The organism is Nitratireductor sp. J20-h4 (genome assembly GCF_056780505.1).
Window position 1 is genome coordinate 2,746,992 of the sequence record NZ_CM165557.1, and the last position, 56,178, is coordinate 2,803,169.

51 protein-coding genes (2 of these 51 running past the window's edge) are annotated in these 56,178 nt (G+C 66.3%); 18 read left to right on the top strand and 33 right to left on the bottom strand.

Annotation, left to right across the window (positions count from 1 at the left end; genetic code table 11):
• Window positions 1-907, bottom strand: partial view of a fumarylacetoacetate hydrolase family protein gene (locus tag ACT2B0_RS13385; RefSeq protein WP_473465675.1) — the 5' portion only. Its footprint begins 107 nt before the window's first position; 907 of the gene's 1,014 nt are visible here — the first part of the coding sequence; the start codon lies at window positions 905-907; its stop codon lies off the left edge, out of view.
• Between the two features lie 123 nt (window positions 908-1,030).
• On the opposite strand from ACT2B0_RS13385, the gene ACT2B0_RS13390 reads away from it, so the two are divergent.
• On the top strand, window positions 1,031-1,492 hold the full coding sequence (locus ACT2B0_RS13390) for a MarR family winged helix-turn-helix transcriptional regulator (protein ID WP_473465677.1): 462 nt from the start codon (window positions 1,031-1,033) through the stop codon (window positions 1,490-1,492).
• A 36-nt stretch (window positions 1,493-1,528) separates the two neighbouring features.
• Here the strand turns inward: ACT2B0_RS13390 and tdh are convergent, their stop codons facing one another.
• The 5 genes from tdh to ACT2B0_RS13415 form a co-directional block, all read right to left on the bottom strand.
• Window positions 1,529-2,563, bottom strand: coding sequence for an L-threonine 3-dehydrogenase (gene tdh, locus ACT2B0_RS13395; RefSeq protein ID WP_473465680.1), 1,035 nt, complete (start codon window positions 2,561-2,563; stop codon window positions 1,529-1,531).
• 83 nt (window positions 2,564-2,646) lie between these two features.
• Window positions 2,647-2,910: a VOC family protein gene (locus ACT2B0_RS13400; RefSeq protein WP_473465683.1), complete on the bottom strand. Its 264-nt coding sequence runs from the start codon at window positions 2,908-2,910 to the stop codon at window positions 2,647-2,649.
• A gap of 5 nt (window positions 2,911-2,915) precedes the next feature.
• Window positions 2,916-3,233, bottom strand: coding sequence for a type II toxin-antitoxin system RelE/ParE family toxin (locus ACT2B0_RS13405; protein ID WP_473465685.1), 318 nt, complete (start codon window positions 3,231-3,233; stop codon window positions 2,916-2,918).
• Window positions 3,230-3,493 carry a type II toxin-antitoxin system ParD family antitoxin gene (locus ACT2B0_RS13410; RefSeq protein WP_473465688.1) on the bottom strand — a complete coding sequence of 88 codons (264 nt, stop codon included), beginning with the start codon at window positions 3,491-3,493 and terminating at the stop codon, window positions 3,230-3,232. Before ACT2B0_RS13410 ends, ACT2B0_RS13405 begins: the two co-directional genes overlap by 4 nt.
• Before the next feature lie 50 nt (window positions 3,494-3,543).
• On the bottom strand, window positions 3,544-4,734 hold the full coding sequence (locus ACT2B0_RS13415) for a glycine C-acetyltransferase (RefSeq protein ID WP_473465690.1): 1,191 nt from the start codon (window positions 4,732-4,734) through the stop codon (window positions 3,544-3,546).
• Between the two features lie 172 nt (window positions 4,735-4,906).
• Between ACT2B0_RS13415 and ACT2B0_RS13420 the strand changes: the two genes are divergently transcribed.
• The gene (locus tag ACT2B0_RS13420; RefSeq protein ID WP_473465692.1) at window positions 4,907-6,079 is read left to right on the top strand and encodes a GGDEF domain-containing protein; all 1,173 of its coding nucleotides are present in this window, start codon (window positions 4,907-4,909) and stop codon (window positions 6,077-6,079) included.
• Window positions 6,080-6,237: 158 nt separating this feature from the next.
• Here the strand turns inward: ACT2B0_RS13420 and ACT2B0_RS13425 are convergent, their stop codons facing one another.
• Window positions 6,238-7,431, bottom strand: a complete 1,194-nt coding sequence (locus tag ACT2B0_RS13425; RefSeq protein ID WP_473465695.1) for an acyl-CoA dehydrogenase — start codon at window positions 7,429-7,431, stop codon at window positions 6,238-6,240.
• 193 nt (window positions 7,432-7,624) lie between these two features.
• Here ACT2B0_RS13425 and ACT2B0_RS13430 point away from each other — a divergent pair, with 193 nt between their 5' ends.
• A complete protein-coding gene (locus ACT2B0_RS13430) occupies window positions 7,625-8,521 on the top strand; it encodes a LysR substrate-binding domain-containing protein (protein WP_473465697.1) in 897 nt (298 codons plus the stop codon).
• A gap of 6 nt (window positions 8,522-8,527) precedes the next feature.
• On the opposite strand, the gene ACT2B0_RS13435 is transcribed toward ACT2B0_RS13430, so the two are convergent.
• The 3 genes from ACT2B0_RS13435 to ACT2B0_RS13445 all read right to left on the bottom strand — a co-directional run bounded on the left by ACT2B0_RS13435 (window position 8,528) and on the right by ACT2B0_RS13445 (window position 13,460).
• Window positions 8,528-10,570: an oxidoreductase gene (locus ACT2B0_RS13435; RefSeq protein WP_473465700.1), complete on the bottom strand. Its 2,043-nt coding sequence runs from the start codon at window positions 10,568-10,570 to the stop codon at window positions 8,528-8,530.
• Window positions 10,571-10,585: 15 nt separating this feature from the next.
• Complete coding sequence (locus tag ACT2B0_RS13440) at window positions 10,586-11,770, bottom strand: mandelate racemase/muconate lactonizing enzyme family protein (RefSeq protein WP_473465702.1); 1,185 nt, start codon at window positions 11,768-11,770, stop codon at window positions 10,586-10,588.
• Between the two features lie 127 nt (window positions 11,771-11,897).
• The gene (locus tag ACT2B0_RS13445) at window positions 11,898-13,460 is read right to left on the bottom strand and encodes a trimethylamine methyltransferase family protein (RefSeq protein WP_473465704.1); all 1,563 of its coding nucleotides are present in this window, start codon (window positions 13,458-13,460) and stop codon (window positions 11,898-11,900) included.
• Window positions 13,461-13,562: 102 nt separating this feature from the next.
• Here ACT2B0_RS13445 and ACT2B0_RS13450 point away from each other — a divergent pair, with 102 nt between their 5' ends.
• The 3 genes from ACT2B0_RS13450 to ACT2B0_RS13460 all read left to right on the top strand — a co-directional run bounded on the left by ACT2B0_RS13450 (window position 13,563) and on the right by ACT2B0_RS13460 (window position 16,716).
• Window positions 13,563-14,465 (top strand): LysR substrate-binding domain-containing protein, encoded by a 903-nt coding sequence (locus tag ACT2B0_RS13450; protein ID WP_473465707.1) that lies wholly within the window; start codon window positions 13,563-13,565, stop codon window positions 14,463-14,465.
• Between the two features lie 73 nt (window positions 14,466-14,538).
• Complete coding sequence (gene mutL, locus ACT2B0_RS13455) at window positions 14,539-16,383, top strand: DNA mismatch repair endonuclease MutL (RefSeq protein ID WP_473465710.1); 1,845 nt, start codon at window positions 14,539-14,541, stop codon at window positions 16,381-16,383.
• Between the two features lie 102 nt (window positions 16,384-16,485).
• On the top strand, window positions 16,486-16,716 hold the full coding sequence (locus tag ACT2B0_RS13460) for a DUF2093 domain-containing protein (protein ID WP_156714852.1): 231 nt from the start codon (window positions 16,486-16,488) through the stop codon (window positions 16,714-16,716).
• Window positions 16,717-16,790: 74 nt separating this feature from the next.
• Here ACT2B0_RS13460 and lpxK read toward each other — a convergent pair whose 3' ends face one another.
• The 6 genes from lpxK to ACT2B0_RS13490 all read right to left on the bottom strand — a co-directional run bounded on the left by lpxK (window position 16,791) and on the right by ACT2B0_RS13490 (window position 22,474).
• The gene (gene lpxK / locus ACT2B0_RS13465) at window positions 16,791-17,831 is read right to left on the bottom strand and encodes a tetraacyldisaccharide 4'-kinase (RefSeq protein WP_473465713.1); all 1,041 of its coding nucleotides are present in this window, start codon (window positions 17,829-17,831) and stop codon (window positions 16,791-16,793) included.
• Between the two features lie 2 nt (window positions 17,832-17,833).
• Window positions 17,834-19,156: a lipid IV(A) 3-deoxy-D-manno-octulosonic acid transferase gene (gene waaA, locus ACT2B0_RS13470; protein ID WP_473465716.1), complete on the bottom strand. Its 1,323-nt coding sequence runs from the start codon at window positions 19,154-19,156 to the stop codon at window positions 17,834-17,836.
• Window positions 19,153-19,875: a lysophospholipid acyltransferase family protein gene (locus ACT2B0_RS13475; protein WP_473465719.1), complete on the bottom strand. Its 723-nt coding sequence runs from the start codon at window positions 19,873-19,875 to the stop codon at window positions 19,153-19,155. Before ACT2B0_RS13475 ends, waaA begins: the two co-directional genes overlap by 4 nt.
• Window positions 19,876-19,954: 79 nt before the next feature.
• Window positions 19,955-20,194, bottom strand: coding sequence for a DUF4170 domain-containing protein (locus tag ACT2B0_RS13480; RefSeq protein ID WP_473465991.1), 240 nt, complete (start codon window positions 20,192-20,194; stop codon window positions 19,955-19,957).
• A 146-nt stretch (window positions 20,195-20,340) separates the two neighbouring features.
• Window positions 20,341-21,144 carry a 3'(2'),5'-bisphosphate nucleotidase CysQ gene (locus tag ACT2B0_RS13485; protein ID WP_473465722.1) on the bottom strand — a complete coding sequence of 268 codons (804 nt, stop codon included), beginning with the start codon at window positions 21,142-21,144 and terminating at the stop codon, window positions 20,341-20,343.
• On the bottom strand, window positions 21,131-22,474 hold the full coding sequence (locus ACT2B0_RS13490) for a TldD/PmbA family protein (protein WP_473465724.1): 1,344 nt from the start codon (window positions 22,472-22,474) through the stop codon (window positions 21,131-21,133). Before ACT2B0_RS13490 ends, ACT2B0_RS13485 begins: the two co-directional genes overlap by 14 nt.
• Before the next feature lie 131 nt (window positions 22,475-22,605).
• Here ACT2B0_RS13490 and ACT2B0_RS13495 point away from each other — a divergent pair, with 131 nt between their 5' ends.
• Both ACT2B0_RS13495 and ACT2B0_RS13500 read left to right on the top strand, forming a co-directional pair.
• The gene (locus ACT2B0_RS13495) at window positions 22,606-24,423 is read left to right on the top strand and encodes a monovalent cation:proton antiporter-2 (CPA2) family protein (RefSeq protein WP_473465726.1); all 1,818 of its coding nucleotides are present in this window, start codon (window positions 22,606-22,608) and stop codon (window positions 24,421-24,423) included.
• A 103-nt stretch (window positions 24,424-24,526) separates the two neighbouring features.
• Window positions 24,527-25,966: an MATE family efflux transporter gene (locus ACT2B0_RS13500; protein WP_473465728.1), complete on the top strand. Its 1,440-nt coding sequence runs from the start codon at window positions 24,527-24,529 to the stop codon at window positions 25,964-25,966.
• 6 nt (window positions 25,967-25,972) lie between these two features.
• Here the strand turns inward: ACT2B0_RS13500 and ACT2B0_RS13505 are convergent, their stop codons facing one another.
• Genes ACT2B0_RS13505 through ACT2B0_RS13515 form a run of 3 tightly spaced genes read right to left on the bottom strand, consistent with a single transcriptional unit; the run spans window position 25,973 to window position 29,562 of the window.
• Window positions 25,973-26,854, bottom strand: coding sequence for a patatin-like phospholipase family protein (locus ACT2B0_RS13505; protein WP_473465731.1), 882 nt, complete (start codon window positions 26,852-26,854; stop codon window positions 25,973-25,975).
• Between the two features lie 3 nt (window positions 26,855-26,857).
• Entirely contained in the window at window positions 26,858-28,234 is a 1,377-nt protein-coding gene (locus ACT2B0_RS13510) for a M16 family metallopeptidase (protein ID WP_473465994.1), read from the bottom strand.
• Window positions 28,234-29,562, bottom strand: a complete 1,329-nt coding sequence (locus tag ACT2B0_RS13515; RefSeq protein WP_473465996.1) for a M16 family metallopeptidase — start codon at window positions 29,560-29,562, stop codon at window positions 28,234-28,236. Before ACT2B0_RS13515 ends, ACT2B0_RS13510 begins: the two co-directional genes overlap by 1 nt.
• On the opposite strand from ACT2B0_RS13515, the gene ACT2B0_RS13520 reads away from it, so the two are divergent.
• The gene (locus ACT2B0_RS13520) at window positions 29,456-29,749 is read left to right on the top strand and encodes a hypothetical protein (protein ID WP_473466228.1); all 294 of its coding nucleotides are present in this window, start codon (window positions 29,456-29,458) and stop codon (window positions 29,747-29,749) included. The two genes, ACT2B0_RS13515 and ACT2B0_RS13520, sit on opposite strands and share 107 nt — an antisense overlap.
• On the opposite strand, the gene rsmD is transcribed toward ACT2B0_RS13520, so the two are convergent.
• On the bottom strand, window positions 29,733-30,287 hold the full coding sequence (gene rsmD, locus ACT2B0_RS13525) for a 16S rRNA (guanine(966)-N(2))-methyltransferase RsmD (RefSeq protein ID WP_473465734.1): 555 nt from the start codon (window positions 30,285-30,287) through the stop codon (window positions 29,733-29,735). The genes ACT2B0_RS13520 and rsmD overlap by 17 nt on opposite strands.
• Window positions 30,287-32,215 carry a pseudouridine synthase gene (locus ACT2B0_RS13530; protein ID WP_473465736.1) on the bottom strand — a complete coding sequence of 643 codons (1,929 nt, stop codon included), beginning with the start codon at window positions 32,213-32,215 and terminating at the stop codon, window positions 30,287-30,289. Before ACT2B0_RS13530 ends, rsmD begins: the two co-directional genes overlap by 1 nt.
• A gap of 219 nt (window positions 32,216-32,434) precedes the next feature.
• On the opposite strand from ACT2B0_RS13530, the gene ACT2B0_RS13535 reads away from it, so the two are divergent.
• Window positions 32,435-32,884, top strand: a complete 450-nt coding sequence (locus ACT2B0_RS13535; RefSeq protein WP_473465739.1) for a nucleoside deaminase — start codon at window positions 32,435-32,437, stop codon at window positions 32,882-32,884.
• 49 nt (window positions 32,885-32,933) lie between these two features.
• On the opposite strand, the gene ACT2B0_RS13540 is transcribed toward ACT2B0_RS13535, so the two are convergent.
• The 7 genes from ACT2B0_RS13540 to ACT2B0_RS13570 form a co-directional block, all read right to left on the bottom strand.
• Complete coding sequence (locus ACT2B0_RS13540) at window positions 32,934-33,569, bottom strand: hypothetical protein (protein ID WP_473465741.1); 636 nt, start codon at window positions 33,567-33,569, stop codon at window positions 32,934-32,936.
• A 205-nt stretch (window positions 33,570-33,774) separates the two neighbouring features.
• A complete protein-coding gene (locus ACT2B0_RS13545; protein WP_473465744.1) occupies window positions 33,775-36,840 on the bottom strand; it encodes an isoleucine--tRNA ligase in 3,066 nt (1,021 codons plus the stop codon).
• Between the two features lie 218 nt (window positions 36,841-37,058).
• Window positions 37,059-37,799, bottom strand: a complete 741-nt coding sequence (locus tag ACT2B0_RS13550; protein WP_473458305.1) for an SDR family NAD(P)-dependent oxidoreductase — start codon at window positions 37,797-37,799, stop codon at window positions 37,059-37,061.
• Entirely contained in the window at window positions 37,796-38,497 is a 702-nt protein-coding gene (locus ACT2B0_RS13555) for an SDR family NAD(P)-dependent oxidoreductase (protein WP_473458307.1), read from the bottom strand. Before ACT2B0_RS13555 ends, ACT2B0_RS13550 begins: the two co-directional genes overlap by 4 nt.
• A 142-nt stretch (window positions 38,498-38,639) precedes the next feature.
• A complete protein-coding gene (locus ACT2B0_RS13560; protein WP_473458309.1) occupies window positions 38,640-39,437 on the bottom strand; it encodes a MipA/OmpV family protein in 798 nt (265 codons plus the stop codon).
• A gap of 117 nt (window positions 39,438-39,554) precedes the next feature.
• On the bottom strand, window positions 39,555-40,541 hold the full coding sequence (locus tag ACT2B0_RS13565; protein ID WP_473458311.1) for a bifunctional riboflavin kinase/FAD synthetase: 987 nt from the start codon (window positions 40,539-40,541) through the stop codon (window positions 39,555-39,557).
• Window positions 40,542-40,566: 25 nt separating this feature from the next.
• Window positions 40,567-41,427: a TIGR01459 family HAD-type hydrolase gene (locus ACT2B0_RS13570; protein WP_473458313.1), complete on the bottom strand. Its 861-nt coding sequence runs from the start codon at window positions 41,425-41,427 to the stop codon at window positions 40,567-40,569.
• Between the two features lie 205 nt (window positions 41,428-41,632).
• Here ACT2B0_RS13570 and ACT2B0_RS13575 point away from each other — a divergent pair, with 205 nt between their 5' ends.
• The 5 genes from ACT2B0_RS13575 (at window position 41,633) to groL (ending at window position 47,238) form a co-directional block, all read left to right on the top strand.
• Entirely contained in the window at window positions 41,633-42,778 is a 1,146-nt protein-coding gene (locus ACT2B0_RS13575) for an EAL domain-containing protein (RefSeq protein WP_473458315.1), read from the top strand.
• Window positions 42,779-42,899: 121 nt separating this feature from the next.
• Window positions 42,900-43,904: a TadE/TadG family type IV pilus assembly protein gene (locus tag ACT2B0_RS13580; RefSeq protein WP_481658400.1), complete on the top strand. Its 1,005-nt coding sequence runs from the start codon at window positions 42,900-42,902 to the stop codon at window positions 43,902-43,904.
• Window positions 43,870-44,787: a hypothetical protein gene (locus tag ACT2B0_RS13585; RefSeq protein WP_481658401.1), complete on the top strand. Its 918-nt coding sequence runs from the start codon at window positions 43,870-43,872 to the stop codon at window positions 44,785-44,787. Before ACT2B0_RS13580 ends, ACT2B0_RS13585 begins: the two co-directional genes overlap by 35 nt.
• 442 nt (window positions 44,788-45,229) lie before the next feature.
• Window positions 45,230-45,526, top strand: a complete 297-nt coding sequence (gene groES / locus ACT2B0_RS13590; protein WP_156714893.1) for a co-chaperone GroES — start codon at window positions 45,230-45,232, stop codon at window positions 45,524-45,526.
• Between the two features lie 59 nt (window positions 45,527-45,585).
• Entirely contained in the window at window positions 45,586-47,238 is a 1,653-nt protein-coding gene (groL, locus tag ACT2B0_RS13595) for a chaperonin GroEL (RefSeq protein WP_473458320.1), read from the top strand.
• Window positions 47,239-47,501: 263 nt separating this feature from the next.
• Here the strand turns inward: groL and ACT2B0_RS13600 are convergent, their stop codons facing one another.
• Window positions 47,502-48,782: a hemolysin family protein gene (locus ACT2B0_RS13600; RefSeq protein ID WP_473458322.1), complete on the bottom strand. Its 1,281-nt coding sequence runs from the start codon at window positions 48,780-48,782 to the stop codon at window positions 47,502-47,504.
• A gap of 236 nt (window positions 48,783-49,018) precedes the next feature.
• On the opposite strand from ACT2B0_RS13600, the gene ACT2B0_RS13605 reads away from it, so the two are divergent.
• A complete protein-coding gene (locus tag ACT2B0_RS13605) occupies window positions 49,019-50,407 on the top strand; it encodes an MATE family efflux transporter (protein WP_473458324.1) in 1,389 nt (462 codons plus the stop codon).
• An 84-nt stretch (window positions 50,408-50,491) separates the two neighbouring features.
• Here the strand turns inward: ACT2B0_RS13605 and ACT2B0_RS13610 are convergent, their stop codons facing one another.
• From ACT2B0_RS13610 to ACT2B0_RS13620, 3 genes are all read right to left on the bottom strand, one after another.
• Window positions 50,492-51,112 carry a class I SAM-dependent methyltransferase gene (locus tag ACT2B0_RS13610; RefSeq protein ID WP_473458326.1) on the bottom strand — a complete coding sequence of 207 codons (621 nt, stop codon included), beginning with the start codon at window positions 51,110-51,112 and terminating at the stop codon, window positions 50,492-50,494.
• Window positions 51,113-51,214: 102 nt separating this feature from the next.
• Complete coding sequence (locus tag ACT2B0_RS13615) at window positions 51,215-52,489, bottom strand: RNA polymerase sigma factor (RefSeq protein WP_473458328.1); 1,275 nt, start codon at window positions 52,487-52,489, stop codon at window positions 51,215-51,217.
• Between the two features lie 86 nt (window positions 52,490-52,575).
• A complete protein-coding gene (locus tag ACT2B0_RS13620) occupies window positions 52,576-52,995 on the bottom strand; it encodes a YciI family protein (protein WP_473458330.1) in 420 nt (139 codons plus the stop codon).
• 158 nt (window positions 52,996-53,153) lie between these two features.
• Here ACT2B0_RS13620 and fumC point away from each other — a divergent pair, with 158 nt between their 5' ends.
• Both fumC and ACT2B0_RS13630 read left to right on the top strand, forming a co-directional pair.
• Window positions 53,154-54,569, top strand: a complete 1,416-nt coding sequence (fumC, locus tag ACT2B0_RS13625) for a class II fumarate hydratase (protein ID WP_473458332.1) — start codon at window positions 53,154-53,156, stop codon at window positions 54,567-54,569.
• Window positions 54,570-54,691: 122 nt separating this feature from the next.
• A complete protein-coding gene (locus ACT2B0_RS13630; protein ID WP_350148874.1) occupies window positions 54,692-55,090 on the top strand; it encodes a DoxX family protein in 399 nt (132 codons plus the stop codon).
• A 62-nt stretch (window positions 55,091-55,152) separates the two neighbouring features.
• Here the strand turns inward: ACT2B0_RS13630 and ACT2B0_RS13635 are convergent, their stop codons facing one another.
• On the bottom strand, window positions 55,153-56,178 hold the 3' portion of the coding sequence (locus ACT2B0_RS13635; RefSeq protein ID WP_473458334.1) for an AMP-binding protein. Its footprint extends 699 nt past the window's final position; the window shows 1,026 of its 1,725 coding nt (coding positions 700-1,725); the start codon falls outside the window, past its right edge — the gene reads right to left on this strand; the stop codon is at window positions 55,153-55,155.

Genomic DNA, 56,178 nt, shown 5'->3' on the forward strand with positions numbered 1-56,178 from the left:
TTTTCGGCGCGCCGGTCTCGATGGTTTCGATCATGCGGATCTCCGCGATGCAGGAATAGCCGACGCCGCCCGCCTCGACCGGCTTGCCCGGCCCGTCGTCGAGCTTGTTGGAGACGGTGCCCGACCCGATGATCGCGCCGGCCGCAAGCGGCCGCGTCCTGGCCGCATGCGCAATCAGGGTCGGAAAGTCGAACGTCATGTCGATGCCGGCATCCGCGCGGCCGAACGGCTTGCCGTTGAGGTCCACCCACAGCGGCAGCGCGAGCTTGCCGCCGTCCCAGGCCGCGCCGAGCTCGTCGGGCGTGACCGCCACCGGCGAAAACGCCGAGGACGGTTTCGACTGGAAGAAGCCGAACCCCTTGCCGAGCTCGGCCGGGATCAGGCCGCGCAGCGATACGTCGTTGACCAGCATCACGAGCCGGATCGCCGCGCGCGCCTCGTCCAGGCTGGCGCCCATCGGCACATCGTCGACGATGACGGCGACCTCACCCTCCATGTCGATGCCCCAGGCCTCGTCGGCCATCAGGATCGGGTCGCGCGGCGCCAGGAAGCAATCGGAGCCGCCCTGATACATCAGAGGATCCGTCCAGAACGAGGCCGGTATTTCCGCGTTGCGCGCCTTGCGCACCAGTTCGACGTGATTGACATAGGCGGACCCGTCCGCCCACTGAAAGGCGCGCGGCAGCGGCGAATGCGCCTCGTGCTCGTGAAAGCGCTCCGCCGGCACGGACCCGTGCTCCAGACTTTCGGCCAGCGCCTCCAGATGCGGCGCGATCCGCGTCCAGTCGTCGAGGGCGCCCTGCAGTGTCGGCGCCAGGAACGAGGCGTCGGCACAACGTGTCAGGTCGCGCGAAACCACCGCCAGCCTGCCGTCGCGGGTTCCGTCTTTCAGCGTCGCGAGTTTCAAGTCCGCCTGCTCCCATGCTGTTGGCCGGCCCCGGCCCGGTCAAGAATACCGGCCGGGTTTGACCCGTTACGAAATTTGTTGCACCCGTAACGATCAAAAGTGCAACCATCAACGATTCTCGCCATGTCTTCTTCCCGCCATGAGACCATGGATGCGGCCGCGCTGGAACTGGAAAACTTCCTGCCCTATCGCTTCAACCGGCTGGCCGACGCGGTCAGCCGCGACTTCGCCCGTATCTACAAGGACCGCCACGGCCTGACCCGGCCCGAGTGGCGCACCCTGGCCACGCTCGGCCAGTACGGCACCATGACGGCGACCGCCGTCGGACGTCATTCGGCCATGCACAAGACCAAGGTCTCGCGCGCCGTCACCGCGCTGGAAAAACGCCATTGGCTGACGCGCCGGCCCGACGGAGCCGACCGGCGGGTGGACAATCTCGCGCTGACGAAAGCCGGCGCGCGCGTCTATCGCGAACTCGTTCCGATCGCGCGCGATTTCGAGGAAAGGCTGCTCGCCCGCATCAGCCCGCAGGACCGCGCCGCGCTGCTCGCCGGCCTGCGCGCGCTCGAACGCGCGCTGCTTTGAGTGTCGCCCACGACCGACCGGAACGCGGCGCGCGCCCTACCAGTCCATCACCACCTTGCCGGCGCTGCCGTCGCGCATCGCCTCGAAACCGTCCTGGTAATCGTCGATGCCGATGCGGTGGGTGATCAGGCCCGATACGTCGAGCGGGCCCTGCACCAGGGCAATCATCTTGTACCAGGTCTCGAACATTTCGCGGCCGTAGATGCCTTTCAGGGTCAGCATCTTGAAAATGACCTTGTTCCAGTCGATCTCGAAGGCGGTCGGCGCGATGCCCAAAATGGCGATCTTGCCGCCATTGTTCATCACATCGATCATGTCGCGAAAGGCGATCGCCGAGCCCGACATTTCCAGCCCGACGTCGAAACCTTCCTTCATGTGCTCCTCCTCCATCACGTCGGCGAGCTTTTCGCGCGACGCATCGACCACGTGATGGACGCCGAGCTTGCGTGCCAGCGCGAGCCGCACCGGGTTGATGTCGGTGATGACCACCTTGCGTGCGCCGACCGCCTGGGCCACCAGCGCCCCCATGATGCCGATCGGCCCGGCGCCGGTGACCAGCACGTCCTCGCCCACCAGATCGAACGACAAGGCGGTGTGGACGGCGTTGCCGAGCGGATCGAAGATCGCCGCGATCTCGTCGGGCACGTCGTCGGGGATGGCGACCACATTGTGCTGCGGCAGGCTGAGATATTCGGCGAAACTGCCCGGCCGGTTGACGCCGACGCCGAGCGTGTTGCGGCACAGATGGCCGCGGCCGGCACGACAGTTGCGGCAATGGCCGCACACGATATGCCCCTCGCCCGACACGCGCTGGCCGACCCGGTATTCGCTGACGGCCTGACCGACATCGACGACCTCGCCGACGAATTCGTGCCCCGTCACCAGCGGCACCGGCACGGTCTTTTGCGCCCATTCGTCCCAATTATAGATATGGACGTCGGTGCCGCAGATCGCCGACTTCCCGACCTTGATCAGGACGTCGTTGGGGCCGATCTCGGGCACCGGCACCCGTTCCATCCAGATCCCCGGCTCGGCTTTCGCCTTCACCAGTGCGCGCATCATGTTGGACATGGCTCAAATTCCCAAACGTAACGAAAAAACCGCCTCGCAAGTCGCGCCTCGACGCCGCCTGCCGTTCCTCGAAACCGAAACAGTCAGGATTGCTCCAGTTCGATCACATTGCCCTCCGGATCCCTCATATGGACCGCCACGAAGGCTGACTTGAAGGTTCCAAGAGCAGTAATTTTCCCCTGATCCGTTCCGCCCAACCGAATGATTTCGCTTCTCACCGCTCGAATATTTTCCACCTCGAAGGCAAGGTGAGCAAAGCCCGGCTCATTGACGTGTGGCGATGGGCGCTTTCTGGTTTCCTTGTCTTGGTGAATTCCCAGAAACGGCTTCTCAACGCCAGATACCACGACGTTCAGCGGTCACCGACAGCCTCACGCAATCTGCGGGCCATGTCCATGCGCTGATGGAGAATCGCGACGATCCCGACATGATTGTCGGAGCGCAATTTCCAGAACACGAAATGACTCCCGTATCGCGCAAAAAACCCGTCCACACGGAACTCGCTCGGAATGGGCTGCCATGCCAGCCGCCTTTCGGCGATGTCCTCGAACAGGGCGAACACGCCATCCAGATATTCGTCCGCCTGAACCGGGCCAAAGCGATCGAGCGGATAAAGAAATATCTCCTCCAGCCGTGCCGACGCGGCCGGCTGGAGGAAGTATTTTTTCATCGTCGTGCCCGCGCCAGCGCCCTTCGCCGGATATCGTCCGCCGAAAGATGTTCGTACTCGCTGTCAGGCGTGGCAAATCCATCCTGCAATCGCAGCTTCATGGCCTCGAACGTTTCCCGCTCGGCCCGCTCCTTGTCGTGTCGAATGAGGGAACGGACATATTCGCTGACATTTTCGTAGTCGCCGCCAGAAATCGTCTCGGTCACGAAGTCGCGAAGCGAGCCGCTGACGCGCACATTGAGGTTCATCGTTTCCGACATCGATCATCTCCCGAAGCGCTTTGCGACAATATCTTTAATATTGTCGCTGATCAAGCAATGATGCCCAGCTCCCTGCCCACCGCGCCGAATGCGTCGACGGCCCGGTCGATGTCGGCAGGCGTGTGCGCCGCCGACATCTGGGTGCGGATGCGCGCCTGGCCCTTCGGCACGACCGGGAAGGAAAAGCCGACTACGTAGATGCCGCGTTCCAGCAGCCTGTCGGCCATGGCGCCTGCCAGCGTGGCGTCGCCGATCATCACCGGGATGATCGGATGGTCTGCGCCGGCAAGCGTGAACCCGAGCTTGCTCATTCCGGCCCGGAAGCGCGCCGCGTTGGCGTAAAGCCGCTCGCGCAGCGCGCCGCCGCCTTCGATCAGGTCGAACACTTTCAGCGACGCACCGGCGATCGCCGGCATCAGCGTGTTGGAAAACAGATAGGGCCGCGAGCGCTGGCGCAGCCAGTCGACCACCTCGCGCCGGCCGGCCGTGTAGCCGCCGGACGCCCCGCCGAGCGCCTTGCCGAGCGTGCCGGTGATCAGGTCGACACGGCCTTCCACGCCGCAATGCTCGGGCGAACCGCGCCCGCCGGCGCCGACGAACCCGACCGCGTGGCTGTCGTCGACCATCACCATGGCGTCGTGTTTTTCGGCCAGGTCGCACACGCCCTCGAGATTGGCGATGATGCCGTCCATGGAAAACACGCCGTCGGTCGCGATCAGCCGGAACCGCGCGTCGGCCGCCTCCTTCAGACAGCGTTCCAGATCGGCCATGTCGTTGTTGGCGTAGCGATAGCGCCTGGCCTTCGACAGCCGCACGCCGTCGATGATCGAGGCATGGTTGAGCGCGTCGGAGATGATCGCGTCTTCGTCCGACAGCACCGTCTCGAACAGGCCGGTATTGGCGTCAAAACACGACGAATAAAGGATCGCGTCCTCCATGCCGAGGAAGTCGGCGATACGCGCTTCGAGCTGCTTGTGCTCCTCCTGCGTGCCGCAGATGAAGCGCACCGAGGCCATGCCGTAACCGTAGCGGTCGAGCGTCGTCTTCGCCGCCTCGCGCAATTCTTCGCTGTCGGCGAGGCCGAGATAGTTGTTGGCGCAGAAATTGAGCACTTTGCCGCCGCCTGCGACCGTGATCTCGGCCGACTGGGTGGACGTGATAACGCGTTCGGACTTGTAGAGCCCGAAACGCCGCAGCTCGGAGAGTTCGCTCTGCAGATGGGTAAGAAATGCCGTCGTCATCAAGGACCTCCTCGGTTCTTGTCGCGCATTCGGCGCATGCAAACAATGGCCTCCAAGCGCACGCCGCGCTATTCGCGCCGGATTGTCGCGGCAGGGCCGGGCGTGTTGAGAAAGCAAATATTAGGACTGCGCGGCTAGCGTGAAGGCACTGCCGGGAAGGAAAGACGGTGCCGTGACCGGAGAATTGTCCGACGACAACGATCGCGACCTCATTTTGTCGATGCGCATGGACGCGATGCTCAATTCATCGCCCGCATCGTTTCTCAGCATTGTCGGCGCGCTGATCGCGGTCTACGTCTACTGGGCGCCATCGGTTGCGTTTGGCCTGATCGCCTGGCTGATCTGCATCGTGGCCGTCGCCCTCACCAATTTGCTGTCCACACTCCTTTACGCCCGCGGCCTGCCGTCGGGCTGGAACGCCCGTTCCTGGGCGCGCTTCGTCTGTGTCATGCATCTTTTGTCCGGCCTGACCTGGGGCGTCGGCGGAGGCTGGATGCTCAGTTTCGCGAACGAGCATCAGGCGCTCGTGACCGTGTCGATCGGCCTGGCCGCCGTCACCGTATCGATCCCGTCGGTCGTGCACCTGCCGGCCTATAATCTGTTCCAGCTGCCGATTTTCTGGTCCTACGCCGTCGGCGCGATAGCGAGTTCGCTGCAATACAGCTGGCCGATCGCGATCGGTTTCTTTCTTCTCGGCGCCTTTGCCATCGTCATCGGCCGGGTACTGGGCTACCAGCTTTCGACCGCGCTACGCCTGTCGATCGAAAACAGGCGCCTGGCCCAGCATCTGGAAGAACGCAGCGCGGCGCTCGAGGCCGCCAACCGCGAACTCGAGATCGAAAGCCACACCGACCCGCTGACCGGCCTGGCCAACCGGCGCCGGCTGATGAGTTTCGCCCGCGCGGTGCGTGGTCGGTGCGCCGTGATGATCCTCGATATCGATCACTTCAAATCCTACAACGACACGTTCGGGCACGTCGAAGGTGACGCCTGCCTGGTGACGGTGGCCAAGACGCTGATCGGCAGCGTCCGGCCGGAGCACGATCTCGTCGCGCGCCTCGGCGGTGAGGAATTCGCGGTCGTTCTAAGCGACGTCAGCACGCAAGAGGCGCTCGCACGGGCCGAAACGATCCGCGCGAATGTCCAGGCGCTACCAACGTCGGGCGCGCAGCGCGTCAGGCGCCGGGTCACCGTCTCCATCGGCGTGTCGATCCGTGAGGCGGAGCGGCCGAAATCCTTGTCGGACCTGATGGAGGAGGCCGACGCGGCCGTCTATCGCGCCAAGTCGGATGGTCGCAATCGAATCTGCCTCGACACCCGCCCGCGCGCACGGGACGTAGCCTGACCGGTATTCCGGCCAGAGCCTGATCTCCTTCTCGACGCCCTCTTCTCGGCGCCCTGCGAAGATACGCGTCTGGCCCTTGCAGGGACGTGGTGTCCCGGCCGGGACACCACGATTGGGTATTCAGATCCGGCCGGAGGCCCCGGCAGGACAGGCTTGCCTCAGAAAAACGCCTGTAGGCCGGTCTGGGCGCGGCCCAGGATCAGCGCATGCACGTCGTGCGCGCCCTCATAGGTGTTGACCGTCTCCAGGTTCTGCGCGTGGCGCATGACGTGGTACTCGATCTGGATGCCGTTGCCGCCATGCATGTCGCGGGCGAGCCGGGCGATGTCGAGCGCCTTGCCGCAATTGTTGCGCTTGACGATCGAGATCATCTCCGGCGCCATGCGGCCTTCATCCATCAGCCGGCCGACGCGCAGCGAGCCCAGCAGCCCGAGCGAAATGTCGGTCTGCATGTCGGCGAGCTTCTTCTGGTATAGCTGCATGCCGGCGAGCGGCTTGCCGAACTGCTTGCGCTCCAGCCCATATTGCCGGGCGCGGAACCAGCAATCCTCGGCCGCTCCCATCGCGCCCCAGGAAATGCCGTAGCGCGCCCGATTGAGGCAGCCGAACGGCCCCTTCAGGCCCGACACGTTCGGCAACAACGCATCCTCGCCTACTTCGACGCCGTCCATGACGATTTCGCCGGTAATCGAGGCCCGCAGCGAAAGCTTGCCGCCGATCTTCGGTGCCGACAGCCCCTTCATGCCCTTTTCCAGCACGAAACCGCGGATCTGGTTGTCGTGCGCGGCCGACTTGGCCCACACGACGAAGACATCGGCGATCGGCGCGTTGGAGATCCACATCTTGGAGCCGGAAATCCGGTAGCCGCCGTCGATCTTGTCCGCCCGCGTCTTCATCCCGCCGGGATCGGATCCCGCATCGGGCTCGGTCAGGCCGAAGCAGCCAATATACTCGCCGGACGCCAGTTTGGGCAGATATTTCTTGTGCTGCTCGGGCGTGCCGTAGGCGTGAATGGGATACATTACCAGCGAGGACTGCACGCTCATCATCGAGCGATAGCCCGAATCGACACGCTCGATCTCGCGCGCCACCAGCCCGTAGGTGACGTAATTGGCGCCGAGACCGCCGAGGTCCTCGGGGATGGTGATGCCGAGCAGGCCCGCTTCGCCCATCTCGCGGAAGATCGCCGGATCGGTCTTTTCTTCCATGTAGGCGTCCTGCACGCGCGGCGCGAGCTTGTCGGCGGCGAACGCGGCCGCCGCATCACGCATCATGCGCTCGTCTTCGGTCAACTGGTCTTCAATCAGGAACGGATCGTTCCACACGAAGCTCGCCGGCTTTTGAGCGGACATAGTCAAACAACCTCCCGGTCTGGTCTGCTGGACAGGGCCGCAACCATGGGTGCCATTGAAGACCCTGCAAACGAAAAAGCCGCCTTTTCCAGCGGCATCGTCGACCATTGTAGACCCTCAGGCGATTTCACGCTAACAACTATTTCGGACCGGATGATGCATTTTTTCGATAGATGACGAGCATAAGAACCCGATGCGCCGCGCCTTTATCCCGACGGTTTCAGAGCTTCAGGCGTTTCGTGCCTGTGTTCGCTTCGGCACCACGATGCGCGCGGCCGATCATCTTGGCCTGACGCAGAGCTCGGTCAGCCGCTCGGTCGGGCAGCTGGAGGACAGGCTCGGCGTCCATCTGTTCCACCGCGTGCGCCAGCGCCTTGTGCTGTCGGATGCCGGCCGGCGCTTCCTGCGCGACGCCAACGCCATTCTCGACGACCTGCACGAGGCGGCGGTGCGCGTCATGGCCTTCGGCGGACAGGCCGACGTGCTGAGCCTTGCAGTGCTGCCGACCTTCGCCGACCGCTGGCTGATCCCGCGCCTCGGCCGCTTCCACAAGCTCGCCCCGCACGTCACCGTCGACATCGCCGTCCGGCTCGACCCGGTCGATCTGGAGGCCGAGCCCTTCGACGCGGCCATCCAGCGCGGGCCGGTCGACCAGGCGACCACCGGCATCGTGCCGCTGTTCGACGAGGAGCTGATCGTGGTGGCCGCGCCCACGCTGCTCGCCGGACGCCAATTTCTCGACGACGCCGAACTCGCCGCCCTGCCGCTTTTGCAGCAATCGACGCGGCCGACCCTGTGGCTGGAATGGTTCCAGGCCGCCGGCATCGACCCGCGCACCACCCTGCGCGGCCACCGCTTCGAGCAGTTCTCCATGCTGATCGAGGCCGCCGCCGCCGGGCTCGGCGTGGCGCTGGTGCCGCGCCTGCTGGTCGAAACCGAGCTCGAAAACGGCCGCCTGGCGCTCGCCTCGCAAAACGCGATCGCCGGCCAGCATCCCTATCGCCTCGCCTACCGGCCGGGCGGCGAGGAGCAGCCGGGCCTGCGCGAGTTCCTGTCCTGGATCGAGGATGAGAGGCGCGAGACGGGCTGAGGCGGTTCAGATCCGCAGCGCGTAGCGAATGCCGTCATAGATCGCGGCGTGCACGTTGCGCGCGGCGACCGCATCGCCGATCCGCGCCAGATCGAACGGCGCAGCCGCGTCCTTCATCGGAAACACCGTCCCGCCGCTGACAAGCCGTTCGTAGTCGACAGCGCCGCGATTGCGCGACAGCGGCTTGAGCGCCAGATAAAGCTCGTCGAGCGGCGCGGTGCCGTGTTCGGCCACCACCTGGTCGACCAGCCGCTCCTCGCGCCACTCGGGCGCGAAATCCGAGCCGAGCACGGCGGCAAGCTGGTTGCCCTCGCGGCGCACGGCCAGAAGCCTGGTGTTGATCGTCACCAGCACGCCGTGCCGGTGGAAAGCGCGCATATAGGGCACGTGGTTCATGCCGCCCATTTCCGGCGCGAAAAACCGTTCGGGCGAGACCAGTTCGACAGTTGCGCCCGACGAGGCGGCGAGTTCAGCGGCACTCATGCCCTGGTGGCCGCCATTGTCGTCATAGACGAGCACCGAACCGGCCGGCTTGGCCGCACCGGAAAGAATGTCCCAGCTCGTCGTCACCAGCTCCGCGCCCGCCTCAAGCGGCGGCGGCTGCGGCAGGCCGCCGGTCGCAATCAGCACCATCTGCGGGCAAAGCGCGGTGACGTCGTCCTGCTCGGCCCAGCAATCGTAGCGGATGTCGACGCCTAGCCGCTCGAGTTCGGCAAGCCGCCAGTCGACGATGCCGATCAGTTCGCGCCGGCGCGGGTTCTGCGCGGCAAGCCGCACCTGGCCGCCGGCCTGCGGCGCGGCTTCAAGCACCGTCACCGTGTGGCCGCGTTCGGCCGCCACCCGCGCCGCCTCCAGGCCGGCCGGTCCGGCGCCGACCACCACGACCCGTTTCAACGGCCCGTCGCTGCGCGTAATCACGTGCGGGATCGTCGCCTCGCGCCCGGTCGCCGCATTGTGGATGCACAGTGCCTCCCCGCCCTCGTAGATGCGGTCGAGACAATAAGTGGCGCCGACGCAGGGGCGGATGCGGTCCTCCTCGCCGGCCAGCACCTTTTTGACGATATGCGGATCGGCGATATGCGGCCGGGTCATGCCGACCATGTCGAGCTTGCCGGCCGCGATCGCGTGGCGCGCGGTGGCGACGTCGGCAATGCGGGCGGCATGAAAGACCGGAAATTTCGTCTCCGCCCGGACAGCGCCGGCGAAGTCGAGATGCGGCGCCGACGCCATGCCGCTGATCGGGATCACCCCGGTCAGCGCGGCGTCGGTCTCGATATGGCCGCGGATGATGTTGAGGAAGTCGACCTTGCCGCAGCCGGCGAGCCGGCGCGCGATTGCCATCCCCTCCTCGCGCGACAGCCCCTTTTGCCAGTCCTCGTCGGCGACCAGGCGCACGCCGACGACGAAATCCGGGCCGACGGCCGCGCGCACGGCCGCGATCACCTGAAAGGCGAAGCGCAGCCGGTTGTCGAGCGTCCCGCCGAACGCGTCCTCGCGCCGGTTCGTCGCCGGCGACCAGAACGAATCCATCAAATGGCCGTAGGCCTCGAACTCGATGCCGTCGAGCCCGGCCGCCTGCATCCTTTGCGCCGCGGCCGCATAGTCGGAAACGATGCGCTCGATGTCCCAGTCCTCGGCCTGTTTGGGAAAGGCGCGATGGGCCGGCTCGCGCACCGGCGAGGCCGACAGGACCGGCAGCCAGTCGCCCGTGTTCCAGCCCGTGCGCCGGCCGAGATGGGTGAGCTGGATCATCACCTTGCAGTCGTGTTCATGGCAGGCCTCGGTCAGTTCGGCCAGCCACGGCACGATCTCGTCGCGGAACGCGTGCAGATTGCCGAAGGCGGCCGGGCTGTCGCGCGACACCAGCGCCGAGCCGGCCGTCATGGTCAGCGCCATGCCGCCCCTGGCCTTTTCGGCATGGTAGAGCCGGTAGCGCGCCTTCGGCAGGCCGTCCTCGGAGTATGCCGGTTCGTGCGCGGTCGACATGACGCGGTTCTTCAGCGTCAGATGCTTGAGCCGATAGGGCTGGAGCAGCGGATCGTTGGTCATGGCATCACCGGAGGGTCAGTGTAGCGGCAGGCGGCGATAGCGGCCAGGCCGCACCGGGTCGTCGAAATGACTCATCGGACCGTTCTCGGAAAAATGCGCCGCCCAGCGTTTCATCGCCGCCGGGTCGAGCTCCACGCCGAGCCCCGGCCCTTCGGGAACCCGGACCGTATCGTTCTCTTGCCGGAACGGCCCGTCGCGAATGACGTCGCCGACCTGCCAGCGAAACAACGATTGCGAGGCTTCGGTGATCCACGGCGTCGCCGCCACCACGTGCAGATAGGCCGCCGTCATGATGCCGAGATCGTTGGAGTAGCACCAGAACCCCTTGCCCATCGCCTCGCAGGCGGCGATGAACTTCAGCGTCTTCGACAGCCCGCCCAGGGCGGCGAAATTGCATACGAACGTGTCGGGCGCACCGAGCGCCACCGCGCGGCGCAGGTCGGGCACGTGGGTGGAAAAGGGGATGGCCGAATGCTGGCGCAGCGCCGCCATCTCCTCGAACGTCGCGACCGGATCCTCGTAATTGCGGATATTGTACGGCTCGATCTCGCGCAGCACCCAGCGCGCGGTGGTCAGCGACCACTGCATGTTGGAATCGAGCTTGATCTGAACGGCCTCGCCCAGCGCCTCGCGCAGCATGCGCACGGTGCGGATTTCGAGCTGCGGATCGCCGAGGATCAGCTTGCCCTCGAAGATCGAGGCGCCGTGCTCGGCCCGCATCCTCAGGCAATAGTCGACGATCGCATCCGGGCTCATCTCGCCGCCGGCCCCGTCCTGAGCCGGGCGGAAGGCGAAATATTCCGAAAACGGGATTTCCTTGCGCACCGCGCCGCCGAGGAGCTTGTAGAGCGGCAGGCCGAACGCCTTGCCGCGAATGTCCCATAGCGCGAGTTCGACCGCGCCGAAGGCGACCGAGGCGGCGTTCTCGCCGGTATTGGCGGTGATCTGCCAGGGCGGCACGCAGCGCGCCTCGCAATCGGCGAGGTCGAGCGGATCGGCGCCGATCAAGGCCGGCGCGATCTCGGCCTTGATCACCTCGCCGAAATGCCACCACGGCGCCTCGCCGAGCCCGACCAGCCCCTGGTCGGTTTCCACCTCGACGATCGATTTCGACGCCCCGCCATAAAGCCCCGCCGTCCACCAGAACGGCGCATCGAAGGGTACGTTGACATGGGTGACGCGAATCTTGGTGATCTTCATTGGCCCGACCGTCCGCTCGCTTTCATCGCAGCATTGCCCCACGACCGGTCCGCAGCCTCCCATCCGGATAAGCGGGGCAAGATCGCGCGCCTTGTCGAGGGAGACGAAGATGCGGCTGGCTGCATCCTCAATACCACGCGTCTTCCATCGCCGCGTCCTTGCGCGCGATGAAGTCCCTGAGCGCCTCGTCCACCCCCGCGTCGAGGGGCGGCGCCTCGAATTCGGCAAGCCGCGTCTTCCACAGACGGTTGGCCCGCGTCGCGGTATCGTCGGCGCCTGCCGCCTCCCATTTCTCGAACGGATCGTTGTCGGCCGTCTCGCTGTCCCAGAACGCCGTCTGGTAGTTGGCCATGGTGTGCTGGCAGCCGAAGAAATGGCTGCCGGGCCCGACCTCGCGAAACGCGTCGAGGGCGAGCTGGTTATCGTCGATCACGACACCGTCGAGATAGGAATGCAGCGCGCCGCACAGGTCGGTGTCCATGACGAATTTTTCATAAGACATCGACAACAGCCCGTCGAGGAAGCCGGCCGAATGCAGGATGAAATTCGCCCCGCAATGGATCGCGGCCAGCATCGACATGGTCGATTCCGTCATCGCCTGCGCGTCGGGCAGCTTCGAGGTGGTGAAATTGCCCGAACATCTGAGCGGCAGCCCCAGCCGGCGGGCGAGTTGGCCGATCACCATCGAGCCGATCGCCGGTTCCGGCGTGCCGAAGGTCGGCGAGCCCGAGCGCAGCGACATCGACGACAGGAAATTGCCGAAGATCACCGGCGCGCCCGGCCGTTCGAGTTGGGCCAGCGCGCAACCGGCCATCGTCTCGGCCAGGGACTGGGCGATGGCGCCGGCATTGGTGACCGGACCCATCGCACCGCCGAGGATGAACGGCACGATCACCGTGCCCTGATTGGCGCGCGCATAGGCGCGCAGCACCCTGGTCATCGTGCCGTCCCACACCAGCGGCGAGTTGACGTTGAGATTGCCGAGGATGACGCAGTTTTCCTCCACGAACGGCGCGCCGAACAGCATGCGGCACATCTCGATCGAATCCTCGGCCCGTTCCTCGGCCGTGACCGAACCCATGAACGGACGGTCGGAATAGCGTATGTGGCTGTAGACCATCTCCAGGTGACGCTTGTTGACCGGCAGGTCGACCGGCTCGCAGATCGTGCCGCCGGAATGGTGCAGCCACGGCGAGGCCTGGCCGAGCTTGATGAAATTGCGGAAATCCTCAATCGTGCCGTAACGACGCCCCTGGTCGAGATCCATCACGAAGGGCGAGCCGTAAGACGGCGCGAACACGACCGCGTCGCCGCCGATCCGCACGGTCTTTTCCGGGTTTCTGGCATGCTGGGTAAAGCTCGACGGCGCGGTTTTCAGCACCTCGCGCAACAGGCCGGGCTCGAAGGTGACCCGCACGCCGTCGACACGCGCTCCCGCGCGCCGCCAATGGTCGAGCGCCGCCGGATCGTCGCGGAACTCGATGCCGATCTCGGCCAGGATCCGGTCGGCCGTGGCCTCGATGCGGGTGAGGTTTTCGTCCGACAGGATGTCGTAGGTGGGAATGTTGCGGATGATATAGGGCCGGCCGGGGCCCTGCCCGGCATGTTCCCGCTGCTCGCGCCGCGCGCTGCGTCCGCCGCGTTCGCGGCGCCCGCCGCCAGTGTTGACCCGTTTCGCCGCCGCCTCCATGGGACCTCCCGAACACAAGCAAGCAAAAGCAGGATCGAGGCTATCTGCGTCGCGGCCATTTGTGATGCTGGAAAATATTCAGTCTTTCTATAAGCTCCGATTATGCAAAGCCTGCGTCACCTGCTGCCGTCGGCCGGCAGCCTGATCGTCTTCGAGGCCGCGGGAAGGCTGGAAAGCTTCACCGCCGCCGGGCGCGAATTGGGGATGAGCCAGGCGGCCGTCTCCTACGCCATCCGCGGTCTAGAGGACCGGCTCGGCCTGCCGCTGTTCGAGCGGCGCCACCGTCAGGTGCGTCTCACCGAGGCGGGCAGCCATTTCTTCGCCGACGTATCGCTCGGCCTTTCCCACATCCGCAAATCGGCCGAGGATCTGCGCCTGGTCGCCAGCGGCGGCCATGTGACGCTATCGGCCTCGACCGCGTTCGCCTCGTTCTGGATGATGCCGCGCCTGCAGCTTTTCCGCGAGCAGGTGCCCGGCGTCGACCTCCGCATCCAGACGGCCGAGCGCGACCTCGACATCGTCACCGAGGGCATTCCGCTTGGCATTCGCGGCGGCGATCCCAAGGAATGGCCGCGCTACGAGGCGCTACCGCTGGCAAAGGAGGTGATCTTTCCCGTCGCAAGCCCCGCCTACGCCACCCGTTTCGGCGCGCCGAAAACGGTGGCCGAGCTGCACGCGCATCGCCTGATCCATCTGGAAGAGCCTTATCGCGAGGCCGCGAGCTGGACCGACTGGTTCCGCTCGGCCGGCTTCACCGGCCAGGTGGCGAGCCGCAGCCTTTTGATCAACGATTACGCGCTGGTCATCCAGGCGGTGATGGAAGGCCAGGGCATCGCGCTGGGATGGCAGCATCTGGCCGGGCGGCTGCTTGACAGCGGTCTGCTGGTGCGCGTCACCGACCATGCCATGGCGACCGGCAAACGGTTTTTCGTCGTCTGGCCGCGCGACCGCGAGCTCACCGACAATGCCCGCACGGTCCGCGACTGGCTGTTAAGTCAGGCCTGACTCCGGTCGGCAGCGATAAGATCGGCACCCCGCCCCCGCTGTCCTTGCCGGCGAATCCGGCTATAAGCGCGCCATGCCCATTCGCAAGCTGACCGACACGATGATCAACCAGGTCGCCGCCGGCGAGGTCATCGAGCGTCCGGCGAGCGTGGTCAAGGAACTGGTCGAAAACGCGCTGGACGCCGGCGCCGGCCGCATCGAGGTGACGACCGCCGGCGGCGGGCTCAACCTGATCCGCATCATCGACGATGGCAGCGGCATTCCCGAGGACGAACTGCCGCTCGCCGTGGCGCGCCACTGCACCTCCAAACTGTCCGACGACATCCACGACATCCGCTCGCTCGGCTTTCGCGGCGAGGCGCTGCCCTCGATCGGCGCCGTCGCCCGGCTCGTCATCCGTTCGCGCGTCCGCGGAACCGGCAGCGGCAGCGAAATCCGCGTCGAGGGCGGCTTTTTGAGCGGTCCGCAGCCGGCGGCGGCCAATCCCGGCACGATGGTCGAGGTGCGCGACCTGTTTTACGCCACCCCGGCCCGGCTGAAATTCATGAAGGGCGAACGCGCCGAAACCAGCGCCATCGCCGATATGGTCAAGCGCATCGCGGTCGCCTTCCCACAGGTCCGCTTCACCCTGACCAGCGGCGAGCGCACGCGTCTCGACCTGCCGGCCGAGGCGCCCGGCCCCAATGGCATGCGCGCCCGGCTCGCCCGCGTGCTGGGCGAGGAATTCGCCGACAACGCGCTTGCCGTCGAGGCCGAGCGCGAGGGAGTGCGCCTTTCGGCGCGGATTTCCATTCCCTCCTACAGCCGTGCCAACGCGCTGCACCAATTTGCCTATGTCAACGGCCGGCCGGTACGCGACCGCCAGGTTGCAGCGGCGATCCGCGCCGCCTATGCCGATGTGCTGCCGCGCGACCGGCACGCGGTCGCTGCCCTGTTCCTGACCCTCGACCCCGCCCTGGTCGACGTCAATGTCCACCCGGCCAAGGCCGACGTCCGCTTTCGCGATCCCGGTCTGATACGCGGTCTGATCATCGGCGCCATCCGTCAGAGCCTCGCCGAGGCCGGCATTCGTCCCGCCACCAGCGCGGCCAGCGACCTGGTCGACGCCTTTCGCCCGGGCATGGCCGCCGGCCGGCCGGTCACTGCCTGGCCCGGCCACGACGCGCCCGGCTCCTGGCAGCGTCCCTTTGCCTCGCCCGGATTCGACCCGGCGCGCTCGCCGCACCGACCGTTCGGCAGCGGCTTCGCCGAAGACGACCAGGCCGCGCTGTTTGCCACCGCCGCGCCCGGCGCCGATGCACGGGCCGGCGAGCCTGCCGCGCCGGCCGAATTGCTGCGCGCGCCGCTCGGAGCAGCCCGCGCGCAGGTGCACGAAAACTATATCGTCGCCCAGACCGCCGAATCGCTGGTCATCGTCGACCAGCACGCCGCGCATGAACGCCTGGTCTACGAAGCGCTGAAGACAGCGATCCACGCCCGTCCCCTGCCCGCCCAGCTGCTGCTGCTGCCGGAGATCGTCGACATGGCCGAGGACGACGCCGACCGGCTGGCCCGCCATGCCGACACGTTGCGCCATTTCGGGCTTGGCCTGGAACGTTTCGGCCCCGGGGCGGTGGCGGTGCGCGAGACGCCGGCCATGCTGGGCGAAACCGACACGGCCGCCCTTGTCCGCGACCTTGCCGACGAGATCGCCGAAAACGACACCGCCGACACGCTGAAGGCGCGCCTCGACCGCATCGCCGCGACCATGGCCTGCCACGGCTCGGTGCGCTCCGGCCGCCGCCTGAAGGCCGAGGAGATGAACGCGCTGCTGCGCCAGATGGAAGCGACCCCCGGCTCGGCGACCTGCAATCACGGCCGGCCGACCTATATCGAATTGAAACTGGCCGATATCGAGCGCCTGTTCGGCCGCCGCTGACGCGGTTTTGACCCCGGGTCGGTCGCAGATCGCCCGCGCCGGCTTGACCCGGCAGCCGAAATATGGCGCTTAGGTCGCACATCGCAACCAGGGAAGCGGACGATGAACCGGTTCGAAGGACCAGGCGCCAAGGAAGCGCGATTGCGCTATCTCGACGGAGACTTCCAGGTCACCAGCCCGGGATCCTTCGTGCGCTGCGCGGTGACCGGCGAGCCGATCCCGCTCGACGAGTTGCGCTACTGGAGCGTGGCGCGCCAGGAGGCCTATGTCAGCGCCACCGTCTCGCTCGGCCGCGAGATCGATCTCGACCCGGACCTGCGCCGCCGCGGCTGACCGCGCTCGGCATCACGCCACATTGCCAACACCCGATATGAACCGGCCCGGCGGCCGCTGGCGTCCGGCGCCCCTTACCCGTGCCGCGATACGCCGTGACGCCGGGTCTCATAGGCCTCAACCGTTGCCGCGACGATGCGCTGCGGCGCGTCGGCCGGCTCGAAGCCAAGCCCGATTTCCAAAACCGTAACGGTCGCGGCCAGGGCGCGCGCGGCGTCGGAGCCGGTGGCAAGCCGCACCGCATCCTTTTCGGTCGTGATCAGCTCGAGATCCTGTCCAGCCGCATCGGCGGCAAGGTCGGCGATTTCGTCCTCGGCGAAAACGTGATGATCGCCGAAACGGCGGCGATCGACGACGGTCCCGCCCGCCGCCTCGACGGTCAGGAAAAATTTGTCCGGATCGCCAATCCCGGCAAAGGCGAGGAACCGTCGCCCGCGCAGGGCACGGGCCCTTTTCGGTTTGACCGTCGCCGCGTAGACCGGCTTGCCGGCGCGTGAGGCCCGGCGGATGACCCCGGCCGCCTCGTCGCCATCGCCGACGGCGAGCACGGCGTCGGCAAACGCCATCTGCCGCACCACCGGCGCGCGCAGCGGACCGCCGGGCAGGATGTGGCCATTGCCGAGTCCGCGCCGCGCGTCGATGACGATCAGCGCGCAATCGATATGGATATGGGCGCTCTGGAAGCCGTCATCCATGATCAGGAAATCGCAGCCCCTGGCGATCAGCGCTCGCGCGCCCTCGGCCCGTTTCGGCGTTACGACGACCGGCGCATGTCTGGCCAGAAGCAGCGGCTCGTCGCCGACATGGCGCGCGGCGTCACGCTTGGCATCGACGAGATGGGTGTGCGCATTGGTTCCGCCATGGCCACGCGACAGAATGCCGGGCCTGTAGCCGGCACGCCTGGCCGCTCGCGCCATCGCGATCGCGGTCGGCGTCTTGCCGGCGCCGCCGACGGTCAGGTTGCCGACGCAAAGCACAGGCACGGCCACCTTCTCGCGCGGCGCATGCGCCATGCGCCTGCCGGCGACAAGCCCGTAGATCCAGGACACCGGGAAAAGCGCGCGCGCGCGCCAATCCGCTTTTTCCCACCAGAAAAGGGGGGCCTCGCTCGCCACTGTCAGCGCCTCCTGGCGCTCGCGTCCTCGAGCCGCGCCTTGACGATCAGCGGCTGGATATAGGGTTCAAGGGCACGCAAGGTGGTGGCAAGCGCGCCGCGCATGTCTTCCACGGCCGCGCGGCCGGCAACGATCATCTCGCGGCGCTTGCCTTCATTGTTGAGCAGGAAATTGACCGCGCCGGCCAGCATGTCGCGGTCGTGAACCAGCCGCGCGCCGCCGCGTTCGATCAGTTGCTGATAGGCGTCGCGGAAGTTCTGGACGTTCTTGCCCGAAAGCACGGCCGTGTCGAGCATCGCCGGTTCGAGCGGGTTCTGGCCGCCCTCGGCCATCAGCGAACGTCCGACAAAGGCGATTTCGGTCAGACGCAGATAGAGCCCCATCTCGCCGATCGTATCGCCCAGAAGGATGTCGGTGTCGGGCGTCACCGACTCGCCGCGGCTCCGACGGGCGACCTTGAGCCCCTTTTCGGCGAACAGTGCCAGCAAGGCGTCGGCGCGCTCGGGATGGCGCGGCACGATGATGGTCACAATATCGGGATGGCGCTTTTTCAAGAGCGCGTGGACGTCGGCGGCGATCGCCTCTTCGCCCTCATGGGTCGAAACCGCGGCCCAACTCGGACGCGCGCCGATATCGCCGCCCAGTTGCGCAAGGCACGCCTGATCGACCAGCGGCGGGTCGGTGTCGACCTTCAGATTGCCCGAAACCGTCACCGGCCGGGCGCCGAGCGCGGCGAAACGCTCGCCATCGACGTCCGATTGCGCCACGACGTGCGCCAGATTCTCCAGAAGCGCCTCGGCCAGATGGTTCCGCTTTTTCCAGGCCGCGAAGGATCGGTCCGAGAGACGGCCATTGACCAGCACCTGAGGAACCCGACGCGCGCCGAGCTCCAGAATGGTCATCGGCCAGATCTCCGATTCGGCGATGATGGCCAGGTCGGGCGACCAGTGCGACAGGAACCGGCTGACCGCCGGCTTCAGGTCGAGAGGTACATATTGATGGATCACCCTCTCGCCGAGCCGTTCCCTGACGACGCGCGCCGAGGTGACCGTGCCCGTGGTCATGACGACGCCGATGCCGTAACCCACGATGCGCTCGATCAGCGGGATCACGGCGTTGGTTTCGCCGACGCTGGCCGCATGCATCCACACGATCGGCCCGCGCGGGCGCACGACGCCGGTAAAGCCGTAGCGCTCGCGCCGGCGACCGGCCTCTTCCTTGCCCCGCGTCGAGCGCCACGCAACATAACCGCCGACCAGCGGATAGGCGGCGGCACCGGCCAACCGATAGGCCGACAGCAGCGTGCGTGCCCAGCGTTCGCTCATTGCCGTGCGCTGACCAGGCGGTAGGCCTCGGCGGTAACCGCGTTCAGCCCGGCGGTGATTTCACGGCGCTTGCGCTCCAGCTCGGCATCGTCGGCATCGGCAGGAACATGGATCGGATCGCCGAGCACCACGGCCTTGCGCCCGAACGGCAGATTGATGGTGGTCTTGTCCCAGCTGCTCTCGATCACCTTGCGGCGGCTGGTGGCAAGCGCGACCGGCACGACCGGACGGCCGGAAATCCGCCCCAGCATGACGATCCCCAGCCCCGCCTCGCGCGGCGTTCCATGTGGAATATCGGCGATCATGGCAACCGCCTTACCGCCGTCAAGCGCCTTTTTCAGGGCGAGCAGGGCCCGGACGCCGCCTTTTTCGAGCGTGCGCGCGCGGTCGCGTCCGCCCGAGCCGCGCACGATCTCGAAACCGAAACGTTCGGCGACCCGCGCGTTGAGCTCGGCGTCGCGGCTGCGCGAAAACAGCGCCGCCATCTCAGCGCCTTTCGGTTTCAGGCAAGGAGCCAGGATGTGCTGGCCGTGCCAGAAGGCGGCGATCCCGGGCGCATGCGCGTCGAAGGCGGAGCCGGGGTCGTGCGAGCCCTTCACAGTCTTGTTGGTGGCGTAGATAAGGCGCAGCGCGGCCCCGATCACCATCGCGATGCCGTCGAGCACGAAGGTCGAATTGGCGAGCGGCACCCGCACCTTGCGCCACAGTCTCTTGGTCATCGCCGGTCGCTTTCCCGCGCGCGGGGCCGACGCATCGTCAAGGCGACCCAAATGCTCATCCGTCATCGGATCCGTCCCGCTACCCGTCCGTCTCTGGATCGAGAAGACGATGCAGGTGGACAATGAAATAGCGCATATGCGCGTTGTCGACGGTGGCCTGCGCCTTGGCCCGCCAGGCCGCTTCCGCAGCCTTGTAGTTCGGATAGACCCCGACAATGTCGAGCGCGTCGAGATCGCGGAAATTGACGCCTTCGAGGGAATCGAGCTCACCGCCGAAAACCAGATGCAAAAGCTGCTTCTCGCCGGTGCCCTCAGCCATTTCCTTGCCCGCCATCATGTTCGAAATTCCGAATCTGCTTAAATCATTCATGCGCGGATGGAAACACACGCATTTCCGTTTACGTAAAGAGCGCGGGTCGATTCATTCGTTCGCCGCAACATTGAACGATCCAATCGTGTGTTCTCTCACGCACCCTGCGTGTCGATGGTCTTTGCAAGCGCCCGCACCAGATCGCCGCTGCCGGCGACCAGAGCACCATGGCGCACGTCCGCCCCGCCATAGATCGGCGCTTGTCCGTATTCGTTCAAGATCAGCCCGCCCGCCTCCGACAGGATGAGGTCGGCGGCTGCTAGGTCCCAATCGTGCGAATTTGGACCGACGAAGGTTGCATCGAGCCGGCCGCAGGCCAAAAGCGCGAGCCGGTAGGCGAGCGAGGGCACGTAGGAGGCCGGCGTTATGCCGGAGCGAAGCGGTTCGGCGACTGCGCCGACGAGGGTTTTCGGACCGCCGACCATGGCCGGTTCGCCGGGCTGCCTGACGGTTATGCCGCGCCCGTCCAGAAAGGCACCTTGCGCCGGGGTCGCCCAAAAGGTCTCGGACTTGGCCGGGCATTGCAGAACGCCGGCCAGCGGCTTGCCGTCCTCGATGACGGCGATGCTCACGCACCATGCGTCGCTGCCGGCCAGAAACCCGCGCGTCCCGTCGATCGGATCAACGACGAAGGTTCGCCGCGCATCGAGCCGCTCTGGCGAATCCTGTGTTTCTTCCGACAGCCAGCCATAGTCCGGCCGAGCCGCCGTCAGGGTCTCGCGCAGGAAACGGTCGACCTCGATGTCGGCCTCGCTGACCGGCGAGCGGCCGCCCTTGAGCCAGACGTCCGGATCCTTGCCGAAATAGCCGAGCGCGATCTGCCCGGCCTCTTCCGCCGCCTCGCGGATAAGATCGAGATCGGCGTCGTGAAGGCGGGCCCCAGGTTCAGTCTCCCGCAAGCGTCATTCCTTCGATCAAAAGGGTCGGCGCGGCGGTGCCGAAGTTTCGGTCGATGTCGTTTGCCGGAACCATGCGCATGAACATGTCCTTCAGATTGGACGCGATCGTGACTTCCGACACCGGATGCGTCAGTTCGCCGTTCTCGATCAGAAAACCCGACGCGCCGCGACTATATTCGCCCGTCACCATGTTGACGCCCTGCCCGAACACATCGGTGACGTAAAATCCGGATTTCACCGACGCGATCAGCTCCTGCGGCGCCACCTCGCCAGGCTCGATCGCCAGATTTGTCGAAGCCGGCGTAACCGAAGACCCCGAGCGCACGCCGCGCCCGTTGGTGCGAAGGCCGAGTTCGCGCGCGACCGCGGTCGACAGGAACCAATGCGCGAGCACGCCCTTGTCGACCATCACCAGGGTTTCGCCGGCAACCCCTTCGCCGTCGAAGGGACGCGAGGACGGCCCACGCACGCGGCGCGGCGCGTCGGTTACCGTAATCGCGGCCGCGGCCACGGGCTTGCCCATGCGGTCGCGCAGGAAACTGGTCTTGCGGGCCACCGCCGCGCCGTTGATGGCGCTCGCCAGGTGCCCGGCGATGCCGCGCGCCACGCGCGGGTCGCACACCACGGTGATCGGCCCGCTTCCGGCCTTGCGTGCACCGAGCCGGCGCACCGCGCGCTCGCCAGCCCGCCTGCCGATTTCCTCGGCGGGGTCGAGGTCGGACCAATGCAGCCGGGAAGAAAAATCGTAGTCGCGCTCCATCGCCGTGCCCTCGCCGGCGATCACGCTTGCCGCGCGCGAGAACCGTGTGGCGGCATAGTGCCCGAAAAACCCGTTCGAGGTCGCCAGCACCAGTCCGCCGAGACCGGCGCTGGCCGAACTGCCGCCCGAATTGGTCACGCCCTTGACCGCCAGCGCGGCTTCCTCGGCTGCCAGAGCGTCGGCGCGCAGTTGCTCGCTCGCCGGCTCGGCGGCATCCAGCAGATCGAGATCGGGAAACTCGGCTGTAAGCTCAGCCGGATCGGCAAGCCCCTGGAAAGGGTCTTCAGGCGAGGCCTTGGCCATGGCAACGGCACGCTCGGCGAGCACGGCAATATCGGCGCCGCTGCTGGCCGAAACGCTCGCTACGCGCCCGCCGACGAACACCCGCAGCGCGACGGCGTCATTTTCCGACGAATCGGTCGATTCCACCTTGCCGAGCCGCACCGAGACGCTGGACGAACGGCTTTGCATGACGACCGCATCGGCCGCGTCGGCTCCGGCGCGCCGGCCCGCTTCGACCAGCGCCGTGACGAGATCGCCGAGCTTTTCAGTATTCATGCGGTCTGACATACGCTATTTCCGGTGGGAAACCTCGCCATGTGGCGGGATCGGCCGCGACGCGGACAGGCTCCATCTATTGCGCCGCAGGCTCATGTGCAATGGCGCGCATCGCCGCGCTCGAACAATATCCGGGGAGATCCATGGCAGCCGAAGGCGCGACCTATTTCTCTCAGGCGCTTCTCCTGCTCGGCGGAGCGGTGATCGCCGCCCCGCTTTTCAAGCAGATCGGCCTGGCGACGGTTCTTGGCTATCTCGCCGCCGGCGTGGCGATCGGCCCGGTGGCGACCCTGATTGCCGGCGGCGAGGAACTGCTGCATGTCGCAGAGCTCGGCGTGGTGCTGTTGCTGTTCGTCATCGGACTGGAACTCAAGCCCTCGCGCCTGTGGGCGATGCGTCGCGACATTTTCGGCCTCGGGCTCAGCCAGGTGATGGTCACCGGTCTGGTCCTGACCGCGGTCACGCTGGCTTTCACCGATCTGGCCTGGCAACCCGCCACCATTGTCGGTTTCGCGCTCGCGCTGTCCTCGACCGCCTTTGCCATGCAGCTGCTTGAGGAACGCGGCGACACCAACCGCCATTACGGCCAGACATCGTTTTCCATCCTGCTGTTTCAGGATCTGGCGATCGTTCCGCTGCTGGCGCTGGTGCCGCTGTTTGCGCCCGGCGGCAACGAAACCGGCCGCACCGGCCTCGAACAATTCGCGATCGCGGTGGTCGCGGTCGTGGCTCTGCTTGCCGCCGGGCGCTATCTGCTCAACCCGCTGTTTCGCATCATCGCCAATACCGGCGCCAAGGAAGCGATGATCGCGGCCGCCCTGTTCGTCGTGCTCGGCGCCGCCGCGCTGATGCAGTTCGCCGGCCTGTCGATGGCGATGGGCGCCTTCATCGCCGGGGTGATGCTGGCCGAATCGTCCTATCGCCACGAGCTGGAAGCCGATATCGAGCCGTTTCGCGGCATCCTGATCGCACTGTTCTTCATGGCGGTCGGCCTGTCGCTGCAGCTCGACGTCATTCTGGAAAACTGGCTGACGATCATCGTTTCCGTTCCCATTCTGATGGCGATCAAAGGCATTTGCATCTATGCGCTGTGCCGGCTTTTCGGGTCGCCGCACGCCGCCTCCGTACGGGTTAGCCTGCTGCTGCCGCAGGGCGGCGAGTTCGGCTTCGTCATCTTCTCGGCCGCCGCATCGGCTTCGATCTTCCCCGAGACCACCGCCTCCCTGCTGATCTCGATCGTGACGCTATCGATGGTGCTGACGCCGATCGCCGCCGGGCTGTCGCGCTGGCTCATTCCCGCCGAGGAGGCCGAAACCATGGAGGAGGATTTCGACGGCGCCGGCTCCGACGTGCTGATGATCGGTTTTTCGCGCTTCGGCCAGATCGCCGCGCAGATCCTGCTGTCGGGCGGCCGCGACGTCACCATCATCGACCATTCCGCCAACCGGGTGCGCGCGGTGGAAAAGTTCGGTTTCCGTATCTATTTCGGCGACGGATGCCGCAAGGACGTTCTTGAGGCAGCCGGCATTCGCCACACCAAGATCGTCGCGATCTGTACCAGGGAGAAGGAGACGACCGACCGGATCGTCGACCTGATCCAGATGGAATACCCCCACGCCAAGCTCTATGTGCGGTCCTACGACCGAACGCACGCACTTGAACTGCGCGCCAAGGGGGTCGACTACGAACTGCGCGAAACCTTCGAGTCCGGGCTCCTGTTCGGTCGCCGGACCCTGGAGGCCCTGGGTTTCGACGAGGAAACCGTCGCCGGGATCGGCGAAGACGTGCGGCGCCGTGATGAGGAGCGCCTGGCGATCCAGGCGGTCGAAGGCCTTTATGCCGGCAATCACATGTTGAAGACCCGGCCGATGACCCCCGAACCGCTGATCAAGCCGACCCGGGAAGCGCGGCGCATCGACAGGGATGTCGAGGCGACCGGCAACACCGAAAAAGCCCGGTAAGCTCCTCCTTGACCTCATTCCTGCTGGAGCCCGACCGGATGATCGCATTTTCACGTGCCCGCGCCTTCGCCCGGACAAGGCCCGAGAACCAGGCGGGCCCGGCATGATCGTCGAACCGGAAACGGAGTCGCCGCCGCCGGCCCAGGCCAAGTTCACGACGGGATCGACGATGCGCCACGTCGTGGTGATGACGGCCACCGGGTCGGTCGGGCTGGTGTCGATCTTTCTCGTCGACGCGCTCAACCTGTTCTACATCTCCCTGCTCGGCGTCCAAGAACTTGCCGCCGCGATCGGCTTTGCCTCGACGCTGATGTTCTTCACCGTTTCGGTCGGCATCGGGTTGACGATCGCCACCTCGGCGCTGGTTTCGCGCGCTCTCGGACGCGGCTCGCGCGACGACGCGGCCGCCGCCGGCGGCGCCGCGCTCGTCTACATGGCCGCCACGCTCGGGCTGATGACGGCGGCCGCCTGGCCGTTCCTGCGCGAACTGCTCAGCCTTCTCGGCGCGGAGGGCAGAACCCTCGACATGGCGACGCGCTTCCTGCAGATCGTGCTGCCATCGGCGCCGATCGTCGGCGTCGGCATGGCGCTGACGGGCGTCTTGCGCGGCACCGGCGACGCCCGCCGCGCCATGTACGTGACGCTAGCAAGCGGGTTCGCCGCCGCGATCCTCGATCCGCTATTGATCTTCGGCTTCGGGCTCGGCCTCGACGGCGCCGCCATTTCCACGGTTCTGTCGCGTATGGTGATGATCGTTGTCGGCCTGCACGGCGCCCAGGTCGTGCACGGACTGATCCGCTGGCCGGACCGCGCCCGCTTCATGGCGACCGCGCGGCCGTTCTTCTCGATCGGCATTCCAGCCGTTCTCACCCAGATCGCGACACCGGTCGGCAACGCCTATGTCACCGGCGTCATCTCCCGCTTCGGCGACGAGGCGGTGGCCGGCTGGGCCATTGTCGGACGCCTGATTCCCGTCGCCTTCGGCGCCATTTTCTCGCTCTCCGGCGCGGTCGGCCCGATCCTCGGTCAGAATTACGGCGCCCGGCGTTTCGACCGGCTCTACGAGACCATGCGCAGCAGCCTGATCGTCACGGTGGTTTATGTGCTGTTTGCCTGGGCGTTGCTTGCGCTGTTGCGCGATCACATCGCCGCCCTGTTCAACGCGCAGGGCGGCGCGCGCGATCTGGTGGTGTTTTTCTGCCTGTTCGCGGCCGGTAGCTTCCTGTTCAACGGCGCGCTGTTCGTGGCCAATGCCGCCTTCAACAATCTCGGTTACCCGAGCTATTCGACGGTCTTCAACTGGGGCCGCTCGACGCTTGGCGTCATCCCGTTCGTGTGGGCCGGAGCGCATTTCTACGGCGCGGAGGGCGTGATCGCCGGCTGGGGCCTGGGCGCGGTTATGTTCGGCCTGGCGGCGGTGGTGGTGTGTTTCCGGGTGGTGCGCCGTATCGCCGACGATCCGCCCCCCGAACCGCCCCTGCCCGGTCCGCCGCCAGCCGGCCAGTCGCCGTTTTCGACCGGCAAGGCATCGACCGCGGGATAAGGTCGCCTATTCGGCCGGTATCTTCTCCAGTGACGCCACGGCCACGTCCACCGCGCGCTTCAGTTCGTCCTTGATCGAAATCGTGTCGGCCATGACGGCGTCGATCTTGAGAAAGTCGAGCACCCGGAATCGCGAAACCGGCGGCCGCAGCAGGATCGCCGGCCGCGACGATTGCAGCTTCAGCGCGATGATCGACTGCATCATCAATTGCGTGGCGCCGAACATCAGGTCGATCGAGTTGGGCATCTTGGTGGCTTCCGGCGCCGGCGCGCCGACCACGTCGATGCCGATCACGATATCGGCCAGGCCCTCGACCAGGTCGAACGGCACCGGATTGTAGATACCGCCATCGATCAGGATGCGCCCGTCGCGCCGCACCGGCCGGAACACGGCCGGTATCGCCGCCGACGCGGCAAGCGCGGAATTGAGCTCGCCGGTATCGAACACGGCCAGGTCATGACGATAATAATCGGTTGCCGTGACCTTGAGCGGTATTTCCAGTTCCTCGAACGTGGCCGGGATCGCGTCGGGCAGGAAGGATTTCAGGATGCGTTCGACGTTGAACTGACTGACACGAAAGCCGCCCGACACGAACTCGGCGAAACTGCCCGGCCGTGCGCGCCACATCCGCGTGGCGACCTCGGAGCGGCGGCCGAGAATGGAACGGGCATAGTCGTGGATGTCGCGCCCGCTCATGCCTGACGCCATGCCGGCGCCCATGATCGCGCCGATCGAGGAGCCGCTGATCGCGCTCGGCCGGATGCCGAGTTCGTCGAGCGCCTCGATCACGTGGATATGGGCAAGGCCGCGCGCGCCACCGCCGCCGAAGGCGACCGCGAACGTGGGACCACTGCCGGCGCTGCCGCGCTCGCCCCCTTTATCCCGCACTGCTCAGTCCTCCTTGTCCGTACCCGCCGCCGGTCCCACGATCATCACCGCCGGTTCGGCCGAGAGCAAGCGTTTGGCCACCTCTTTTACCGCGTCGAGGTCGACCGCGTCGATCAGCGCCTCGCGCCGTTCGATATAGTCGATACCGAGATCCTCTACCTGAAGGTCGACCAGCGTGCGCGCGATCGCCATCGAGGTGTCGAGATTGCCGATCGCGTAGGCGCCTTTCACATAGGCCTTGGCGTCCGCGAGCTCCTGCTCGCTCGGTCCGTTCTCGGCCATCTCTTTGACCACGTCACGGATGACGGCAAGCGTTTCGGCGGCACGGTCGGCCCTGGTCGACGTCCCGATCATCAATGCGGATGAATAGTCGCGGTTCATGATCCCCGAGCCGATCCCATAGGCCAGGCCGCGCTTTTCGCGCACCTCGGTGAACAATCGCGACGAAAACGTGCCCCCGCCCAGAACGTGGTTCATCAGATAGGCGGCGAAGAATGCCGGGTCGTCGCGCGCCAGGCCGGGATAGGCCAGGCGGAGCGATGCCTGCGGCACGTCGAAATCGAGCGCGATGCGCTGATTGAGTTTCGGGTCGACCTGCTTGACCGGCGCAAGCTGCGAGGCGGCCGGCAACGCGCCGAACACACGGTCAAGCTCGCCTTTGAGTGTCTCGGCATCGATCGCCCCGACCACGCCCACGACCAGATTGTCGCGCGCAAACAGGCGGCCATGAAACGCCGTCAGATCGTCGGCGCTCAGCCCGGCCAGCGTTTCGGCCGTGCCCTCGCTGCGCCGCGCATAGGGATGTTCGCCATAGATCGCGCTGGTCCAGGCAATATCCGCGCGCGTTCCGGGGTCGCGCTCGCGCGCCTTGAGCCGTGCGATCAGTTGGGCGCGGATGCGTGTTAGCGGCTCCGCGTCGAAACGCGGCCTGTTGACGGCGAGCGCCAGCAGTTCGAACGCCGCGGCCCGTTCCTCGGCCAGCATGCGCATCGACCCGTAAAACGCATCGGTGCCCGAACTGAACGACATCTCCGCGCCGCTGGCGTCGAGCCTTTCCTGAAACGCCTTGCGTTCGAGATCGCCGGCACCCTCGTCGAACAGGCCGCTCATCAGCTGCGCCAGGCCTTCCTTGCCGGCCGGGTCCTGGGTGCTGCCGCCCTCGAAGGCGAAGCGGATCGAGATCAGCGGCACGGAATAGTCTTCCACCAGCCAGGCGGTGATGCCCTTGTCGCTGACCACTTTCTGGATTTCGACCGCCGCGCGGGCCGGCGCGATCGCGATGAAGGCGCTCACCAGCAAGGCGACACAGGCGGCAAGCGCCACGGCCGGGCGCAACGGTGCCGCGGTGAGGATCGGTTTTTGCATCGGACGGAAAAACATCACGGGCGTGTCTCCTCGAGCGGCAACAGATAACCGGCCACCGACCGGTCAGGCACCAGATAGCGTTGCGCGACGGCCTGCAGCTGCTGCGCCGTGACCGCCTCGATACGCTCGGGCCATTTTGCGATGTCCTCTATCGTGCCGCCCGTGGTCAGGGTCGCGCCATAGATATGCGCCATGCCGCGCTGACTGTCGCGCGCGAAGATCAGCGAACGGACATAACGCTTCTTGGCGGCGGCAAGTTCGTCCTCGCTCACCCCCTCCTCGGCGATCCGCGCGATTTCGGCGTCCAGCGCCTTCTCGACCTCCGCAATCGTCGCTCCGCCGCGCGGCCGGCCGTAAATCTCGAAGCTAGTATCGTCGAGGGCGTCCGACTGGTAGTAGGCGCCCACCGACGAGGCGATTGCCTGCTCGACCACCAGCGCCTCATAGGCGCGGCTGCGCACGCCGCCGCCGAGGATTTCCGACAGAAGGTCGAGCGCCTCGGCCTCGCCGGAAGCCCCGGTGGCATAGGACGGCACCACCCAGGCCTTGCGGAAGGAGGGCTGCGACACGCGCGCATCGTTCAGCGTCACGGTACGCCTGGTATTTTGTTCCGGTTCTCGCGGCCGCAGTCGCGCCGGCAGCGCCGCACCCCGCGCGACCTTGCCGTAAGTCTGTTCGGCAAGCGTGCGCACCCGCTCGGCCGAGACGTCGCCGGCCACCACCAGCACCGCGTTGTTGGGCGCGTAATAGCGCTCATAAAAGGCGATCGCATCGGTCCGGTTCAGCGCCTCGATCTCGTGCATCCAGCCGATCACGGGAACGCCGTAGGGATGGTTCTGGTACAGCGTGGCGTTGACTTCCTCGCCGAGCAGGCCGCCCGGTTCGTTTTCCACCCGCGAGCCGCGCTCTTCCAGGATGACGTCGCGCTCCGGCGCGATGACCGCCTCGGTCAGGACGAGGTTGCGCATGCGGTCGGCCTCATAGGCCATCATCGTCTGTAGCGCCTCGGGCGTCACCTGCTGGAAATAGGCGGTATAGTCGTAGGAGGTGAAGGCGTTTTCCTGGCCGCCGATCTCCGCGACGCGGCGTGAGAATTCGCCCGGCGCATGATTGGTCGTGCCCTTGAACATCAGATGCTCGAAGAAATGGGCGATGCCGGACTTGCCCGGCGCCTCGTCGGCGCTGCCGACCTTGTACCACAGCATGTGCGTGACGATCGGCGCCCGGCGATCGGGTATGACGACGATTTCAAGCCCGTTGTCGAGCACGAACCGGCTGACCGCCGATTGCCCGTCCGGTTTCGGTCCGGTCGCCGACGGGGCGGCACTGGCGGCGGAAAGCATAATTGCGCCCGACATGACGGCAGCGGCCGCCAATCGAAAACGAAACCGGACGTCAGGCATGGTCGATCACCTCGGCAGTGGATTTGTCCCGCGCAGCGTAACGCAACGCGGCTATGGTCTGAACGCAAGCGCCGATGAACTCTTCGGCATCGGCCGCGCGCATACGGCGCTCACGCGAGGAGCATGAACCGGAGGATCGTGTCGCCAAAATGGCGCTCTTCGACAATCTTCAGACCGGCAGGCGGCGCAAAGGCGGCCGACGCGGCCTCTTCCAGCACCACCAGCGCATCGGGCTTGAGCCAGCCGCCGGCAAGCGCGGCGGCGATCGCGCGCTCGCCCAGGCCCTTGCCGTAGGGCGGATCGGCAAAGACCAGATCGAAGGGCATGATCGTGCCCGCGTCGCCGAGCCGCGCGGCATCGCGGCGGAATATCTTGGTGCGCCCCTGCAACCCGAAGCTTTCGACATTGGCGCGGATCAGGGCGCGCGCCGCGGCGGCCTCCTCCACGAACAGGCAAAAGCCGGCGCCCCGCGACAGCGCCTCCAGGCCGAGCGCGCCGGTGCCGGCGAAAAGGTCGAGCACACGCGCGCCTTCGGGCTGGCCGGAAAATCGGTGGGCGAGAATGTTGAACAAGGCCTCCCGGGCGCGGTCGCTCGTCGGCCGGATGGCATCCGAGCGCGGCGTGCTCAGGGCCCGACCGCGGAATTCACCGCCCACGATCCGCATCAGCGTCCTTTCGGCTTCGCCCGCGGACCGGCCTTGCGCGGGCCGCCGCCGGGCTTGCCGGAAAAGCCGCCGGGCTTACCGCCCCTGCCGGCCGCGCCGCCCGGTTTTGCGCCGGGCCTGCCTGCCGGCTTGCCCCCAGCGCCGGCCTTCCCCGCCGGACGGGGCTTGCCGGTATTGCCCTTGCCGGCGAAATCCCTGCGCGGGCCAGCGGGCTTGCCGTCATGGCGGCCACCTTCGGCCTTGCCCCGCCCCTCGCTTTTGTCGCGCTCGGGCCGCGCATAGGGCTTGCGCGGGGCATCGCCGCGCCCTTCGCCTTTGTCGCGCTCGGGCCGTGCATAAGGCTTGCGCGGAGCCTCGCCGCGCCCTTCGCCTTTGTCGCGCTCGGGCCGTGCATAAGGCTTGCGCGGGGCATCGCCGCGCCCTTCGCCCTTGTCGCGGTCGGGTCGCGCATAGGGCTTGCGCGGGCCGTCGCCGCGTCCCTCGCCTTTGTCGCGGTCGGGCCGTGCATAAGGCTTGCGCGGAGCCTCGCCGCGCCCTTCGCCCTTGTCGCGGTCGGGTCGTGCATAAGGCTTGCGCGTGGCATCGCCACGTCCTTCGCCCTTGTCGCGGTCGGGCCGCGCATAAGGCTTGCGCGGGGCCTCGCCGCGCCCTTCGCCCTTGTCGCGGTCGGGCCGCGCATAGGGTTTGCGCGGAGCCTCGCCGCGAGCGCCCTTCCGCTCCCGCGCCGGTTCGGTCTGGTCGTCCGCCTTGGCCTTGCCGGGCGGTCGGGCGCCAGGCGCCATCCACACATTGGCCGAGCGGGCGCGACGCGGTTCGGCCGTCTTCTTGGCCCCGAAATCCTTTCGTTGCGGCTTGGTGTCGAGCCGCGACAGCGCGCCCTCCCGGCGATCGTCGCGCGACCGGCGCTTCGACTTGATCAGACCGCCCTCGCCGGGCTCCAGCGGCTCGCGGCGCCGGCGCTCGCCCTGCGCGGCCTGATCGCGCGCGGGCCGGGCCGGCGACGCGGCGACGGGACTGTTGGAAAAAGGCGTGACGACCGGCGCATCGAAATTGGCGCCGGCCTCCTCGATAAGCCGTTCGCCGAGCTGATCGCGCAGGGTCTTGCCCTTGACCTCCAAGACCGCGCCTTCGGCGAGGTCGGCAAGCTGGAAGGGGCCGAAGGAGATGCGGATAAGCCGCGTCACCTCCAGGCCGAGCGACCCGAGCACGTTCTTGACCTCGCGATTCTTGCCCTCGCGCAGGCCGATGCTGAGCCAGGCATTGCTGCCCTGCTGGCGTTCCAGCGTGGCGTCGATGGAGCCATAGAAAACCCCGTCAACGGCGATGCCGTCGGCAAGCGACTTCAAGCCCGCCTCGTCGACCGTGCCGTGCACGCGCACCCGGTAGCGTCGCAACCAGCCCGTCGACGGCAATTCCAGCGTCCGCGCGAGCCCGCCATCATTGGTCAGAAGCAGCAGCCCCTCGGTATTGATGTCGAGCCGGCCGACCGTGATCAGGCGCGGCAGATCCTTGGGCAGGGCGTCGAAAATCGTCTCGCGGCCTTCCGGATCGCGATTGGTGGTGACCAGGCCGGCAGGCTTGTGGAACAGAAAAAGCCGCGTGCGCTCCACCGCCGGGATCGGCTGGCCGTCGAGGTCGATCCGGTCCGCCGGTCCGACATTGATCGCGGGACTGTCGAGCACCCGGCCATTGACCGCCACGCGCCCGGCCGCAATCAGCATTTCGGCCTCGCGCCGCGACGCGATGCCCGCGCGGGCGAGGCGCTTGGCGATCCGCTCGCCGGCCTCGCGTTCTACTTCCGGCGCGCCACGTCCAAACGTCTTCGCCCGCTTGGCGAATCCCGGCTTGGCGCCCGCCCTGTCCCCGCCGGCACCGGGTTTGCGATCCTGGCCGCGCGGGCCGCGGCCCGGCTTGTCATCCTTCGACATGGTCTTGTCTTGTCTTTCTTGTTGCCTGCACGTGACCGAAAGCGGCCACCGACATGGGGCCGTCTCATCGAAACCCGATCATGTTCTGCCCGTCGCCGGGACGCGATCTTTTTGCGAAACGCCCGTGTGTCCGTCCGTTGGCTCTGGCGTCGGCCGTCCCGCGCGGCTAACTATCAGCAAGCCCGAGGGCATGCGAGAGAATTATCCGATGGAGACGCCGTGAAACGTCCCGATTTCATGGGCGAGGCGCTGGCCGAGGCACAGGCCGCCGCCGCGCGGTCAGAAGTGCCGGTCGGGGCCGTCATCGTCGCCGACGGGGCCATCATCGCCCGGGCCGGAAACCGCACCCGCGAACTGAACGACCCGACCGCCCATGCCGAAATGCTCGCCATCCGACAGGCCTGCCACGTCGCCGGTTCGCAGCGCCTCGACGGGGCCGATCTCTACGTCACGCTGGAACCCTGCGCCATGTGCGCGGCGGCGATCTCGTTCGCGCGCATCCGCCGGCTCTATTTCGCCGCCGCCGACATCAAGGGCGGTGCGGTCGAAAACGGCTGCCGCTTCTTCGCCTCGCCCACCTGTCATCACGCGCCGGATACCTATTCAGGCTTCGCCGAACGCGAAGCGGCCGCGCTGTTGCAGGAGTTTTTCCGCGAACGCCGCGACTAGAGCCGACACCGTCATGTGCGCCATCGCCGAACCCGGCGCCGCGCATCGCTTACCAGGGCACGAGATCGCGCAGGCTCCAGCTCCCCTTGGTGCCGCCCTGCTCACGGCGCTTCTTCTTGCGCCACTCGTCCTCGCCGACATCGCCGACCGGCGCCGAGGCGGCGGGCGCGCGGTAGTCGAGCGGCGGCTCGGACAGATATTTTCGATTGGTGGGATTGCCCTGATTGTTCTCCGCCAGCCGGCGGTTGAATTCCTTGCGGCCCCGACCGCCGCTATTCTCGAGAATCGATTTGCCGTTGATGTCGACCGGATCGCCTTTCGTATGCCTCACGGGCATGCGCTTATTTCTGCTCCCGGCGCCGTCGACCACGTCCGGTTCGAAATTATAGGCTTCGCTGCCGATCGAGGCCTCGGCGCGAATGCGCTCGCGGCGCTGTTCGGGCGATTCCGGCCAGGCCGGGTTCGACGCGGTCACGACGCCGTCCTGCGGCACCGGCAGGTTGTCGGTCGAGGCCGGTTTGACCAGTTCGGGACGCGGCTTGTACTGGATCGTCTTCTTGTCCTTCGGCCCCAGCGACAGAACGCCGGTCAGATCCTCCAGCAATTGCTGGTCGGCGGGTTTATCGGTGCCGTAGGTCGGTGAGCCCATGCAGGCCGACAGCGAAACGGCTGCGACGGCAAGCATCAGGACTTTCGGTCCGGCGGGACCGCCTGTGCGCAAAACGCCAGTTGTTTTCACTTCAAACCGCCTCTTGGTCTTGCAAATCTGCCCGTCCGCACCGTCTTGAGCCGAAAATCCGGCAACAAATTGACGGGACATCGGCCCGCCTTTTACCTGAAGCCCGAAACAAGAGCAACGCGCCCGCCCATGGGCAGGCGCGTCTGCCTGATCACAATCGTCCCGCCGCCTGTAACTCGCGCAAGGCCGCGGCGTCGCGCGCCGACACGTCGGGAAAGTCCGGATCGGAACCGACATCGTCGGTGAAGCGCCAGGAGCGCGCGCATTTTGTGCCCGCCGCGCGGACAAAGACGACGCCGACGCCATCGACATCGGCAAGGGCGAACGCGCCGTCGGGCGCAGCGCCGGCCACCAGCTCGGCGCCGCTGGTGATCGCGATCTCGGCGAGATCCACGCCGTCGAGCGCGGCCAGAAGCTCGGCGTCGGCGACGTGGACGACCGGCGCCGCCTCCAGCGACGAGCCGATCGTCTTGCGGGCCCGCTCCAGCTCCAGCGCCCCGGTGATGACGCGCCGCACCTGCCTGATCTTGCGCCATTTGGCGGCCAGCGCGTCGTCGCGCCAGTCGGCGGGAATCTCGGAAAACTGTTCCAGGTGCACCGAAACGGCGTCCGGGTAGCGCGCGAGCCAGGCTTCCTCCATGGTGAAGGGCAGCATCGGCGCCAGCCATTTCACCACCGCGTCGAACAGCCGGCGCACGACCACGATCGCCGCCTTGCGCCTGAGGCTCGACGGCGCGTCGCAGTAGAGCGCGTCCTTGCGGATGTCGAAATAGAACGCCGACAGGTCGACGACCATGAAATCGACCAGCGCGCGGGCGATGCGCTTGAAGTCGAAATTGTCGTAGCCGGTTCGCACCAGCCCGTCGAGCTCGGCCAGCCGATGCAGCATCAGCCGTTCCAGTTCCGGCATGTCGGCCTGCGCCACCTCCGCGCCGTCGTCATGCGCGAGGGTGCCGAGCATCCAGCGGATCGTGTTGCGCAGCTTGCGATAGGCGTCGACATTGGTCTGGATGACGTTCTTGCCGAGGCGCTGGTCCTCCCAATAGTCGGTGGTCGATACCCACAGCCGCAGGATGTCGGCGCCCGACTTGGCCATCACGTCCTGCGGGAAGACCTGGTTGCCGAGCGATTTCGACATCTTGCGCCCGTCCTCGGCCATGGTGAAGCCGTGGGTGATGACGGTGTCGTAGGGCGCGCGCCCGCGCGTGCCGCAGCTTTCCAGCAGCGAGGAATGGAACCAGCCGCGATGCTGGTCGGAGCCTTCCAGATAGACGTCGGCCGGCCATTTCAGGTCGGGCCGGTCCTCCAGCGTGAACGTGTGGGTGGACCCCGAATCGAACCAGACGTCCAGAATGTCGGTCACCATCGTCCACGGCTCGCCGGCGCGCGCGCCCAGGAAGCGCTCGCGCGCGCCGTCGGCGAACCAAGCGTCGGCCCCCTCGTTCTCGAACGCCTCGAGAATGCGGGCATTGACGGCCTCGTCCTTCAGCACGGCGCCGTTGTCGGCGGCGAAGACGCAGATCGGCACGCCCCAGGCGCGCTGGCGCGACAAGACCCAGTCGGGGCGCTCCTCGATCATCGAGCGCAGCCGGGTCTGGCCGGGGGCCGGCACGAAACGGGTGGCGTCGATGGCGTTAAGCGCCCGCGAGCGCAGCGTGGTGGCGTCGCCGAGATCCTTGTCCATATGGACGAACCATTGCGGCGTGTTGCGGAAGATCACCGGCTTCTTCGAACGCCAGGAATGCGGATAGGAATGTTTCAGCCGCCCGCGCGCGAACAGCATGTCCTTTTCGATCAGCGCTTGGATGACGGCCTTGTTGGCGTCGCCCTTCTTGCCGTTATCGTCGATGACGCGCGCCGCGCCGCCTTCGCGGTCCGGCCCGAAACCCGGCGCGTCCCTGGTGAAGAAACCGGCATCGTCGACGGTGAACGGGATGCGCATCTTTTCTTTGGCGACACCAATTGCGTCCGAAAGTTGGTTCTGAGTTGGACCGCTGCCATTTAGGAGTTCCCTGTAATGGCGAGCATAAACTGTGAAGACGCTATCCTGTTCAGACATCCAGGCGTCGAAATCCTCGCGGCCGTGGCCTGGCGCGGTGTGTACGAAGCCCGTGCCGGCGTCGTCGGTAACGTGGTCGCCCGCAAGCACAGGGACAGGGAAATCGTAGCCACCACCGAGCCCCTTCAGGGGATGAGCACAGGTGATGTCGCGCAGACTTTCTGCACCAATATCGAACAAATGACGGTAACCGAGCTTCGCCTTAGCAAAGCAATCCTCGGCTAGCGCCTTGGCAAATATTAGCGTTTCGCCTGGCTGCGGGCCGAAATCGTGCTCAGCGGCGGTGACTTCGTAAAGACCGTAGGATATCCGCGGCGAGAAGGAAACGGCGCGGTTGCCGGGGATCGTCCAGGGAGTCGTTGTCCAGATGACGACGCTAGACGAGCGGATGGCATCATGCATCCGCGTCGCGGTTTCCCGCATTTCACGTTCGCTTTCGCTCGACGACGCCATCATATTCATTTGCGGCGGCGTGAAACGACCCACCGGAAACTTCACCCACACCGTGTCGGATTCGTAGTCGTGATACTCGACCTCCGCTTCGGCGAGCGCGGTGCGCTCGACCACCGACCACATCACCGGCTTGGAGCCGCGATAGAGCTGGTCCGACATGGCGAATTTCAGCAATTCGCCGGCGATCCGCGCCTCGGCGTGGAAATTCATCGTCGTGTAGGGCTGTTCGAAATCGCCCTCGATGCCGAGTCGCTTGAACTCCTCGGTCTGCACCTCGATCCAGTGCTGGGCGAAGTCGCGGCACTCCCGGCGGAACTCGTTGACCGGCACCTCGTCCTTGTTCTTGCCCTTGGCGCGGTACTGCTCCTCGATCTTCCATTCGATCGGCAGGCCGTGGCAGTCCCAGCCGGGAACGTAGTTGGAATCGTAGCCGCGCATCTGGAAGGAGCGCGTGATCATGTCCTTGAGGATCTTGTTGAGCGCGTGGCCGATATGGATGTTGCCGTTGGCGTAAGGCGGCCCGTCATGCAGCACGAAACGCGGCCGTCCGGCCGCCTCCGCGCGCAGCTTCTTGTAAAGCTTCATCTCCTGCCAGCGCGCGACGAGTTCCGGCTCCTTCTGCGGCAGGCCGGCGCGCATCGGAAAGTCGGTCTTCGGCAGAAAAAGGGTCTTGGAATAATCGAGCTTGTCGGACGTGTCGGTCATGGTCTCGCCGTGTCGGTGGCCGCGGGGCAGTCGCGCCCGGGCCGGGCTGAAAAGAACGAAGGGGATGCGCGAAGCGCAGAACTACCCGGACCTTCCGGCAGCCTCAGGCCGCCCGCAGGGCCGGGCCCGTAATTCGTATCGCAATCCGGCGAAGGCGAGCGCTTGTCCACATGATGGCGTTCTTTAACCGAGCCGGCGGCGAGAATAAAGAGCGCAATTCACCACACCGCGCGCCCGAGCCGCTCGAACACCAGGCGCCGCATCCAGCGCGTGACGGCCTGCGGTCGCAGGCGCCCGGCGAGCGCGACCAGCCGCGCCCTGCGTCCGGGAACGATCAGGCGCCGGCCGTTGATGGCCGCGTCGAGGATGATCCGCGCCGCCATGGCCGGTTCCAGGCGCATGGTTTCGTCCGCGCCGTCGGGCGCGTGCCGGGCCGCATGCTCGGTCTTGAGCGGCCCCGGGCAGGCGAGCGTGACCGAGACGCCGTGCCGGGCGAAGGGTTTCCGCACGCTTCTGGCATAGATGGCGAGCGCGTCCTTGGAGGCGGCGTAGGCGGCCGCGCCGGGATAGCCGGTGAAATGCGACAGCGACGACACGAAGCACAGCCCGCCACGCACCGCGCCGGCCTTCATCAGCGCCGCAGCCATCACCATCGGCGTTTCGGCATTCACCGTCAAAAGCCGGCGATAGGCCTCGGCCGGGATGTCCTCGAACCGGCCGGTGGCGCTGACGCCGGCATTGAAGACGACGAGATCGAACGGCCCCGCCCCGACCAGACGCGGCAGCATCCGGTCGACGGCGTCGCGATCGGCGAGGTCGCACACAAGATCGCTCACGCCGTGCCGGTCCGCGCCCGCCACGCGGTCGACCGCAATCACCGCGTAGCCGCGTTCGACCAGCAGCGCGGCCATGGCGCAACCGAGCCCGTGCGTTGCTCCCGTGACCAGGGCGCGTTTCATCGCGGCTCCTGCGCCCGCCGCCAGGCAAAGCGGGCAAACGACAGTGTGGTTGCCGGCCGGTCCGAGCCGGCCGCGCGCTCGATCAGCATGGCCATCGTGTCCGGCGGCGAGAACAGGCGCCCGAGACGGCCGGGATCGTGGCCGGCCTTGGCGTGCATCGCGGTCGCCGTCGGACCGGGATGGACGATCCTGACCTCGACCCGGCCGCGCCATTCCTCGACAAGCGCCCGCGCCAGCCCATGCAGGCCGGCCTTCGTGGCGGCATAGCTGGCAAAATCCGGCGCCCCGCGCCGTGCCGTCGACCCGACGAGCACCAGCCGTCCCCGGGCGGCGGCAAGACGCGGATAAAGCGCGCGGCTGATCAGCACGGCGGCAACCAGATTGGCATCGAGCGTGGCGCGCAAGCGCGCGGCCGGCTCGTCTGCCGGATCGCCGACGAAACCGGTGCCGGCATTGAGCACCGCCAGGTCGAGCCCGTCCCAGCTGAGCCGGGCGAGCGCGGCCTCGATCGCGGCCACCGCGGATTCGGGAGTGGTCTGGTCCGCCTGCGCATAGGCGGCACCGTCCGGCAGCACCGACCGCACCGCGTCCTCGGACCTGCGCCCGGTCAAGAGCAGCCGCGCGCGCGGCGAAAGCCTGTTGGCCAGCGCAAGCCCGATGCCCGACGTGGCGCCGGTTATCAGGACGCGATCGGTCATGCCGGGCGACCGCGGCCCGATTTCGGTTCGGGCTTCGGTCCTGGCCGGCGCGCTTTTGGTCATGACCACGTGTCTTAGTCGGTTTCGCCGCCGGGCGAAATCACGCTGCCGTGACAGCCGGCCGCGACGGGGCGGCCGGTGTCTACATGGAAAAGTCGAAACGATAGGTGGCCGAGGCGCCGACCAGAACCTGATCGGCCGACCCGCCCTGGCGCACGATGCTGGAATCGGCGGCCGGGCCGAGCAGGCGCGAATATTCGGCAAACACGCTGGTGGTTATCTTATCGGTCGTCTTCCAGGTGACCGCGCCGCCCACGCCGGCCGATTTCAGGCCGCCATCCGGATCGTAGACCGCCAGTCCGCTTGCCGCAGATTCAATCGCGTCGACACCGTAATAGGCGTCGAAATAGCCGCCAGTCGCAAAGGAAAGCCGCGGGCCGCCCGACAGCCGCACGGCAGGCGTGATATCCACGAATGCGTCGGCGGCAAGATCGGCCACCACGCCGCTATGGGAACGGATGCCGTGGCGCACCTCGCCGCGAATGCGCAGCCAGTCGAGCGGATAGGCTTCCGCGAACGCGCCGGCCTCGCCGCCCCAGCGCACGTCGCTGAGCCCGACAAGCGGCGCATAGTCGGCGGAATCGCGGCCGAACAGGATTTTGCCGGTCGCGCCGGCGCGGAAATCGCCGGTATCGATGAACGCCAGCGAAATATTGTCGTTGCGCGAGGAAAAGCGGGTTTCACTGCCGGCCCGGCCGAGCGAGATCAGCGGCGAGGCCGAAAACAGGTAATCCCTGGCGCCCTCGTAATCCGGAGCGGTGAACAGCGCCACGCCGACGGTCAGGTGCCAGTCTCCCGACCACCATGCCTCGGCCTTGGCCTCAAAGGTCGCAAGCGCCAGTCCTGCGGCCAGCGCCGCGCCGAAAATTCTGAATGCCATATCGGTGATTGTCCCCTTTTGCCGCCCGGCGGGTCTATCTCAATCGCAATAGGCTGAAACATCCCTTAACCGACACTCGCTTACGCGTGCCGGCGCATCGCGGATCAGGCGCGCGGGTCAAAAGGCGATCCCGCCATCCAGCTCCGACAGCGGGCGCACACCCGACAGCAACGCCCTCGCCTCGGCCTCGTCGCGGCGCATCTGCGCGCACAGCGCCTCGAGATCGTCGAATTTCTCCTCGCCGCGCAGGAAACCGAACAGCGACACCCGGCAGGTCTCGCCGTATAGGTCGCCGTCGAAATCGAAGACGAAGGTCTCAAGCAGCGGCGCGCCGTCATCATCGACCGTGGGACGCCGGCCGAAGCTGGCCACCCCGTCGTGCAGGCTGCCGTCGGCGCGGCGCAGGCGCACTGCATAGACGCCGTGCCGCAGCGCGGTCTGCGGCGGCAGCGCCATATTGGCGGTGGGAAAGCCGAGCGTGCGGCCGAGTTGCCTGCCGCGCACCACCTCGGCCTCGACCGTGTAGCGATAACCGAGCAGGCCGGCGGCGGCCGCCGCCTCGCCCTCGGCGAGGAGCCCGCGGATGCGGCTCGACGAGATGATCTTTCCGTCCTCGTCGCCAAAAGCCTCCACCAGCGTGACCGCGAAACCGTTGCGCACGCTCGCGGCCTTCAAATAGGCCGGATCGCCCTGACGGTTGCGGCCGAAATGAAAGTCGAAACCGGTCACGGCATGCGCAATCCCCAGGCCGTCGACCAGAACATGCTGGACGAACTGCTCGGCGTCCTGACCGGCGAAGGTCCGGTCAAAGCGTTGCTCGACCACCGCGTCGAAGCCGATCGCGGCCAGAAGTCCGGCCTTGAGCGGCGCCGGCGTCAGGCGGAACACCGGTTGCTCGGGGCGGAACAGCGTGCGCGGATGCGGCTCGAAGGTCAACGCCAGAGCCGGTGCGTCACGCTGCTTCGCTTCCGCCAGCGCCTGCCCGAGAACGACCTGATGTCCGCGATGCACGCCGTCGAAATTGCCGATCGCGACCACGCCGCCGCGCCAGCCGGACGGCAAGTCGGCGACAGCGGCGAGGCGGGTGAAACCTGTCTGGTTCATCTGCGGCATCCGTGCCCGGCGCCCGTCAGCGCAGATACGGCATGACGGCGACCGGGTCATGACCATGCTTGGCGAGAAAGGCCGCGAGCCGTTCCGGATCCGGCCGGCCAGGCTCGCCGTAGTCGCGCGCATGAATGCCGCCGGAGATGTAAAGCGCATCGATGTCGTTCTGCGCGGCACCCTTGATGTCGGTGAGCATGCCGTCGCCGACCGCGAGCGCCTGGCCGGCGCCGATCGGCTCGCCGGCAATCTCGCTCGCCTCGGCCAGCGCCAGTTCGTAGATCGGCCGATGCGGCTTGCCGGCGATCAGGGTCCGCCCGCCACGCAGCCCGTAGTCGCGCGCCAGCGCGCCTGCGCACCACACGAGCCGGTCGCCGCGCTCCACCACGATGTCGGGATTGGCGCACACCATCGGCAGGTCGCGGGCGCGAAAGCGCATCAGCATCTCGGCATAGTCGTCGGGCCCTTCGGTTTCATCGTCGACAAAGCCCGTGCAAATCACGGCGGACGCCTCCGGCTCCTCGACGAGTTCGACATCGATGCCCTCGAAGAGCGACAGGTCGCGCTCCGCCCCGAGATGGAAAACCCGTCGCGGACCCGAGCGGATCAGGTCGCGCGTGGCGTCGCCCGAGGTGACCAGCCGGTCATAGGCGTCAGCCGGGACGCCGAGCGCGCGCAATTGCACCTCCACCTCGCGGCGCGGGCGCGGCGCGTTGGTGACCAGAACGACGATCTTGCCGGCCTGGCGCGCGCGTTGCAACGCGGCAATCGCGTCGGCGAAAACATGGACGCCGTTGTGAACCACCCCCCACACGTCGCACAGGATCACGCGGTAACGTCCGCTGATATCGTCGAGCCTGTCGAGCGTGATCGGTAAGTTGGACATGAAACTCCGCCTGCGGATCGGGGACACCCGCCCGGACGGGCGCGCTCGGCACCGGGAATTAACCGAACCGGTTCACTGTGTCATCAGGTTTCGCTTAACGTGATGCGCCTGTCGTGGGAAACTGGAGCCTGTGGACGGATGGGAGACGAGTTTGGCCGTGACGCGCCTTTGCGGACAGGGATATCGAGGCCGATGCCCAGGCAGCGTGGGTTTCGGCCTGGGCGCCGCCGGCCTGGCCATGGCGCCGACGGTCGCCCATGCCGCGGCGGGCGAGGTTTCGACCACCCTTCTCGTTGGCGCCGGCACGCTGGTGGCGTCGCTTCTCGCCCTGATAATTGCGATCGTCGCCTACCTGCGCGCAAAACGTGTCTCCGACCAGTTCGAACTCCTGCTGCGATCCGTCGACCACGCCCTGAAGCAGGTGGCCTCGACAAGCAGTTCCAGCGCCGGCACGATCGCGGAAATGCACGAAACCATTCGCGGTGAAATCCAGACGCTGTCGCAGCGGGTCGCCGAACGGAACGAGGACAAGCCCAACGTGGTTTCGATTGACGCGGCCCGGTCGAAACCGGAGGAAACCGTTCAGCCAAGCCATACCGACCGCGCCGTCGAACTCGTCTTGTCGCGCGCGCTCGCCCAAGAGCGCATCCAGCTCAGTCTGCAGCCGATCGTGTCGGTCAGCGCCAACGCGGCTGCCGGTTTCGACGCCTTCGTCCTGATCGAGCTCGAAAACGGCGAAACGGTCAATGTCGGCCGGATCGCCGAAAACGCCGACCTGCCGCGCGCCAGGCTGGAGCGGCTCCTGCTGTGTCGCGCCGCCGAAGCCGCCCGCCGCCTTTTGGGCACTGGCGGCGAGGCAACGCCGCTGCACTGCCCCGTCTCCGACAGCCTTTTGCAGGACCGCGACGAGTTGCGCCTGGCGATCAAGTTCCTGGCGCTGCATCCCCCGCTGGCGCGGCTTGTCGTCTTGTCGCTGCCCTCCGCCATTTTGACCAATGCCGGCACCGGGCTGCGTTCGGCGCTGGAGGAATTGCTGGAAACCGGCGTGACGCTCGCCGCCGAAGGCTGGGACGGATCGACGAAGGCGCTGCCCGCCCTACGCGAGCTGCAGGTCGGGCATCTGAAATTGGGCGCGGACCGTCTGCTGGACCGCACCAAGAAGCGGCGCCGCGACCCGGCAGGCCTCGACATCGTCAACGCGGCCGCCGAAGCCGGCATCCAGGTGATCGCAACCGGGGTCTCGAATGACGAGGACGCCGTCAATCTGCTCGACCTGGGCATCGACCTGATGATCGGCGATCGCTTCTCGCCGCCGCGGCGGGTGCGTTCGGGCATAGGACGGGTCGCCTGACGGCAAAGGGTTAACGGCGACTGAACCCGTAGCCGGCAATTCGACGCTTTGTACATACCGGGCCTTAGCGGGTTTCTGTCATCCTGTTTCAGTCCATTAGGATTGCAGGGGTGCACGAACGATGCTTCGGAAGTTTCTTCGCGACAGACGCGGCGACTACATGATCGCAACGGCGATCGCCATCGTACCGATCATGGGCGGCCTGGCACTGGCGATTGACTATGCCGAAATCACGCGCCAGCGCGCCACGACCCTGAACGCGCTCGACGCCGCCGGTATTGCGACCGCCCGCCGCATCGTGGAAGGCGCCACCGAGACGGAGGCAAAGCAATACGCGCTGGCCTTCTTCAAGGCCAATATGCCCGACGCCGACACTTCCAAGACCACTTTCAACGTCATCATGCCCACCAGCAAGCAGGGCGGCGGTCTTTTGACCATCGAGGCCGAACACCCCTACGAGCCCTATTTCCTCTCGGCCTTCGGCAATCTGCTGGGTGCCGAGATCGGCGAGATCAATTTTGCCGCCAAGACCCAGGTCAGGCTGAAGAACACGCTTGAGGTGGCGCTGGTGCTCGATAATTCGGGTTCGATGAACTATAAGGGTTCGGGATCCGGCAAGAAGCGCATCTCGCTGCTCAAGGACGCAGCCAAACAGCTGGTCAAGAAACTCGCCGACGAAGCCGAACAGATGAAACAGGTCGCCAAGCCGGTTCAGTTCGGGCTGGTTCCGTTCGCCGCGTCGGTCAATGTCGGATCGGGCAATGCCGGGGCGAGCTGGATGGATACGGAGGGCCGCTCGCCGATCCACCACGAGAATTTCGACTGGTCGACCATGCCGGCCGACAAGAAGGTCGTGCAGGCGGGCGGAGTTCTACGTCAAGAGCGGCGAAGCCTGGCAGGACGAAGAAGGCGCCATCGTCACCCGTTTCACCCTTCTCGACGAGATGAAACGCATCACGGGCAGGACCTGGGAAAGCAATTGGGAATACAGCTGCACCAGATACAAGCGGGGCCGGTGCAGAGAATATGGCTGGGTCGACAATGGCGAGTACAAGTACACCTATGGCGGCTATGCGAGCTGGCAAGGCTGCGTGGAAGCCCGCCCCTATCCCTACAACACCAATGACACGGCGCCGAACAAGAGCACCCCGGCGACGCTGTTCGTGCCCATGTTCGCGCCCGACGAAACCGATCTGACCTCGGGCGACCGTGCGTCGAACAGCTATTGGTCGGACGTTACCTCCGGCAATTCCTCCTATCGGCAAGCCTACATGCCGAAATATTTCACACCCTCCTCGACCTCCAGTTCGGCCGGCGACGGCGAAGGGCCCAACTATTCCTGCACCACCAAGCCGATCACGCCGCTGGTCGACGTGACCGCGGCCGCCGGTCTCAATGAAATCAACGACGCCATCGACAGCATGTCGCCCAATGGAGCAACCAACGTACCCGAAGGCCTGGCCTGGGGCTGGCGTGTCGTATCGGGCGCGGCCCCCTTCAGCGAGGGTCGGGCCGATTCCGAAAACGGCAACGACAAGGTCGTGATCGTGCTGACCGACGGGGAAAACACCTACTATACCCCGGGCTCTCTCGGCTATGCCGACGATGCCGATAACAAGTCGACCTATTCGGCTTACGGCTATGCTGGAAAGACCCAGCCCGGCGCCTCGTTCACCCGACTGTTCATGGGCACGAGTGCCAACAAATCAGGATACTACAACGACAATTACACGACGGCCATGAACGGTCACATGCAACAGCTCTGCGACAACGCCAAGAGCAAGGGGCTGATCCTGATGACGGTCTCGCTGGATCTGAGCGAAACGAAGTCCGGCGAGAAGGACGCCATCCAGGCGCTGAAGGAATGCGCGTCGGAGTCCCGCTTCCGCAAGGACCCGAACAATCCGTCCAAGGCGGCGAAACTTTACTGGAACGCGACCGGCGGCAACCTTTCGGAAAAATTCGAGGAAATCGCCGACGAATTGTCCAATCTGCGCATCGTGGGGTGACTGCGCGCGCCTGGCCGCCGCGTGGCGGCCGGCGCAGCGCGGAAAGGGGTCGCCGCGAACAGCCGGCCGGCATGCCGCTCGGCGGCTCGGCCGGCGGCGGGCCTGCCAAGACATCCGGGCAGATCGTCAACGCGGGTTCCACACCGCGCCTTCAGAAGGAACCGGGCACGACCTCGCAAGAGTGTGCCCGCCCTGGCTCTTGCAGACCGGCCTCGTTAACCCCAAATGCAGGCCACGGTTGACGTTCGCGCGTGCCAATGCCACCCAGCGCGCAGCGATCCAGCTCCGCAGGACGCGGAAATCACCCCCTCCTAATCCTTGACACGCCCTGGACGACCAACTATCTCAGCGGTCGTTAGCACTCTCCTTTGATGAGTGCTAACGCCTTCCGGATCCACCGGAACATATTTCCAGTCACACCGTCCGCATTGAGGATATGCACATGGCTAAGTCGAAGTTTCGCCCGCTTCATGACCGGGTGGTCGTCCGCCGGGTCGAATCGGAGGAAAAGACCAAAGGCGGCATCATCATTCCCGATACCGCCAAGGAAAAGCCGCAGGAAGGCGAGATCATCGCCGTCGGCTCCGGCGCACGCGACGAGAGCGGCAAGCTTGTTCCGCTCGACGTCAAGGTGGGCGATCGGGTTCTGTTCGGCAAATGGTCGGGCACCGAGGTGAAGCTCAATGATGAAGATCTCCTGATCATGAAGGAGTCTGACATCATGGGCGTGATCGCCTGACCCGACCCGTTTCAAAACCATTCAACCGGACATTCGGGCGCGAGCCCAGGAGTTAGGATATGGCCGCTAAAGAAGTGAAATTTTCCCGCGACGCGCGCGAACGCATGCTGCGCGGCGTCGACATTCTCGCCAACGCCGTCAAGGTGACGCTCGGCCCCAAGGGCCGCAACGTCGTCATCGACAAGTCGTTCGGCGCGCCGCGCATCACCAAGGACGGCGTCACCGTCGCCAAGGAAATCGAGCTTGAAGACAAGTTCGAGAACATGGGCGCGCAGATGGTGCGCGAAGTCGCCTCCAAGACCAACGACATCGCCGGCGACGGCACCACCACCGCGACGGTTCTGGCCCAGTCGATCGTGCGCGAGGGCGCCAAGGCGGTGGCCGCCGGCATGAACCCGATGGACCTCAAGCGCGGCATCGATCTGGCCGTGGCCGAAGTCGCCGCGGATCTGGTCAAGAAGGCCAAGAAGATCAAGACCTCCGAGGAAGTCGCCCAGGTCGGCACCATCTCCGCCAATGGCGAGAAGGAAATCGGCGCGATGATCGCCGAGGCGATGCAGAAGGTCGGCAACGAGGGCGTGATCACGGTCGAGGAAGCCAAGACCGCCGAGACCGAGCTCGAAGTCGTCGAAGGTATGCAGTTCGACCGCGGTTATCTCTCGCCGTACTTCGTCACCAATCCGGACAAGATGGTGGCCGAGCTCGAGGATGCTTACATCCTCCTGCACGAAAAGAAGCTGTCCAACCTGCAGGCCATGCTTCCGGTGCTGGAATCGGTGGTGCAGTCGTCCAAGCCGCTGCTGATTATTGCCGAGGACGTGGAAGGCGAGGCGCTGGCGACCCTGGTGGTCAACAAGCTGCGCGGCGGCCTGAAGGTCGCAGCCGTCAAGGCGCCGGGCTTCGGCGATCGCCGCAAGGCCATGCTTGAGGATATCGCCATCCTCACCGGCGGCCAGGTGATCTCCGAAGATCTCGGCATCAAGCTCGAGAACGTGAACTTGAACATGCTCGGCCGCGCCAAGCGCCTGCGCATCGACAAGGAAAACACCACGATCGTCGACGGCGCCGGCAAGAAGGGCGAGATCCAGGCACGTGTGGCCCAGATCAAGCAGCAGATCGAGGAGACGTCTTCGGACTACGACCGCGAGAAGCTGCAGGAGCGCCTGGCCAAGCTCGCCGGCGGCGTTGCCGTCATCCGCGTCGGCGGTGCGACCGAGGTCGAGGTCAAGGAGAAGAAGGACCGCGTCGACGACGCCCTCAACGCGACCCGCGCGGCCGTCGAGGAAGGCATCGTTCCGGGCGGCGGCGTTGCGCTGCTGCGCGCTTCGTCCACGATCAAGGCCAAGGGCGAAAACGCCGACCAGGACGCCGGCATCAACATCGTGCGCCGTGCGCTCCAGTCTCCGGCCCGCCAGATCGCCGAGAACGCAGGTGACGAAGCCTCCATCGTCGCCGGCAAGATCCTCGAGAACAAGTCGGTGACCTTCGGCTACAACGCCCAGACCGGCGAGTATGGCGACCTGATCGCCATGGGCATCGTCGATCCGGTCAAGGTGGTGCGCACCGCGTTGCAGGATGCGGCCTCCGTCGCCGGCCTGCTGGTCACAACCGAAGCCATGATCGCCGAGAAGCCGCAGAAGGAAGCGGCCGCTCCGGCCATGCCCGGCGGCGGCATGGGTGGCATGGGCGGCATGGGTGGCATGGACTTCTAAGTCCGGCCCAACGCCGAAAACAGTCTGGAAGGGCGGCAGCGATGCCGCCCTTTTCCTTGTTCGCAGAGTGCGCCGCATGCCGTCGGTCAGGCAGCCATATGGCCGACCAAGCGTGACGTCTGGGCGGGAAGTCGATTTTGGGCGGCCCGCCGCGCAGGCACCACCGCCGCCAGGGCGGACAACTGGTCGTTCCTGCGCGGATTGTCTCAAATGGACCTGTCTCGCCGATTCTCGCGATCGCCGCGGCCTGATGGCGGCTCTGCCTACTCCGTCCGGCTGGCCAGCACCTTGTCGATGCGGCGGCCGTCGAGGTCGACGACCTCGAAGCGCCAGCCCTGAAGCTCCATGATCTCGCCGATCTCGGGAATGCGCTTCAGCCCGTCGAGTATGAAGCCGGCCACGGTGTCGTAGCCCGGCCGTTCCGGCAGTTCCAGATAAAGCAGCGCGGCCATTTCGTCGGCCGGCATCGCCCCGCTCAACAGCCAGGAGCCATCCGCTCTTTGCCTGGCCTCCGGCTCGCCGCTGTCGAGGTCGGAGCGGAAGGCGCCCGCGATCGCGTCGAGAATATCGGCCGGCGTGACGACGCCCTCGAAATGGCCGAACTCGTCATGCACCAGCGCCATCGGCACGTCGGCCTCGCGCAGCACGCGCAGAACGCCGAGCGCGCCGAGCGTGTCGGGGATCACCGGCGCGGCGAGCATGTGTTTTTTCAGATCGAACTTGCGTTTGGAACTGATCGGCCCGACGAGATCGCGCAGCCGCACCACGCCTAGAGGCTGGTCAGCTTCGCCTTCGTGAACCGGCAGGATCGAATGGGTGGTCACCGATGTCACGGCCTTGCGCAGCGCTGCCTCGCTCATGGCCGCGTTCAGCATCTCCACCTCGGTGCGCGGCGTCATCAAGGCGCGCACATTGCGGTCGCCGAGCCGCATGACCCCGGTAATCATCGCCTGCTCGGCGCTGTCGATGACCCCCGCGCTCTGCGCCTCGGCGACCAGGGTCTGGATTTCCTCGTCGGTGATGGCGTTCTGGGCCTCCGCCGACATGCCGAGCACGAACAGCACCCCCCTGGTGCAGATGTCGAGTAGCCACACCAGCGGAGCGGCGACCTTGGACAGAAGCTCCATCGCCGGCGCCATCGTGCATGCGAAGGCTTCGGCATTCTTGAGTGCGAGGTGCTTGGGAACGAGCTCGCCGATCAGCAGCGAGAAAAAGGTGATGGCCGCAATCACGATCGCATAGCCTGCGAGCCCCGCGCTGCTGGCCGGAACGCCCGCCTCCACCAGGATGACGCTCAGCCGGTCGCCCAGCGCGGCGCCGGAAAATGCGCCCGCCAGAATGCCGACCAGCGTGATGCCGATCTGCACGGTCGACAGGAACTTGCCCGGATCCTGCGAAAGCCGGAGCGCCGCCTTGGCGCCGCGCCGCTTCCGCGCCGCCAGGAGCTGCAGACGCGGCCGGCGCGCCGACACAACGGCCAGCTCCGACAGGGCGAAGACCCCGTTGAGGACGATCAGGACGGCAGCGACGGCAAGCTCAACCATGCGGACCCGACTAGCCCGGCATCGACGCACGGTCAATGTAAATGCCCGCCGAAGCGCGGCACCTGCGTTGACAGCGGTACCGCAAGCGGGTAGGAGCGCCTTCGGTCGAGGCACCTGCCGCTCGCTGGCCATTGGTCACGGTGAAGCCTCCTCGGACATTTCGTCGACTTCTGACGCGCCGGTGACATGGCAATGCGGGCCCCATTCGTCGTCCTCCGGCGCCAGGAGACCGACACATGTCAACGCCCCCGACCACCCAACACAATACGTTTCTGGAAGGCCCGCTGCCGGCGCTGTTCGTGCGCACCACGGCGCCGATCGTGCTGATCATGGCGATGAACGGCCTGCAGACCGTGATCGACGCCTATTTTCTGGGCGAGTTCGTCGGCGCCTTCGCGCTCTCGGCCGTCACGCTGATGTTTCCCGTCTATATGCTGCTCGTCGCGCTGGCCACGCTTGTCGCGGGCGGCATGGCGAGCGTTCTCGCCCGCCGCCTCGGCGCAGCCGATTTCGACGGCGCGCGCGCCGCCTTCCTCGGTGCGCACACGCTCGCGCTCCTGGTCTGTGCCGCACTGATCGCCGGTTTCGCGCTTGGCGGCACCGTCCTTGCCGATTGGCTCGCCAACGGTTCGGCCGAGCTGGCGCGCGACGGCTATCGCTACATGTCCATCCTGATCTGGTTCTCGCCGGTGATGTTCGTGCTGTCGATCAATTCCGACGCGCTGCGCTGCGAGGGGCGCATGGGTCTGATGGCGGCGGTCAGCCTGGTGACCTCCAGCGCCAATATCGTGTTCAACTACCTGCTGATCGTCGTTTTCGACTACGGCGTCGCCGGCTCGGCCGCCGGCACGGTCGCAGCGATGATGATGGCCTTCGCCGCCGTCCTCGTCTTCCGGCTGGGCGCGGCGACGCCCCTGAAGCTGTCGCTTCTCAAAGCCGAAACCTGGCGCCATGGCTGGAGCGAGTTCCTGGCGCTGGGCACGCCGCAGAGCCTGACCTTTCTGGGCATTTCGCTGGGCTCCGGCGCGACGATTGCCATGATCCAGGCCTGGGGCGGCGACGGTTATGCAGAGACGGTGGCCGCCTACGGCATCGCCACCCGTGTGCTCACCTTCACCTATCTGCCGCTACTCGGGCTGAGCATGGCGTTGCAGACGATCGCCGGCAACAATTTCGGCGCCGGTCTGTGGCATCGCTCCGATGCGAGCCTGCGGCTGGCCGTGTTGATCGCGTTTGTGTTTTGCGCAGGCGTGCAGCTGACCCTGCTGCTGGCACGGCATACGATCGGCACGATCTTCGTCGACGACCCGGTAACGGTGGCTGAACTGGCCCGCATCCTGCCGATCATCACCGCCGCCTATTTCATCGCCGGTCCGCTGATGATTCTCGCCGGTTATTTCCAGGCGATCGGCGATGCGACTAGGACGGCGGTGCTCAACCTGTCGCGCACCTATCTGTTCGCGATCCCGCTGACCCTCGCCCTGCCGCCGCTGCTCGGCGAACCGGGCATATGGCTCGGCGCGCCGCTATCGGAACTGTTGGCTCTGAGCCTGGCCGTCATGGTGCTCGCGCATCGCCAGGCCACGACGGGTCGGCGCTGGGGCGTCTTCCACCAGCAGGCCTGACGGAGGCGGCGCTCGCCCCTGTCGCATCTGGCCTTCAAAGCCGCGACGGGGGCAGCGTTCAACCGAACCCACCCGCCGGCGGGACTACGCCACGCGCCGGAAGGTGCTGAACTGGAATTTCTGCACCGCGCCCCAGGGCGTTTTGTGTGCGTGACGACGGCTGTCGACAAGGGCATAACCCGGCCCGAGCAGGCGCGACAGGCTGTCGGCATCGTGCCGGACGACCGGCAGTCCGCTGCATTTTTCCGGGCCGTCGGGCGCGAAAGTCCCGATGATCGCGTGACCTCCGATCATGAGGCCCTTGTTCAGCCGCGCGACATAGGCCTTCTGATCCTTCTCCTGCGTCAGGAAATGCAGGGCGGCGCGATCGTGCCAGACAGCGTAGTCTTCCGGCGGCTCCCAGTCTCGCGCATCGGCGGTGATCCATTTTACCGCCCCGGCCCTTGCGCCCAGGCGCGCTCTGGCGGTCGCCAGGGCCGCCGCCGAAAGATCGAGCACGCTGACATGGGTGAACCCCTTGTCCAGCAGGCAATCCACCAATCGCGACGCGCCGCCGCCGACATCGATGATGGCATCGTCGGAACCCGCGCCGACAAGCTCAAGCAACGACAGGGAAATTTCCGGCTCCTCCTGGAACCAGCTCACCTCGGCCTCGGTCTTGCTGGTATAGACGTCGTCCCAATGCGTCTGCTCGCTGCCGCTCACGCCTGTCTCCATGGCTCAGAAATCTTGACCCCCATATCGGGTGCCGCGCTCACGCCTGCAAGGTCTGCAAAACCATCCGCTCGGCCGCTACGGGTCGATGCCTCAGCGCGCCGGACGCTCGCCGCGCGCACAGGCCTGTGCGCGTTCGGTGAGAAGCGCCTGTTCGCGCGCATTGCGCGTCAGCGTCGCCGCCCGCTCGAATTCGGCCCGCGCTTCGGCGAAACGGTCGAGCTTGGCCAGAAAATCGCCGCGCACGCTCGGCAGAAGGTGATAGGTCTTGAGCGCGTCCGCCGCGACCAGCCGGTCGACGATCTCCAGGCCCGCCGCCGGACCGTGCGCCATCGACACCGCCACGGCCCGGTTGAGCTCGACCACCGGCGAGGGCGCCGACCGGGCGAGTTCGGCATATAGCCGGGCGATGCGCTGCCAATCGGTCTCGTCCGCCGTCGCCGCGCGCGCGTGGCAGGCCGCGATCGCCGCCTGCAAGACATAAGAGCCGCGGCCGCCGAGCGCCTCGGCCCGGCCAAGCCCGGCAAGCCCGCGCCCGATCAACAGCCGGTTCCAGCGAGCGCGGTCCTGATCGAGCAGCAACACCGGCTCGCCCTTGTCGTCGGTTCGCGCGCCGATGCGCGAGGCCTGGATCTCCATCAGGGCCACCAGCCCGTGAACTTCCGGCTCGTCCGGCGCCAGTTCGGCCAGGACGCGTCCAAGCCGCATCGCTTCCTCGCAAAGCTGCGGTCGGGTCCAGTCATTGCCGGCGGTCGCCGAGTACCCTTCGTTGAAGATCAGATAGATCACCGCCAGCACCGAGCCCAGCCGCTCCGCCATCTGCGCGCCGCGCGGCACCTCGAAGGGAACCTTCGCCTCAGCCAGCGCCTTCTTGGCGCGCACGATGCGCTGCGCCACGGTCGGCTCGGGAACCAGAAAGGCACGCGCGATCTCGGCGGTGGTCAGCCCGCCCACCAGCCGCAAGGTGAGCGCGGCACGCGCCTCGGCCGACAAAACCGGGTGGCACGCGGTGAAGATCAGGCTCAGGAGATCGTCGCCGACGGGATCGTCCATCGCCGCCTCGATCTCGGCCGACGGGTCAAGCCCGACCTCCATATCGCGGCCGAGCTCGGCATGTTTGCGCTCGATCAGCTTGTTGCGACGAAAATGATCGATGGCGCGGCGCTTGGCGGTCGCCATCAGCCACGCTCCGGGCCGGTCGGGCACACCGGTCTGCGGCCAGCTCTTCAGAGCGGCGACCAGCGCTTCCTGCGCGAACTCCTCCGCCAGGCCGACATCGCGCAGCTGCCTCGTAAGGCTGGCAATCAGCTTCGCCTGTTCAATCCGCCAGACCGCCTCGATGGCGCGATGTGTGTCCGTGGCCGTCACGCTTCCCGAATAGATCGAGGGTCCCGACGGCGCAAGCCGGTCGTGAGCTTAGGCCGACGCATCGTTCGCCTGAGATCGGCCGCGGCTTACCCGCCCCTGCCTTCCACTTCGGCGCGCAGGTGCTGTTCGCGTTCGCGGACTTCCGCCGTGGCGGCCTCGCCGAAATCCTCGAGCTCGAAGATCGGCCTGATCTCGACCTGGCCGTCCCGAAACGGCGAGCGTTTCAGCCATTCGATCGCGTCCTGCATCGATTTGACCTGCAGGATCCAGAAGCCGGCGACCAGTTCCTTGGTCTCGGCAAACGGTCCGTCGACGACCATGCGCTCTTCGCCGGAAAAATCGATCCGCACGGCCTTTTTGGACGGATGCAGCCCCTCGCCGGCGAGCAGCACGCCCGCCTTCACCAATTCCTCGTTGAACCGGCCCATCTCGTTCAAGAGCTCAGTGTCCGGCATCACGCCTGCTTCCGACTCGGCCGACGCCTTGACCAATACCATCACGCGCATGGCGCTCTCCTTCGCTTATTGCCACGACCGTCCCGCTGCGGGACGGTTACGTCAACACGACGTATGACGCCGCGCAAGATCGACACGGTGAGCGTTATTTCATGCGGAAAATTCCTGCATGGTGGCGAGGGGGGCCGCGCGCGCCTATCTTCGCCGGCATGGAGCAGCCAGGACGAGACGCCATGACAGACACACGCACCGAAACCGACACGTTCGGCCCGATCGAGGTTCCCGCGGACCGCTACTGGGGCGCGCAGGCACAACGTTCGCTGGAGAATTTCGCCATTGGCTGGGAAAAGCAGCCTTTGTCGATCGTGCGCGCGCTCGGCATCGTCAAGCGCGCCGCCGCCGAGACCAACCAGGCGCTCGGGCGCCTCGACGCCAAACGCGCCGCCGCGATCGCGGCCGCCGCGCAGGACGTGATCGACGGCCGCCTCGACGATCATTTTCCGCTTTCCGTGTGGCAGACCGGGTCCGGCACCCAGTCCAACATGAACGCCAACGAAGTGATCGCCAACCGGGCGATCGAGAGGCTCGGCGGCGCCATCGGCTCGAAGGACCCGGTTCATCCCAACGACCACGTCAATATGAGCCAGTCGTCCAACGACACCTATCCCACCGCCATGCACATCGCCTGCGCGGAGCGTATGGTGCACGGCCTCTTGCCGGCGCTCGCCCATCTGCACGATGCGCTCGACGCCAAGGCGAAAGCGTTCGCAGACATCGTCAAGATCGGCCGCACCCACACCCAGGACGCCACGCCCCTGACGCTTGGCCAGGAATTTTCCGGCTACGCCGCGCAGGTCGGCTCTGCGATCGCCCGCATCGAAACCACCCTGCCCGGCCTGATGGAACTCGCGCAGGGCGGCACGGCGGTCGGCACCGGGCTCAACGCGCCGGTCGGCTTCGCCGAAAAGATTGCCGAACGTATCGCGGCCATAACCGGCCTGCCCTTCATCACCGCGCCCAACAAGTTCGAAGCGCTCGCCGCGCACGATGCGATGGTGTTCGCGCACGGCGCGATCAACGCCGCCGCCGCCGCGCTCTACAAGATCGCCAACGACATCCGCTTTCTCGGCTCCGGCCCGCGTTCGGGGCTCGGCGAACTGGCCCTGCCGGAAAACGAGCCTGGATCCTCGATCATGCCGGGCAAGGTCAACCCGACCCAGTGCGAGGCCCTGACCCAGGTCTGCGTCCAGGTCTTCGGCAACAACGCCGCGCTGACCTTCGCCGGCAGCCAGGGCCATTTCGAGCTCAATGTCTACAACCCGGTGATGGCCTATAATTTCCTGCAATCGGTACAACTGATGGCCGATGCGGCGCGCTCCTTCACCGACCGCTGCGTCGTTGGCATCGAAGCGCGCGAGGACAATATCCAGGCCGCACTCGAACGCTCGCTGATGCTGGTCACCGCGCTCGCACCCAACATCGGCTACGACAACGCGGCGAAAATCGCCAAGAACGCGCATAAGAACGGCACCACCCTGCGCGAGGAGGCGCTGGCGACGGGACTGGTCGACGCACAGGAGTACGACCGCCTGGTGCGGCCCCGGGCGATGACGAAGCCGGGATGAGATGGATCCGTCGCCGTTATCCGTTCAACAATCGTGAACAAACAGTCTCGCGACAGACACCTTTTGCCGCAGGCGCATGACCCTATCTTCGCGCAACCAAAAAACCTCCGGAGAACACTCTTATGTCCACCAGCGTCATCCTGCTCATCGCGCGCATTCTGCTCTCGGTGATGTTCATCATGTCCGGCATGCAGAAATTCGGCGCGATCGACGGCACCGCCGGCTACATCGCCTCGGTCGGCCTGCCGGCCGGCACGCTTCTGGCCTGGCTCGCCGCCATTTTCGAAACGCTTGCCGGCATCGCCCTTCTGGTCGGCTTCCAGACCGGGCTGAGCGCGCTGGCGCTCGCCGCCTTCTGCGTCTTCACCGGCTTCGTCTTCCATTACGCGCCGGCCGACCAGATGCAGATGATCCTGTTCATGAAGAACATCACCATCGCCGGCGGCCTGCTCGCCCTTTTCGTGGCCGGCCCCGGTTCTCTGTCGGTCGATGCCCGCACCGGCAAGACCGTCACCGCGTAACCCAACGGTCGAGTTGCAGACGGCCCGGGAGCTCCCCGGGCCGTCTCAATTCCAGTCCCCGCCTATGCCGTCTCGTCGACCGCCAGGCCGAGTTCCGCGATCATGGCCTCACGCATGATGAATTTCTGCGGCTTGCCGGTAACCGTCATCGGCAGCGCGTCCTTGACCCGTACATGGCGCGGGATCTTGAAATGCGCGATCTGTCCCTGGCAGAAGGCGCGGATTTCGTCCTCGCTCGGCGCCTCTCCCGCCGCCACCACCCAGGCGCAGATCTCCTCGCCGTAGCGCGGGTCCGGCACGCCGAACACCTGAACCTCGCGCACCTTGGGATGACGGTATAAGAACTCCTCGATCTCGCGCGGATAGACGTTCTCGCCGCCGCGGATGATCATATCCTTCACCCGTCCGACAATGTTGCCATAGCCCTGCGCGTCGATCGTGGCGAGATCGCCGGTATGCATCCAGCCGTCTGCGTCGATCGCTTCGGCGGTTCGTTCCGGCTCGTCCCAATAGCCTTTCATCACCGAATAGCCGCGCGTGCATAACTCGCCCGACACTCCCACCGGCACCGTCGCGCCATCCCCGTCGACGATCTTGACCTCGACATGCGGGTGTACCCGTCCCACCGTCGAGACGCGCTTTTCCAGCGGATCGTCGACATGGCTCTGGAAGGAGACCGGGCTGGTCTCCGTCATGCCGTAGGCGATCGTCACCTCGCTCATGTTCATGTCGCGCTGCACCCGCTTCATCACCTCGACCGGACAGGGCGCGCCGGCCATGATGCCGGTTCGCAGGCTGGACAGGTCGAAGCCGGAGAAACCGGGATGGTCGAGCATGGCCACGAACATGGTCGGCACGCCGTAAAGACCCGTGCAGCGTTCGCCGGCCACCGCCGCCAGCGTCGCCTCCGGGTCGAAACCCTCGCCGGGAAAAACCATCGTCGCGCCCTTGGTCACGCAGCCCAGCGTGCCCATGACCATGCCGAAGCAATGATAAAGCGGCACCGGGATCGCCAGCCGGTCGGCCTCGGTGAAATTCATCGTCCGGGTGACGAAATGGGCGTTGTTGAGAATGTTGCGATGGCTGAG

Excerpts from the sequence above, each read along its gene's own strand:
- ACT2B0_RS13550 (WP_473458305.1), bottom strand. The coding sequence starts at position 37,799 with ATGAAACGCGCCCTGGTCACGGGAGCAACGCACGGGCTCGGTTGCGCC.
- groES (WP_156714893.1), top strand. The coding sequence starts at position 45,230 with ATGGCTAAGTCGAAGTTTCGCCCGCTTCATGACCGGGTGGTCGTCCGC.
- ACT2B0_RS13495 (WP_473465726.1), top strand. The coding sequence starts at position 22,606 with ATGGCAGCCGAAGGCGCGACCTATTTCTCTCAGGCGCTTCTCCTGCTC.
- fumC (WP_473458332.1), top strand. The coding sequence starts at position 53,154 with ATGGAGCAGCCAGGACGAGACGCCATGACAGACACACGCACCGAAACC.
- ACT2B0_RS13405 (WP_473465685.1), bottom strand. The coding sequence starts at position 3,233 with ATGAAAAAATACTTCCTCCAGCCGGCCGCGTCGGCACGGCTGGAGGAG.
- groL (WP_473458320.1), top strand. The coding sequence starts at position 45,586 with ATGGCCGCTAAAGAAGTGAAATTTTCCCGCGACGCGCGCGAACGCATG.
- rsmD (WP_473465734.1), bottom strand. The coding sequence starts at position 30,287 with ATGCGGATCGTGGGCGGTGAATTCCGCGGTCGGGCCCTGAGCACGCCG.
- ACT2B0_RS13415 (WP_473465690.1), bottom strand. The coding sequence starts at position 4,734 with ATGACGACGGCATTTCTTACCCATCTGCAGAGCGAACTCTCCGAGCTG.
- mutL (WP_473465710.1), top strand. The coding sequence starts at position 14,539 with ATGCCCATTCGCAAGCTGACCGACACGATGATCAACCAGGTCGCCGCC.
- ACT2B0_RS13460 (WP_156714852.1), top strand. The coding sequence starts at position 16,486 with ATGAACCGGTTCGAAGGACCAGGCGCCAAGGAAGCGCGATTGCGCTAT.
- ACT2B0_RS13560 (WP_473458309.1), bottom strand. The coding sequence starts at position 39,437 with ATGGCATTCAGAATTTTCGGCGCGGCGCTGGCCGCAGGACTGGCGCTT.
- ACT2B0_RS13530 (WP_473465736.1), bottom strand. The coding sequence starts at position 32,215 with ATGTCGAAGGATGACAAGCCGGGCCGCGGCCCGCGCGGCCAGGATCGC.
- ACT2B0_RS13425 (WP_473465695.1), bottom strand. The coding sequence starts at position 7,431 with ATGTCCGCTCAAAAGCCGGCGAGCTTCGTGTGGAACGATCCGTTCCTG.
- ACT2B0_RS13570 (WP_473458313.1), bottom strand. The coding sequence starts at position 41,427 with ATGTCCAACTTACCGATCACGCTCGACAGGCTCGACGATATCAGCGGA.
- tdh (WP_473465680.1), bottom strand. The coding sequence starts at position 2,563 with ATGTCCAACATGATGCGCGCACTGGTGAAGGCGAAAGCCGAGCCGGGG.
- ACT2B0_RS13545 (WP_473465744.1), bottom strand. The coding sequence starts at position 36,840 with ATGACCGACACGTCCGACAAGCTCGATTATTCCAAGACCCTTTTTCTG.
- ACT2B0_RS13450 (WP_473465707.1), top strand. The coding sequence starts at position 13,563 with ATGCAAAGCCTGCGTCACCTGCTGCCGTCGGCCGGCAGCCTGATCGTC.
- ACT2B0_RS13605 (WP_473458324.1), top strand. The coding sequence starts at position 49,019 with ATGTCAACGCCCCCGACCACCCAACACAATACGTTTCTGGAAGGCCCG.
- ACT2B0_RS13540 (WP_473465741.1), bottom strand. The coding sequence starts at position 33,569 with ATGCTTGCCGTCGCAGCCGTTTCGCTGTCGGCCTGCATGGGCTCACCG.
- ACT2B0_RS13500 (WP_473465728.1), top strand. The coding sequence starts at position 24,527 with ATGATCGTCGAACCGGAAACGGAGTCGCCGCCGCCGGCCCAGGCCAAG.
- ACT2B0_RS13515 (WP_473465996.1), bottom strand. The coding sequence starts at position 29,562 with ATGCTTTCCGCCGCCAGTGCCGCCCCGTCGGCGACCGGACCGAAACCG.
- ACT2B0_RS13435 (WP_473465700.1), bottom strand. The coding sequence starts at position 10,570 with ATGACCAACGATCCGCTGCTCCAGCCCTATCGGCTCAAGCATCTGACG.
- ACT2B0_RS13520 (WP_473466228.1), top strand. The coding sequence starts at position 29,456 with ATGACGACGATTTCAAGCCCGTTGTCGAGCACGAACCGGCTGACCGCC.
- ACT2B0_RS13410 (WP_473465688.1), bottom strand. The coding sequence starts at position 3,493 with ATGTCGGAAACGATGAACCTCAATGTGCGCGTCAGCGGCTCGCTTCGC.
- ACT2B0_RS13490 (WP_473465724.1), bottom strand. The coding sequence starts at position 22,474 with ATGTCAGACCGCATGAATACTGAAAAGCTCGGCGATCTCGTCACGGCG.
- ACT2B0_RS13565 (WP_473458311.1), bottom strand. The coding sequence starts at position 40,541 with ATGAACCAGACAGGTTTCACCCGCCTCGCCGCTGTCGCCGACTTGCCG.
- ACT2B0_RS13480 (WP_473465991.1), bottom strand. The coding sequence starts at position 20,194 with ATGGCTGAGGGCACCGGCGAGAAGCAGCTTTTGCATCTGGTTTTCGGC.
- ACT2B0_RS13510 (WP_473465994.1), bottom strand. The coding sequence starts at position 28,234 with ATGTTTTTCCGTCCGATGCAAAAACCGATCCTCACCGCGGCACCGTTG.
- waaA (WP_473465716.1), bottom strand. The coding sequence starts at position 19,156 with ATGAGCGAACGCTGGGCACGCACGCTGCTGTCGGCCTATCGGTTGGCC.
- ACT2B0_RS13620 (WP_473458330.1), bottom strand. The coding sequence starts at position 52,995 with ATGCGCGTGATGGTATTGGTCAAGGCGTCGGCCGAGTCGGAAGCAGGC.
- ACT2B0_RS13555 (WP_473458307.1), bottom strand. The coding sequence starts at position 38,497 with ATGACCGATCGCGTCCTGATAACCGGCGCCACGTCGGGCATCGGGCTT.
- ACT2B0_RS13430 (WP_473465697.1), top strand. The coding sequence starts at position 7,625 with ATGCGCCGCGCCTTTATCCCGACGGTTTCAGAGCTTCAGGCGTTTCGT.
- ACT2B0_RS13580 (WP_481658400.1), top strand. The coding sequence starts at position 42,900 with ATGCTTCGGAAGTTTCTTCGCGACAGACGCGGCGACTACATGATCGCA.
- ACT2B0_RS13445 (WP_473465704.1), bottom strand. The coding sequence starts at position 13,460 with ATGGAGGCGGCGGCGAAACGGGTCAACACTGGCGGCGGGCGCCGCGAA.
- ACT2B0_RS13440 (WP_473465702.1), bottom strand. The coding sequence starts at position 11,770 with ATGAAGATCACCAAGATTCGCGTCACCCATGTCAACGTACCCTTCGAT.
- ACT2B0_RS13475 (WP_473465719.1), bottom strand. The coding sequence starts at position 19,875 with ATGACCAAGAGACTGTGGCGCAAGGTGCGGGTGCCGCTCGCCAATTCG.
- ACT2B0_RS13390 (WP_473465677.1), top strand. The coding sequence starts at position 1,031 with ATGTCTTCTTCCCGCCATGAGACCATGGATGCGGCCGCGCTGGAACTG.
- ACT2B0_RS13630 (WP_350148874.1), top strand. The coding sequence starts at position 54,692 with ATGTCCACCAGCGTCATCCTGCTCATCGCGCGCATTCTGCTCTCGGTG.
- ACT2B0_RS13600 (WP_473458322.1), bottom strand. The coding sequence starts at position 48,782 with ATGGTTGAGCTTGCCGTCGCTGCCGTCCTGATCGTCCTCAACGGGGTC.